The organism is Gordonia sp. SMJS1 (assembly GCF_029866425.1).
In the GTDB taxonomy this organism is placed as follows: domain Bacteria; phylum Actinomycetota; class Actinomycetes; order Mycobacteriales; family Mycobacteriaceae; genus Gordonia; species Gordonia hongkongensis.
Genome location: NZ_CP123382.1, coordinates 113,973 through 168,182, shown reverse-complemented (window position 1 = coordinate 168,182; position 54,210 = coordinate 113,973). Strand labels below are relative to the sequence as shown.

Genomic DNA, 54,210 nt, shown 5'->3' with positions numbered 1-54,210 from the left:
TGGGTGCTGTAGAGGGTGTCGGCGTCGTGTTCGAGGTCGCGCAGCGCCTTGGCGCCGAGGGTGTGTTCGGCGGCCGAACCGAGGGCGTGGTCGTAGGCGGCCGCGGCCCGGGACAGACGCAGGAACGGGTCGACGGCATCGCGTTGAGCGGTGGTCGCCGACTGTTGGGCGCCGTCACGGCCGAGGATCGCCGCCAGGGTTTCCAGCCCGGTCTGGGGGTGGCGGGCCTTGGGGGTGGTGGCGTTGTGCGGGTCGGTTTCGGTGGTGGGCAGGTAGATGTGGTTGCCGTGGCGGCCGCGGGTCATCGCGACGTAGAGCAGCTGGCGGTCCAGGGCGTCGGAGCCGATGACGTGGCAGGTGTCGGCGGTCATGCCCTGGGCGGCGTGGATGGTGGAGGCGTAGCCGAGGGTGGTGTGGTCGGCGACGTAGTCCGCCGGTAGCTGCACGTGCCGGTTGAGGTCGAGGTGCTTGGCGGTCAGGGTGCAGTCGGCGCCGATGTGGGTGACCCGCCATCGGTCGCCGTTGCGGACCCAGTCGGTGGCCGACAGGCGTAGATCGCGGCGGTTGCTGCGAGTGCTGATGATGTCGCCGACGCTGGCGGCCAGGCCATCGGACAACGCGACCTCGGGGCCGCGGAGGCGGGGGTCGATACCGGCGAGACGGTCGGCGCGGGCGCGTTCGTTGAGGGCGTTGACGGTATCGCGGGTCGCGGCGAGCATGACGGTGTCACGTCCGGCGGCGCGGTCGCCCAACCAGGCCAGGTAGGCGTCATCGGTGGCCACGGCGTCGGACTCGACGTGGATGCGTGCGTGGTCGGCGTAGAAACCGAGCGCAGCGGGGTCACCGTCGCGCAGCGCCAGCGACGCCGCACCCTCGGCGGCGTCGAAGAAGCGGACCACCTGGCTCAGGGTCAGCGCACCGGTTTCGTGCGCGACGTCGCGCAGCACACCGCCGGCCGAGATCGAGGCGAGCTGCTGGTCGTCGCCGACCAGCCGCACACTGCCACCGCGGGCGGCCACGCACCGGATCACCTCATCGAGGTCGGCGGTCGAGGCCATCCCGGCCTCGTCGACGACGACGAGGGTGTCGGGTCCGATGCTGGTGAACCAGTCCGGTTCCTTGGGTGCGTGATAGGCGGGATCGGCCAGTTTCGCCTGGGCCGCGGCCACCTTCGCCGCGAGTTCGGGGTTGCCCTCTGTGCGCGAGGGCGGCGTTGCCGCCAGGGCGCGGTCGCGGCTGGCTTGGGCGAGTTGGACGAGCTTGGCCGCGGTGTCGGTGGTGGTGTCGAGTTCTTCACGCAACACAGCGGCTGCGGCGGCGGTGGGGGCCAGTCCGATGAGGGTTCCGCCGCTGTCGGTCCACGCCGGCGAGGGTGCGCATGGCGGTGGTCTTACCGGTACCGGCGGGCGCCAGCACCAGTTGCACGCGACGCCCGGAGGTGGCCAGTTCGCGCACCATGGCGGCCTGTCCAGCGTTGAGTTCGCGGCCGTTGGCGGCTTGCTCGAGCAACGCGATATCGACGGTGGCCTCATCGAGGCGGCGGCCGTCGGCCCGTTTGGCGGCGGCCACGATGCGGTGTTCGGCGGCCAGGATCTCGGTGCTGGTGTGCAGGGCGACATCGTGGCGCACGAACACTGATTCGCCGTTCGCGCGACGCAACACCTCCGGCTCGCCCAGGTCGCCGTCGAGGGCGTCAGACGACACCGCGACGCTGGTGTCAGCAGCGAGTGCGGTGTCGACGATGCGCTCGATGGCGGCGGCGAGTTCGTCGGTGTCGGTGATGCCGGCGAAGTCGCGGGCACGCAGTTGGCGTTCGGCTTCGGCGCGCAGATGCGGACGCTGCCAGCGGGCGCGGGTGGCCGAGATGTTCTCAATGCACGCACCGGCAAGGTCGGTGCACAACTCGTCGGTGAACTCCGGATGCTCACGCGTGCGGGGGCGCGGGTGGGTGGCCTCGTGCACGAGGTCACTGATCGCGCGATCGCCGCCCAGGACGCGGCGTGCTTGGCTGCGCCACGCCTGGCGTTGCTCGGCATAGGAGCGGGGTTCGTGTTTGGCTTCGCGGGTGTCCAGGGTGGCCCGCTGGGCCAAATCGAACGCCTCACCGGTCGTGGGTTCGCGGCCGTGGTCGGCGTGAAACTGCTTCGACAACTCACCGAGACGGTGCTCGATCGCCGCGCGCCGCGACGACCACTGCGCCATCAGTTCGGTGGATACACCGTCGATTTCGCGGACCGGTCGTTTCCGTGCATCGGTCTGCTGACGTTCGCTGAACGAGACCCCGAGATCGCGCTGAAGGTAGAGCTCGATGCGCGAGTTGTACACCTCCGACGCGGACACGGTGGCCTTGAACAACGGAGTGCCGTCCAGGGCCATCCACCGGGTGATCCCGGCCGCATCACGCACCCGCACCTTGTTGGAGATGGCGACGTGAGTGTGTAGGTCAGGGTCCCCGGCGCGGGAGTCGCGGTGGGTGAACGCCGCCGCGATCAGACCGTCGGTGTCGACCTGGGCGATGCCGTCGGTTCCCAACCGCGACAGGCACGCTTCGCGCTCGATGAACGCCAGTGCATCGGCGACCGCCTGACGGTGGGCGGCCTCGATCTTCTCGGCCATCGGCAGCGGCGCGACAGCCCACAACGCCGACACCGATTTCACCGGACTGAACGTCATGTCGTAGCCGGCCACCGCCGACTGACGCTGACGGCTTTGCTGGGCGATGAACCCTGAGAGCTCGCGCGAATCACGCGGCGGGCGACGATAGGTTTTCGTGAATCGCTCGCGGCCCAACTCGGTGCGCAACGCCGCCCGGGTGTCGTCGTCAATGACCGCATCCCACCGTTCGCCGCGGGCGAGGTTGTGGTCGCGGAACACCACTGCGAGTTCCTGTAGGAACTCCGGGAATTCGCTGTAAACGGCGTAGGCGTTGCCCAGTTTCGTCGCCGCCAACGCCTCGGCCGTTCGGCAGTCCGAAGAGGCCACCGCGTGCTGTTCGATCGCGGTGGCGTTGGGGTGGCGACCCTCGCCGAACAAGGCCTTCATCTGCGCCGCCGACACCATCGACCCGGCCTCGACGGTGCGCTGCTCGATCAGCTGCTCCGACACCTCCAACCCTGCCCCGACATCGCTCAATCCGGCCAACCCGGACCCGATCCACTGGCCCGGGGAATCGCCTTTGGCGCTGTAGTAGTCGGCCAGCGACACCCGCCCCTTGTCGGTGGCATCCATCGCCGCAACGGATTTGGTCAGGTACTCATAGCCGTCGCCGGCGGTGAGCTTGTGGATGGTGGCGGTCACGGCCGAATCACCGCCGGAACGGGCGCAACTCGTTGGTCCGGATCACCGCATGGACGCTCGCGCGGTGCGCCCGGACCAGCTCGGCAATGACTCCGCTGGCGACCTCGTCGCCGCTCTCGATCTGCTCGGCCAGCGTCCCGAGAAGTTCCGCGGTGGCGGTGGGGGAGGCCAGCACCTGGGCCACCGCATCCTGAGCGGTGACCCCGGCGGTGTTGGGCCGGTCATGGCGGCGGACCCACGCGGCGCGGCGGCACTCATCCGAGCACCACCGCCGTGGCCGACCGCGGCGCCGCGCGCCGTCTCCGGGCAGCACACCACCGCAGTGATCGCACGCCCCGGCACCGGCCATGGCTGCATTCTGGCACATTAATTTCGTCGGACGAATCCAGAATGCAAGAGGTGTGTGGGAGTTATAGAGGTTGTGGGTACATGGGGTGAGGTGTGGCGCGGGGGCGGTTCGGGGGTGTTGGTGCAGGTGAGGAGGGTGAGGGGCAGGAGTGGGAAGGCGGAAACGGTGGCGAGGGCTGGGGAAGTGAGGGTGAAAAGTGCACCGAGAGCGGGCGTGTGGCGGTGGCGAGGGGGCGTTGGCCGGCGTTATCGTGTCGGGTATGCCGTCGAACAATTCAAAACTCACTGCCAGTCAGGCGCGCGCTGCTGCGCGCAAACGAACGCTCGGGGCGTTGGAGACGCGTCGAGCCGAGGAACGCGCGAAACTCGAACGCAGACTCCAAGCCGAGTTGCGGGTGATGGAAGCCAACGAGGCCAACATCGCCGAGTTCCTACAAGCCGACTCCGAACTCGCCGCTGCCGAAGCAGAACTGCGAGTGATCACCGAGCGGTCAGCGAAGGCGAAAGCCGCCGCGCTCGCCGCGATCGCCGAGCGAGTAGGAAGTGTTAGTGGCGCGGCCGATCTCGTGGAGATCAGTGCCGCGAAAGCCAAGACGCTGCTACGCGAGGCGGGCCTGTCCGTCGGGACCAAGAAGGCCACCCCCAGCTCGGAGCCAGCACCGACCCCCGGCGGTCCGGATGCGGCCCCCGATGAGACCCGCGCCGAGCCCTCTGATCCCGCGGTGATGTCGGCCTAGGGTTCTACGGTTCGGCCATGAGTGTCGACCCCGACCACGATCAACTCGGCCTGTTCGCGGTGCCGGCCACCCACCTGGCGGTCGGCACCGCGACTCCGTCGCCGGGTGTGGTCACCGACCCGACGCTGATGCCCGATGCTCGCGCCGAAGAACACTTCTGGCAGCACGTCGTACTCACACCGCGTGGCTGCTGGTACTGGATCGGGGCGATCAGCTCGCCCGACGGGTACGGCCGATTCACCTTCCGCCGCAACAACCGTCAACGAGCGATCAGTGCGCACCGTTTCGCGCTGCTGCTGGTGCACCCCGACCTCGGGGCCGACGCCGCCGACATCGGCGAGCACTACTGCAACGAACCGCTATGCGTGCGCGTCGATTCCGCCCACGTGCGCATCGGCACCCAGACCAACAACCTCACCTACGCCGTCGGCCTCGGCCGCCACCGCGGATCACGACCAACCACCGCCATCGACCGCGCCGCGCGCTCGATCATGCTGCGCACCTACCTACGCGACGGCGGCGACCCCGACCACGCGCACCGGCTGTTCCAGCCCGTACCGTCCGCGGCCGCCGACCAGCTCGGCCTGTTCTAAGACAGACGCCCGCCTTGTGTTAGTGCCCGGGCGCTCACGCGAGGGCACTAACCGCATTGCGTCGTCATCCCGCCCCAAGGCCCGAAAGAGGACTTCGATGCTCGAACTCGAACCCACAGGCTCGCAGATCGTGAGCGGGCGTTGGCAGTTCAACGCTGCGCGCGTCGGCGTGGTCGTGATCGCGGCTGCGGCGTACGCGGCCGGGTTCGGCGAAGGTATCTCCACAGCGATCGACCGCTATGGGCAAGGCGCGTCCACGCAGCCGTTCTCGTGGTCTGGGGAGGTGCTGGTGTGGTTACGGCTTGTCGTCGCAAGTGGTGCGCTCGTCGGCCTCAGTTGGCTGATCCTTCGCGAACTCACCACGAGGCCGTGGTGGTGGTCGTGGCCGCAGTGGACTCGCCGCCCTCCGCTGTCGCGCTCGACCTACGTGGCGTGCGTGAGCGTGTACGTACTGAGCGTGTACGCCTCCTTGGGTCTGAGCTGGCTTGTCGAACTGGCTGTGCCTGGACCCGCCGTCGACGGCGCGACCACGGTCTCGCAGCGTCCGTTGGTGGCGGAAGTGATCGCGGGACTGAGGGCTGGGTTCGGTGAGGAAGTGTTTGTCGTCGCGGTACCGATCGCGGCGCTGGCGATGTGGCTGCCGTCGACTCGTGTGGGCTTGATCGCGGCGTTGTGCGTGCTCGTTCCGATGCGGCTGGCCTATCACGTGTACTACGGGGCCAGCCTCTGGGTGAGCATGGCCCTGTGGGCAGTGGTGTCGGCGTACATGGTCTGGCGATGGCGCGACTACCGGCTCGTGATCGGGTTCGCGTTGGCGCACGCCGCGTACAACATCTGCGAGGGCTACGCGTTGGCTTTCTGGGGGTTAGTCGGTGTTGCTGCGGCGAGTGTGATCGGGCTCGTGCTGGCGCATCGGGTCCGGACCGGACGGTGGATCACCATGGCACCGCCGCTGCGGGTGCCCGTCCCTGTGCGCGTCTGAGGTTCGGCTATCGCGGGCACTGGCCCCAGACGCCGGCTCGGGCTGCTTGCGCGTCGCGTTGGGCGTCGGCGAGGGCGTCGGCGTGGCGGCCGGGTTGGTGGTTGTAGACGTAGGTGCGTGCCCACCCTTCGGCGACGAGTGTGTGGTTGAGCATCGTGTCGCCGATCCAGACGTAGGCCAGGGCGCGGCCGTAGCGGTCGGTGTGGTCTTGGGTGGGGTCGTACTCGAGGTGCACGGTGGCGCCGGGGGAGGCGAGTGCGCGGGTGCGGTCGCTGGCTTGCGGGCCGCACGGCTGGACCGGGGTATTGGGTTTGCGGACCTCGGGGGTGTCGATGCCGAGGAGCCGCACGGTGAGCGCTGGGTCGGTGTCGGTGGAGACGGTGATCGTGTCGCCGTCGATGACGCGGGTGACCACTGCGGGCGTGGTGTCGCCGGATGGTCGCGACGGCGCCGCAACAGAGGTCGTCCGCGGCCACAGGTCGCCGGGTGCGGGCAGGGCGGCGACGACGCCGCTGAGGGCCACGAATGCTGCCACGACGAGCGCGGCGAGCAGCGCAAGGCGCAGCACGGTGCGGGAGGCGAGACGGGTGAGGGTGCGCATGGGCAAGGGCTCCGAACGAGGCGGGTGCGGGGAGGGGGTCAGTCGAACAGCGACATCTGCTGTTCGGCGGCGGCGGCGTCAGTGCGGTCGATGTAGGTCTGCGCCCAGTCCTTGACCACGGCGACGGGTTCATCGAGGGCGGTAGCGACTTGGTCCCAGGTGAGGTTGTCGACGTGGCGCAGGGTGTAGGCGTCGGCGTGGAGCTTGGCGAGGTCGGCGGCCGGGTATCGGGTGTCGGTGGGCATGGCGGTGTTCCTTTCGATGTCTCAGTTCGGGCGCAGGTTGGACAGGCGGGTGCGGTGTTCGCGCAGGGCGATGCCGTGGGCGCACATGTAGTCCCACAGTTCGGCTTCGGGGAGGTGGTCGGCGGCGTGGGTGATGCCTTCGCCGGCGGCGCGGTAGCGGCGGCGGTAAGCATCGGCGACGACCATCGCCGCGTAGTGGCGTGCCTGGATGCCGTCGGCGCCGGCGGACGTCGCCGCGACGAGCGCACGGGTGAGGCGCTCGGCGCCGAGGGTGGCCGCGCGTCCTTGGCGGCGTAGTTCGTGGGCGACGGTGGTGGCGTCGTGTGCGCGGCGGGTCCCGTCAGCGATGAGTTCGGCGATGATCGTGAACAGTTCGCCGTGGGCGGGCACGTAGAAGTCCTCGGCGCGGACCAGGCCGACGATGTCAGCGAGGTCGTCGTGGTGGGCGGGTGTGGCCCACAGCAGCGCCGAGAGCAACAGGACCTCGGCGTGGCCGGTGTCGCTGGCCCACCCGTGGCCATCAGCGAGCGCCTCGTCGTCGTGGGCGGCGGCGTTCACCGATGGGTCGGGTGGGGTCGCGGCGGGCATGGTTCAGATCACCTGGTGGCGTCGTGTGGTGTCGCCGCGGCCGTCGTAGTCATAGCCGAGGAAGTGGCCGCACTCCCGGCGGGCGCGGTCGGCCAGTTCGAGGGCCTGATCGAGCAGGTGGGGAAGCAGCACAGCAATGTCGGCGCGGCGGGTGGACACCTCCGTGAGCGGGAGGCAGGCGAAGTCACCGTCTTCGTAGACGGCGATGACGATCGGGTGGACGGGCGTCCATCGCGGGTTGCTCGGCGCGAAGACACCGGCGCCGCTGTCGGTGAGTGCCTGCCAGTCGTTGTCGATCATCACCACGACGTCGCGCGTTCGGGTGTAGGCGAGGTGCCCGCTGCGCTGCGCGCCGAAGGTGGTGCGGGTGAACACCAACCCGGTGGTGGCCGTGATGTCGGCGAGAGCGGCGTCGAGGGTGTCGCTCATCGCAGTCGCCGTTCGGCGCGGGCTTCGAGGGCGGCGAGCATGGCGGTGTCGTCCTGGGCGGCAAACGCGGCCTCCTCGGCGGCGCCGATCTCGCATTCCGGTGCGTGCGGATCGCTGAAGTGTTCCCCGCACCTCTGGCAGCAGTCGGAATGGATGTTGGCCATGGTGATCTGGATGACGCCCTCGTCGAAGTTGGCCACGAAGGTGAGGCCGGCGGGAACGGCAATCCTGACGACAAGGTCGCCCTCGACGTCGGCGAGCGTGGCCTGCACCTGGGGCACGGAGGTGTCGGTGGGATCCGCTGCGGCGGGGCTGGCCCACAGTGCAGCATTGTCGGCGGCGATCGCGAGGCCACCGAAGGTCCACGGGCCGGTGTGGTTGATGGCACGGTAGGCGGATGGACGGCTCATCCTGGGTCTCCTTGGTCGGCGTTGCGGGGTTGGGTGTCGTCGACGGCAAGTGCGACACCCGGCGGGGGGCTTGCGGGTCAGGCGGCGGCGGCGAGCGCCTTCACTCGGTCGGGGCGGAATCCGCTCCATGACTGCTGGCCGTCGTCGATCACCACGACCGGGGCCTGCTGGTAACCCAGGCTCATCACGTAGTCGCGGGCGTCGTCGTCGGCGCTGATGTCGACCACCTGATAGGTCAAACCCTGCTTGTCCAACGCTTTGTAAGTGGCATGGCACTGGACGCAAGCGGGCTTTGTGTACACAGTGATGGTCATTTCTGAAACCTTTCTGCCGGCGGCTGTTTGCTTTCTTCTATTCTATACCTAAAAGGCATGTATACGCAAGGGCTGCAACGTATTTCACGATGCAAGTAAATGGGTCTCGACCTGCCGTTAGGGGTCATTCGAATGCCGCACACTCCTCTCTTCGAGGATTCTTTTATTTATTCGGAAAGCACCACAGAAAGCGCGACGAATACGCGAGGAAATGACGGGTGGTTGCGTGACTATGCCGGTAGGCAAGAGGGCTGCGGCCCGCGTGGGCGGGTATCAGCGCCGCCCCGTGTACGTGGAGCCGGCGTCAGCTGATGGTGGTGATGAGCGCGCTGGGGGTGGTGTGCAGGGCGCGGGCTATCCGGGTGAGTGTGACCACGGTCGGCGCGCGCTCGCCCGCCTCTATGCCGCGCAGGAAGGTCCGGCTGGTGCCGACGGTGCGCGCCAGGGCTTGCTGGCTGATCTTGAGTTCGGTGCGGCGGGCGACGATCGCCGCACCGACGGCGGCCATGACGGCGGTCTCGTCAACGCTGACGGCGGACGGGTCGCTCGACATGGATTCGGGCCTCTCGGGGGCGGTCGGTGATCGTGTGGTGTCGAGCTTGCCAGAGCCAGGGGAGGGCAAGTGCGTGCCGTGCCCGGCAGACAGGCCGGGCACGGCACCATCGCAGGCGTCGGTCATCGGCCAAGGGTTTCAGCGGCGACGTCGTAGCCTCCCCACAGTGACCGGCCCGGCACTGCTCGCCACCCGTGCGGTCCGCGGCGAGTGATCATCGGATAGCCCTGGGGACGGTCGGTGCCGTGCAGCTCGGTGACCTTGGTTTCCCAGGTAAGGCGGGTGCGGCGCTTGGGGCCGTCGTCATAGGGCGCCGAGGGCACGATCGGGTCGTCGCGCCACCCGGGGAAGCAGTGATCCAGGCCCAACAGCGCCGCGTCGGTGTCGTCGTCGACGACCTCGGAGTGCCAACCGCATCCTCGGCAGAAGCTGCGCGAGACCAGATCACCCACGCACAGGCAGCCGCGGTGCGAGGCCTGGTTGCACCGGAGGTCGGTTTGCAGGGTGATCGGGATGCACGCGCTGGTCGGCTCCCGGCTGCTCGCATATTCACCGATCGCGACGTGCCAGCCGTGCGAGTCGCGCAAGCAGGCAAGGTCAGGCCACGCCTGGCTCCACTGCGTCATCGCGTGTTGGTAGTCGGCAATCGTGGTGCAGCGCAACGCATACAGCCTGGGCACGCCGGTCGTGCGTTCGGCGGTCTCACGTTCATCGCGGGCCGCTTCGGCGAACATGTCGAGCTGCTGGCCGGGCGAGGGCACCGCGATCACTGTCGTCGGGAGGGTGGTTGTGGTCATAACTTGACTGTACCCCATAGGGTGCATATTGTGAACCCTATGGGGTACACGCTTTCGGTAGTCGTAGCGCCGGAAGACGCACGGTCGCAGCCGCATTCAGCAGAGGGGCATCGCATGTCGTGGAGCTACAGCAACATCGTCGCCAGTCCGGGCGCGCGTGAGATCATCCGCGCCACCAGCGTGCTCCAGACCGGCCACGCCGAGCTGGTGCCCATCGAGCACGTGCACGCCATGGTCGATCTGACCTGGTCGAGGTGGGCACTCGGTCTCGCCGAAATCCTCACCACCGGGATCGGGGTCGTCCTGGCCGATGAGGAGAACCGGGAATGCCTGTTCCTGACCTGCACGCCGATCTACGCCGCCGACTAACCACCTGAGACCTCGACGAGGGGAGCTGTGCAATGGCACGCCGCCACACACCATCCGATCACGGCGACATCGACCTGCTCGATCTGCTCGACGGCACCGCTGAGCGCATCGAAGAGCAGCGCCGCCTCGAGGCCGAGGTCGCGACCCTGCGCCAGTTGTGGGAGCAGCGTCACGCCGGGCGACCCGACGGCCAACCCGTCCCGCAAGGCGAGGACTGGTGTGGCCGCTGCGGGGAGAACACCTTCGACTACGGGTTGGTCATCAACCACGACCTGGGCTACCTCGGCTGTCCGGTCGAGGTCGACCCCACCTGGTCGAAGTACCAGTGTGTCGGCTTCCGTGGCGCGGTGGGCTACCCGTCAGCAACGCTGACCGTCGAGGACCTCTGCGATCGCTGGGACCGGCAGTTCTTCCCCGACTGCGTCTGCGGACATCCCTGGGGAGTGCACACTCAGGCCGCCCACCCCACCTGGAGCTTCTCCTGCAACACCTCGTGCGGCTGCCCGATCTACCGGGAGCATTGACCGAAAGTGCGAGGTCGGCCCCGAGAGGCCCTTGGGCCGGGCACTGAGTAGGCACGAAGTCGACGACTTTCTACCGGGCGTGCATGAACATCGCTCCGTCGAGCCGATCATCTCCGCTGGAGGATCATCTGGCGTCGTGGTGATCAGATGGTTCTACGAGTGGAGCTTCGAGGGGTTGCTATAGCACCCGCTCGCGAGGAAACGGTTGAGTCGGCGGGCAGTTGCCAGTTGAGTGCTGCCGGTGCCATCGTTTCTCGTATGAACGGCAAGGCTGACAGCGAGCAGCAGGTAACCATCGAGGGAATGCTGGATGCCTGTAAGCGCGACACACGCAGGGTGCCTGTTCGGCATACCTTCGTGCAGCAGGGAACACAGTCCGACCCAGAACCCGGGCCGCTGCACGAGATGGTGCGCCGTCACGACGAACGGTGTTTGGACCTGTTCCTCCTGCATCGGATGATGGCCAGCGCGGACCCGTGGGATGTCCGACCGATGCCGGCCAAGGCGTGGGCGCGAGCGTTAGGTGTGCACCTTGACCGTGACGGAGGTAAAGCCGCGGTCTCCAAGGCGTGGCGGCGACTGGACCAGACCTACCACCTAATCGAGGTCGGCCGTTCGGGGCGGCGAGGCAAGTACACCTCGCTGGCCGAAGACGGTTCAGGAGACCCGTACACCTCACCCGACGGCCGCGCTCGCGCCAACAGGTACCTGACCCTGCCGTTCGAATACTGGACCGGCCCAGACTTCTGGTTCCGGCGACTGTCACTACGGGCCAAGGCCGTGCTGCTTATCGGTTCGTCGCTGGCCCCTGGATTTGTGCTGCCGACTGAGAAGGCAGAGCGTTGGTACGGGATCAGCGGCGACACCGTCGGCCGGGGACTGGACGAGCTGCGCAAGCTGCACCTGCTCGAACGCCACAGCGTTCTCAAAGACACCCCACTTGAGGACTCGGTGCAGACCCGCGAGTACCGCTACACCCTGGCCGCACCGTTCGGCCGCGTACCCTCCCGGGCCACGAAATCCGGATTGAGCCTCATCGTCACCGAGGGCGCCTGAAGGCCAGGCAGAACAAAGCCCCGGCGACATGACTCACGTCAGCGGTCCACCGGGGCATTCCGCCACCAAGAGTACAGCTTCTTCCGCTAGAAAGGCAACGATCGTGGGCTCGGCCACCGTCACACTCCGCAACCAGGACGGCCCCTGGATTGCCCAGTGGTTGAGCCAGGAGCGCCTGAACGTCTACCTCGCCGCCACCGCCACCCGCTCCGACGCACTTGCGCTCTACGAGTGGAACTGTGAGGCGTCGACCGCTGTCTTCCGCGACCTGGGCCACATCGAGATCGCACTACGCAACGCCTACAACCACGCGATCGAGGCCGCCTGGAGCGGGCCTGGGCACTGGACCGATCACCCGAACATCTTCTTCGCACCAGTAGTGCCCCATAGAGTGGTGTAACTCGGTGGCCGAGATCGTCTGCGATTCCGTGTTGTGTACGGATGTAGAGCGGCCACCGTGTGATCCTTCGAGTCAACCTTCTACCGAATCCTCGAACGGAGTCATCACGATGACCGCACCCCATATTGTCGACCCTGCAGGCCTGCTTAGCCAAGCCCTGACCGACGCGTCACCGGATCTGATGCGCGAGCTGCTGCAGACCATGATCAACGCCCTGCTGTCCGCGGACGCCGACGCCGTGTGCGGCGCCGAGTGGAACGCCCGCTCGTCAGAGCGCACCAACTACCGCAACGGTTATCGCCACCGGCCCCTGGATACCCGGGTCGGCACCGTCGACGTCGCCATCCCCAAGCTCCGCTCGGGCTCCTACTTTCCCGAGTGGCTGCTCGAGCGTCGCAAGCGGGCCGAATCCGCGCTGATCACCGTCGTGGCGGACTGCTACCTGGCCGGGGTCTCCACCCGCCGGATGGACAAGCTGGTCAAAACTCTCGGCATCGACTCGCTGTCCAAGTCCCAGGTCTCCCGCATGGCCGAAGACCTCGATGAGCAGGTCGCGGCGTTCCGGCACCGGCGCCTGGACGAGGCCGGACCGTTCACGTTCGTCACCGCCGATGCGCTGACGATCAAGGTCCGGGAGAACAAGCAGGTCGTCAAAGCCTCGGTGCTGCTGGCCACCGGGGTCAACGGTGACGGCCACCGCGAGGTCCTGGGCATGCAAGTCGCCACCAGCGAGACGAAGGCCTCGTGGAACACCTTCTTCGCCGACCTGGTGGCCCGTGGCCTGGGCGGAGTCCGGCTGGTGACCTCCGATGCCCACGCCGGGCTGATCGAGGCGATCGCGGCGAACCTGCCCGGGGCCGCCTGGCAGCGCTGTCGCACCCACTACGCCGCAAACCTCATGGCCGCGTGCCCCAAGTCGATGTGGCCGGCCGTGAAGGCGATGCTGCATAGCGTCTACGACCAGCCCACCGCCGAGGCTGTCAATGCCCAGTTCGACCGGCTCTTGGACTACACCGAAGGCAGACTGCCCGAGGTTGCTGACCACCTCGGCGATGCCCGCGAGGACCTGCTGGCGTTTATCGCGTTCCCCGACGATGTGTGGCGGCAGATCTGGTCCAACAACCCCACCGAGCGGCTCAACCGGGAGATCCGACGCCGCACCGACGTGGTCGGGATCTTCCCGAACCGGGATGCCATCGTTCGCCTCATCGGCGCCGTCCTGGCCGAGCAGACCGACGAATGGGCCGAAGGCCGCCGCTACCTCGGTCTCGAAGTCCTCAGCCGCTGCCGACTCACCCTGACCACCGACCCCGCCACCAGCTCGCCGACGGAGGTGAGCACCGATGACCTGATGCAACTACCCGCCTGACCACCCACGAAGGATCACCATTCAGTTACACCACTTCCAGGGGCTTGACCCTTCGCACCCGAGTACCGCACACGACGTAACCGCAACGGAACTCGCAACCGTGTCGACATCAACAAAGAGAACCGCAAGATCCTCACCGCTGCACGAGCTAAAGCCATCGAAGATGCTGCGCCGTCAGCCCATAGCCCGGGGAAGGTGGTCGCCGAGCTGTCTTTCGGGTTCTGGCGCTTCCTCACCGACCGGCCACACGAGACCAGCGTATGGACCCCTTACCTGCATCACGCCTTCCCCGCGGGAACCAACCGCCGCGATGTGGACAAAATGGTTGTGGGTCTGCATCGCCTCCGCAACCGAGTCGCACATCACGAGCCCTTGTTCACCGCCAATCTCGCTGCACAGCACGCCAGTATCCTGGCCCTGGCCACACTGTTCGATCCCTCGATGGCGGCCTACATAGCCGGCCGCAGCGCGGTACCCCAGCTGGTGCAGACTCGACCACCGTTGTCGACGCCTTAGGGCGCTGCCTATAGCTCCGGCCCATGATCACGGGCGCGTTCCGTGCTCGGCGGCGGCGGGCTGGGGGACTGTCGTGAGAACGGTGTAAGTGGCCTTACCGCCCTCGGTGTGTCGGGGGCAGGAAGGTCGCATCATGACCGACACTCTGGTGGCTGTGGAGCCATCTGATGAACACGATGACGGGATCGTCGAGGTGCCTGCGGACCGCAGCGTCGATGAACTCGAGGTAGCCCGCGAGCTGGTCCGCCAGGCCCGGGAGGCCGGGGTCCGCCTGACCGGTCCGGATGGGTTGCTCAAAGCGATGACCAAAACGGTGCTCGAGACGGCGCTCGATGAAGAGATGTCTGAGCATCTCGGTTACGACAAGCACGACCAGCGTGGTCGCGGGAGTGGCAACTCGCGCAACGGGTCTCGGTCGAAGACCGTGCTGACTGATGCGTGTGGGCAGGTCGAGATCGGTGTCCCGCGGGATCGGGCGGGCACCTTCGAGCCGCAGATCGTGAAGAAGCGCCAACGCCGCTTGACTGATGTGGATGAGGTGGTGTTGTCGCTGTATGCCCGTGGGCTCACCACCGGTGAAATCAGCGCCCATTTCGCCGACATCTACGGTGCTGCGGTCTCCAAAGACACGATCAGCCGGATCACCGACCGGGTGCTCGAAGAGATGGCCACCTGGCATGCCCGTCCGCTCGAACGCGTCTACGCCGCGGTGTTCATCGACGCCATCCATGTCAAAATCCGCGATGGGCAGGTAGGGCCCCGGCCGATCTACGCCGCGATCGGGGTGGATCTGGCCGGGCATCGTGACGTGCTCGGGATGTGGGCAGGTGAAGGCGATGGTGAGTCGGCAAAGTACTGGCTGGCGGTGCTTACCGAGCTGAAGAACCGGGGTGTAGCCGACATCTTCTTCCTCGTCTGCGACGGGCTAAAAGGCCTGCCGCAATCGGTCGGGGCGGTCTTTCCCGACACGGTGGTGCAGACGTGTGTCATCCATCTGATCCGGGGCACATTCCGCTATGCCGGCCGCCAGCACCGCGATGCTATCGCCAAGGCGATCAAACCGATCTACACCGCCCCCACCGCTGCAGCCGCGGCCGAGGCGTTGGATGCGTTCGACGCCGAGTGGGGGCACCGGTACCCGGCAGCTATCCGGTTGTGGCGCAACGCATGGCAAGAATTCATACCGTTCCTCGACTACGACATCGAGGTCCGTAAGGTGATCTGCTCGACGAATGCGATCGAGTCACTCAACGCCCGCTACCGGCGCGCAGTGCGGGCTCGTGGGCATTTCCCGAACGAGCAGTCGGCGCTAAAGTGCCTGTACCTGGTGACCCGGTCGCTCGATCCGACCGGCACCGGACAGAAACGATGGACAATGCGGTGGAAACCAGCACTCAACGCATTCGCCATCACCTTCGCCGACCGCATGCCGGCCAGCGAAGACAACTAACCGAAAACGCCACTTACACCGTTAATCTGATACTCCCCGGGCTGGCCGAAGCCTGTGGTGGGGGTGTGCGTGTCGCCGCGTGTGGTGCGCGGGTGTCGCCGAGCAGTCCGCCGATTGAGCGTGAGCGTGTTCTCTGCGGGGTCCAGACTCCGTCGTCGGGGTTCCACCGGCCGTGGCCGGCCGTGCCTGCCAGGACGGGTTCGATGAGGCTGTTGGCGGCCTCGAGGGCGGCGTCGGGCTGGTGCAGGTGCGTCGGGAGTCCACTGTGGGCGGCGCGCTCGGGGTAGTCGCGTTCCCAGGCTGGGTTCGGCAGGACCAGCGGGACCGGGATGGTCAGGTCGCGGCGGTGTTCTTGGTGGCGGAGCGCGGTGTGGAGCTGCTCGGCGTCGATCGACTGGGTGCGGGCGAGGATGACGAGGTCGACCAGATCGTGGGCGCGCGTGGAGGGGGTGTCGCCGTGGGTGCCGTGCAGCTCGTAGAGGGCGGCGACCTTGTCGGCGACCGCTTCGGCGGCGGCTTGCATACGGATCACGGGCATGGGGTCGAGTTCGTCGAGCGCGAGCACGGGGTGCGGGCTCACGGTCTCGGGTGGTAGCAGCATCTCGCGGTGGGTGGCGATGTCGAGTGTGGCGTCGGAGAACCGTTGTCCGGCAATGTTGTAGCGGATACGTCCGGCGAACAAGCCGGGGCTACGGGTGGTGGTGATCGTGACGTCGAACTCGCCGAAGTCGCCGGGTCCGGGGTGGACGGCCTGGCGCAGCGAGCGTTGCATGTGTTCAGCGTCGAGGCGGGTGGCCAGGTCGGCGTCGGCGGTCGGGCGGGCCTGGGTCGGTGCCCGGAATTGCAGGGCGGTGCCGCCGGTGAGGATCCACTGGTCGGCATCGGGGGAGCGGAACAAGCGGGCCAGGAACAACTGGAGGGTGACGGTGCGGGCGAGCTCGTCGCGACTGAACCTGCTCGTGCGAGCTTCGGCGGACAGGCGGGCTTTCAGTCCGGCACGGAATGCCTCTTCGGACGCATAGGGCATCAGCCGACCAGCATCGGTTCGGCGGGCATCTGGGCCTGATCGAGCAGCGAGGAGAACAGTTCGGCGCCCGAGGCGTAGTTCCAGCGCGGCGCGGCCCGGTCGCACGCTGCGATCAGCTCGTCGGCCTCGACCAGCGACTCGTGCAGGCAGGTGTGCAGGGCGGTCCCGATGTGCCCGCCGTCGCCGTGGGTGAGTAGCAGGTCGGCCACGGTGCGGGCGGGTGTGGTCACCGGCAGTCCGTCGACGAGGTCCCAGTCGCGGCCGCGGTCGCCGATCGGCCGGCGCCAGGTGCGCACCGAGGGGTCGCGGACGTTGATCCGGTGCGGGCTGCTCAGTTCGAGCCCGGATGCGGTGATCGTGCCCAGCCGAAGCACTTGGGCGGCGGCGGTGTGGCTCACGACGCTGTCGGGGTGGGCGCGGCGGTCCTCGATGTCGGCGGCGGGGTGTAGCGCCAACCACTGTGCCGCCCAGTCGCCGACCGTGGTCCAGGCCGAGGATTCGGGGAGTTCGTAGACGCCGTGGTGCACCCGGACGATGGACTCGCGCTCGGCGAGCCGGGCCAACACGTAGGGCGCGACGCTGAGATGGCGGGCTTGGGCGGTGGTGAACAGGCCGAACTGGCGATCCGCCAGGTCGCGGATCGCACCCCACCGGCCAGCGTCGATCATGCAGCAATAATAGCAATCGGTGTGATGGGTGACCGGCACGAGAACACTTCCTCTCCTGCTGGGGCGATGGGCGTCCGGCCCCGGCGTGGCTGGTCTCGCCGGGGCCGGTGGTCGTTACGCGCCGCGGGGGTGCAGGACCTCGCGGAGTCGGGTGCCGATCCACAGGGGGACCGGTGGGGTGACGGCGTTGCCGTAGCCGTCGATCTGGTCGCGGCCCTTTCCCCAGACGGTGAAGGTGCCTTTGTGGCCGCCGAAGTCGGGGTCGAATCCGCATCCGCGGCCGACCTCGTGGGGGGTCATCATGCGGAAGAAGCACTCTTCGAGGGAGATCTCGGCGAGGGCGTCGCGCCAGTGCGCGGCCAGCAGGGCGGTGGTGTCGCGGCTGGTCATGGTGCCGAGGGGGTCGGTGAGCGGGTGCGCGGCGGTCTCGGTTCCGGTGCTGCCGTTCTGTTTGAACCAGCCTGCGAGTAGGGCGGGGTCACCGGTCGCGGTGAGCAGGCCGGGGGTCTGCTCGGCGGTGACGGTCGGCATGGCCTGGGCGTGGCTGGCCGGGGTGGTGTGTTTGCGGAAGGGCACCACACCCGAGGACACGATGCTCAGGGTCTCCGAGCCGCCCTGGGTGGGCAGGGCCTCGTCGAGGCCGCGTGGTGCGCCCTGGAAGTTGTTGATGGCCATGGCGACCGGGGGAGTGAGCAGGCCGGTGGTGTTGGTGGCGGGCTGGGTCCACAGCGGCTGCCCCAGGGTCCGGGTCCGGCACTGCGATCCGGGGCGCTCGAAGGTATTTCCGGCGGCGACCATGATGGCGCCAGTACTGAGCAGCGCGGCCTCTTGCTGCGAGGTCTGGGTGGCCATCGGTTGCAGCGGATGGCGCTCGACGCCGCGTTGGGCCTTGGCCGGCATCAGCACAGCGGGGAACTCGGCGAACTTCTGACGGCACCGCTCCGCGCGGGCCATGGTCGCCGGGGCCAGCGGTTTGGTCCGCTCGCCGATCCGGGTGCCCAGGTGGGTCAGGTCAAGGGCCGTCAACGACGGTGTGGTGGTGGGGGAGACCTCGCCGAAGCAGCGCGGGCAGCGGTAGTTGTACTGCTTGCCGTAGCGCACCGATCCGCTGGCGGGCACGCCGGTCTTCCACGCCCACATCGCCTCGACGGCCTCATCGCAGGGTCCGCACCACGCCTGGGGGCGGTGATCGAGGTCGGGGGCGGGCAGTGCGCGGTCCCAGAACACGATGTAGAGCCGGTCCCGGCTCTGGGGGACGCCGAAGAACATCGAGTTGAGGTAGAGCACCTTGTGCTCGTAGCCGAGTTTGGTGATCTCGCGCAGCCACCACCGATACGTCGAGCCGTCGCCGACCTTGCGTCGGCCGGGGACCGCTGGACCCCAGGACTGCAACTCGGTGGTGCATTCGACCAGGATCAGCAGGGGATGGTGCTGGTCGGCGTAGTGCAGCACGCAGTTGGCCGTTGCGCGGTCCCGCTCGGACCGGGTGGCGCGTTCCTCGAACTCGGGGTCGTCGAGGTCGAACAACGTCAGTCCCTGCGCGTAGGCGCGCTGGGTGTTGGCCTGGGAGTGGTTGGTGCAGGTCACCCCGGCGACCAGTAGGTCGGCTGCCGGGAGTTCGCGCACCGAGTGGTAGGTGTCGGAGTCGGTGTTGATCAGATCAGCGATCCAGTGCTCGACGTGCGGATGGTTGGCCTCGTGCACCTCGACCTTGTAGCGGTTGTGGTTGGCCCCGACGATCGTGTCGAAGCCTGCGGCCTCGATGCCCTGGGTGAATCCGCCGAATCCCGAGAACAAGTCCAGCGCGGTCGGGTTGTCGTGGCGAAACCGTCTGCGACGCAGCGCTGGTCGATGTTCGGCTGTATTCGAGATGATGTGACCCATGGTCCTGGCCCTTTCCTCAACACTCCCTAAGTGGTTGCCTATAGACTACCACTAGCGGTAGCCTATAGGCAACCACTAGTCAGGGTCCTTAGAAGGAGAGAGTCATGGTCGTCACTACCGGAAACGCCTCTGCCGCAACGGCGATGAGTGCGCACTCACGCGCTATCGCGGCCTGCATCGAGCGGTGGCATCGAGCCGCCGACAGCGCATCGGGCGGCGATGCTGAACACGAGGCGGCTGCTGCGCTGGTCGCGCTCGTGGAGCAGGCCATGCCCGAGCTGGCGCGCACCGAGGTTGTCGAGCGGTCGTATCTGGTGCGCAGGGTGCAGCGCTACGTCGGCCCACTCCCGCAGGACTGGGACACGATGGACGATGCCGAGCGCGACCAGTTCGTCTGTGATCACTGGCTTGCAGTTGAGGAGTTCGACGAGCACATCGACGACGACCAGCTGACTCTGACGATCGTGAAACCCGCGCAGTGAGCAGCTGTCCCGCGCCGACCGGGCGCACCGCCGTCATGCTGCCGCCCGTGGCGACCTCGCCGGTAGGCTCAGCCACGCCGAGTGCGCCCGCCGACCTGGCGGGCGACAGGGGAGGAGGAGCCGTCATGGCCGTCGACATCGACGAACCTGCATTGCTACGCGCTCTCGGAGAAGCGATCACGACTCGCCGCGAGGAACTGGGCCTCAGTCAGCGGGCCCTGGGTCTCGAGGCCGGCGTCGAGCGCAACATGCTGCGCGGCGTGGAAGACGGATCGCGGCGAGCAACCATCATCACCCTGGCGCGCATCGCCGAAGCGCTGAAAGTGCCGATCTCGCAACTACTTCACCAGATCGGGCACTAACCCTCCACGACCCTCAGTGAAGACCCACACCGGCTGGTCGCCGTCGCGCGTAACCAGGACGGAGGGGAGGGGGCTGCACATTCGGGGGAGCTCGCCGCCCTCCCCTCCTATCCTGTGAGGAACGATCTTCGGTTTGGGTGTGGCAACTCAGAAGAACGTCCTTCGTGATCGGTGGTGGTGATCGGTGGTCAGATGTCGCCGGTCGAGGCGATCGCGAAGGTTCGTGTGCGACGTGCTCGCAACCAGTTCTGGTCCTTGTTCCAGAGCGTGAGCACTTTACGGGCCAACTCGACGTTGTCGGGCTGGTCGTCGATCGAGCTGGCGAGCCCGGCGTAGAACGTCTCGTAGTCGAGGTTATGAGTGAGACGGACTCGTCGTCGACGGGCTCGGGCGTCAACGCGCAGGAGAGCCGCGAACTCACGGGGTGTCAGGACGCTGTGGGCCGAAGGCAAGTTCATGAGGGGATCTCTCCTCGCGGGGTGGGTGACAGTTCGCGTGGCCTTTGAGAGCAAACCTGTTGCTGGTCACTGATAAGTCCACATGGTGGTCTCCTGATGGTCTAGTTGAGCGCCAGCGTGCTGACCGTGGCCACGATGGCTACAGCGATGAGCGCGAGGATGGGGTTGACCATGCTTGCGGGCTGCCGCGGCGGCGGTGTCGGCCCAGGGTGGCGCCTGGTGAACTCTGCCTCGTGGCCGGCGGGTGCGAGCGGGGCGTCTGGATCGTTGATGCGCATACCGTGTGCGGCGAGTGCGTCGTACCAGGCGTCGTCATGCCAGTCTTCTGTGTGGCCTTCGGCGAGGGCTCGCTTCCGGGCGCGGAGTAGGCGTTGGAACCAACCGAAGTTGCCGATGGGGAATCTCCATAAGGCGATGACGGCGATCGCGAGGACTATGACGGCCACGTTGAGGGACCAGATCACCCAGTTCATGTTTCTCCTTGTAGGTCGAAGGGCCCTTCTTCGAGAGCGATTCGGGTGTTGTCTTTGTGTGTGCATAACATGCCGCACCGACGCCGTGGCGTGCATCGCGCGCCCGAATCGCCCGTCAGCTGGGTCATCGTTGCAGTTGCGGGCGCTTGGCCTGGGTGTCGAGTTGGCGTTGCACGGACTCGGCGACGAGCGCCCGGACCGGTGGGATGCGGCGTGCGCCGGCCTCGGCGATGAGTGTGGTGATGCGGTCGAGCAGGTTGTCGCGGTAGGCGTCGGTGATGGTCGGGTCCAGTGCCTGGTCGAGCATTTTGCGTGCTCGGGTGAGCTTTCCACGCTTGGCGGGCTGGATGTTCAGGCCGGTGTCGCGGGCGTGGCGTGAGGCGGTGTTCCATGCGTCGCGGGCTGCCAGGGCGTTGGTGACGGCTCGCTCGGCGAGGTCTCTGTCCAGGGGCCGGGAGTCGTAGGCGGCGGCGCGGGCGGCGGTGTAGGCGTCGAGGAACGCCGCGGTGTGGGGGTCGTTGGTGTCGTCGAGGAGTGGGCGGGTGAAGAGCCGGTCTGCGAGGTCGGCGTGATAGGCGGCGTAGTCGGCGTCGATGGTGCCGAGGACGTCGGCCGCCTTGACCCACTGAGCGCGTGTGCTCTTCACCAGAACGGCTCGGTGGGAACGTGCTTGGCTCACTTTGTGGTAGGCGAGAACCGCGACAGCGATGACGATGAGGCTGGCCGCGACGGCTCCGCAGATGATCCACAGCGTCGTGTAGTCGGTGGGCGCCTCGGGTGCCGACGGTGTCGGCTCGGCCGGGGCCGGCGGCGTCGGCACGGGGGACGCGTCGGGGGAGGTTGGCTGCCTGTCCTGATCCGAATCGGGGCCGACCAGAGTCAGAACCAGGCCGACGGAGGATAGGATGACACCGCCGATCGCAAGTGGAGCGACGGTGTCGGTGACTTCGCCTGAGTTCTTCGCAATGGCGGCTCGCAGGCCCGCCCCCAACAGGATGACCACCCCGAGGATCGAGGCCCCCCATCCGAGATTGGACGCCACCTGCATGAAGGCCTCAGGGGCTTCCGGCTTGAGGGGTGCCACGTCGGCCAGGGTTCCGAGAGCAGTGAACTCCATTGGCCTACTGCCCCTTTCGATGATCGGCAGATGCCATGGGGGGAGCGAACTCGAAGAGTCGCTGCCGGAATCCGTCATCGAACGCCGAGGTCGGCGGGTAGTGCGCAAGGATCGCCGCTGCGGCGTTCGCCCGGGCGGTCGGGGTGATGCGGCGGATGGTGTGGTCGGCGGCGAGATAGCCGGAGGCTTGTTCGATTAGAGTGGAGCATTGGTGCATGTCACGGCCCTTTCCGTGGTGTGCGTCGGGTCCGTGGGTGTTCCAGCACCCGCGGACCACTCTTGTTTCTGCCCGAGTCGGCAGCGAAGGTTCACCACCAAACATCAGCGGTGATGGTTTTAGTCTACATGCGTGTGGGATATAGTCAACACGGTGGAGAGACTTCAGGAGCTGGGCCAGCGTGTGCGCGACGCGCGAACCAGCCGCGGTCAGACGCAGGCCGAAGTAGCCAAAGCTGTTGGCGTGCACCGAACCCACCTGTCGGCGATCGAAGCCGGGCGCGAGAACATCACCATCGGAACGCTCTACCGGATAGCCGACCACTTCGGCATTGCCGCCTCGCGCCTACTGCCCGACTGATTCAGCGAGACTGTCGGACCTTCATGAAAAGGTAACTGCGAGTCGACGACCTGGGACAACGCCGCACAGCAGGCAACAAGCGACGCAGGAGGAACCTGATGTTCACCGGATTGACCAACACCATCATCAACCTCTTCACCCCTGGCGGCGAGTCGGGCGCCAATGCCATGGAGGCTGGCTATCCGATGGCAATGTTCCATGTAGCCGGCGGGCCCGTCATCACCGTCACAGCGAACGGACGCAACGACCAGGACAGGCGCGTGCTCGATCAGTTTGATGTTCCGACGGAGGGACGCGGACGGAAAAAGGCCGCACTCGCCGCGATCAATGCCCACGGCTACGAGCTCGCCGGCCCGCCGTTGCGGGTCGGGAACCCGGCGATGTACGTCGCACCCGTCTTGCGTGTCAGGCGGCCGCGTTGAATCAAGCGGTAACGGCCGGATTCGTCTGGCAGATCCTGCTCCTGGGCGGTCTCGTCTACTGGTCGAGATTCGGCGCGGCAGCGGTCATCGACGCAGCGACACAGCCCGTTCGGGCGGTGCGCTGGCAGCCGCACCCTGAACTCGGACCTACTCCGTCGCCCGCCCGGTTCAAGTGGGTCATCGGATTCGTCGGCGTGGCCTTTCTGCCTGTCGGCGTGCTCGTCGCCGCCTTCTGCGCGGTCTGCCGGATTATCGCCAGTTCGTGGCCGCCAGGTGTCTTCGTGGGTGCAGGTTGGACAGTAGCCGTTCTCGGTTGGCTGACACTGCTGATGGTCGGCGAAATGTCGATCGCCAAAGAGCTCGGACCAGGCCGCACAATTCGTGCAGCTCTGCACCGTCAGCACCACCGCGACCTCCTCGGTTCGTGACCATGAGCGGTGCGCAGTGAGCGTCAGGCTTGCCCAGCAACCACTCTCAGCGCGCCAGCCCGCATCTAGAATGTCGTCACGTTGCGTAGCATTTCGTCACTGGTGACGAATCATAGAGCGCAGCAACACCTTTCGCCGATAATGTACGTTATGACATCACGACAGTCCCGCATCGGCTGCCAGCACATGGTGACGGTGGTGCCGTCGGGTCCGGTGGTGAGTGCGTTGGTGTCGCTGAGCGCGGTGATGAGTGCTAGTCCGCGGCCGCGGAAGCGCTCTGAGGGGCTGGGGTCCCAGGTTCCGGTGTCGGTGACGGTGATTTCGAGGACGCCGTTGGGTCGGTGTCGGCTGCGCACGGTGACCGTTCCGGGTGCGGCGGTGTCTTTATAGGCGTGTTCGGTGGCGTTGGCGACTGCTTCGTAGACGGCCAGGACGATGTCGCCGCGGCGTTCGGTGTCGGCGTCGACGGTGGCCGTGACCCAGAGGGTGAACAGTTCGCGCAGTGTGTAGGCGGCTTCGGCGGTGGCCTCGACCGAGCGTTGGAAGTCACCGGTGGAGTCGCCATCGAGGTGCAGTGATGAGTCCACGCCGCGGTGTTTACTCAGTCGGGGTGCCGCTCATTCCGGTGGGGTCGGTCATGGAGGTGACGGCGTGGGCGAGGGAGGGGTAGAGGACGATCGTCTGGTCCAGGCCCATAAGTGTCAGCGGCCTCGACGTCGCGGGTTCGGCGGCGACGACTCCGAACAGTCCGGTCGGTGCGATGGCCTCGTGTGCGGCGACGAGCGCGGCCATGCCGGCTGAGGCCAGGAAGTCGGTGGTGGTCAGATCGATGATCAGGCCGCGCGGTTGGCCGGTCAACGCGTTCGTTACTGCCTCGGACAGTTGTGGTGCGGTGAGCACGTCGATGCTGCCCTGCACGGTCAGGATCACCAGTTCTTCGTGCTGGGCGGAGACGATGGTCAGCAACGCACGGCCGGCGTTGTCTCCGCTGTCGTCGACGACCACAGCGTCAGGGTTGACCACGGCGTCAGGGTTGTTTGGCTGCACTGGTGACTCTCGCTTCCATCGAAGGGGGGCCACACAGCTGTTGTGTGGCCACGGCCCCGACCGACGACATGACGACGGCTACCTGCTGCACCGGCCTACCCATTTTGTCATGGTCGCCCGCCCGACAGCGATGCGGTCGGGCGAGGACGTCAGGCGCGGCAGCCCTTCGTCGGGTCTCGCCTGGGGACCTCGCCCGACGGTCACACGACACCACGTTCGAGATTGCACATCCGATTGCGCGATACGCATTCGAGCTGGCGGATCGTCGGTTCGTCGAATCAGATGTGGATGCGGATGTCGGAAACTCGTGCACTGTGCTGTCCGAGGCTCGGCTGTCCGGAGCACGCTCGGCTACTCGGTGGACGAGGTCGGTTCGTTGTGATGGCGGTGCGCTGTCGTGGTGTCCTCGGGGGTGGCCGGTGGGCCGGCTGCGGTGAGGATGAGGTGGTCGAAGTCTCGGCGCATGTCGTCGCTGGCGCGTAGCTGTGTGCTGGCGGCGACGATGGCTTCGCACACAACCCGCAGTTTGGTGTTGGACGTTTGGGACCGCCAGGTGAGTACGTCGAAGGCTCGGTCGGCGGGCACGCCGTAGACGAGCATGATCATGCCTTTGGCCTGTTCGATGACGGCACTGTGTTCGCGGAAGGCGCGGATGTGGCCGTCAACTTCGGCCTGGACGGAGTCGTTGGTGTAATCGGCCAGGTCGAGGTAGAACCCTTCGGTGCCGACCGCCCGGCCGGTGTCGTCGCGGATGGCGTGGGCGATGACCGCGACGGGGCGCACCTGGCCGTGGGTGTCGATGATGCGATGTCTGCTGGAGAAGGGGATATGGCGAACGCGCATCTGCTCGACCATCGCGAGGAAGGACGCGCGGTCCTCAGGATGCTTGTGAGAGGCGAGGAGGTCGGTGGTGGGCGTCATCTGCTCGGCCGGGTAGCCGTGCAGGACCGCTGTTTCGGGGCTCCACTCCCACTGTTCGGTGTCGTACCAGAACCGGAAGGTCGCCACTCGCTGGTAGTCGGTGCTGTCGGAGGGACGCTCGGCCCCCTCGGACCCGTCGGACACTCGTGCATACTCCTGATCACTGTGTGGAGACCTACCGGCAGCAGGGTCATCGTTCCGTCAGAAAAATATGTATCCCCCTCGGTGGGCGTTACAAGGGCCGTCAGGCCCTATCACCGCAGAGTGTGGCCGGTACCTCTCCGGTGTCGGGGTGATGACGCAAGCCACCTGATGCCGAAGTGGGGAGCGGCGGTTTCGGCTCCCCGGGTGGTGGGGTAGGAGGACAGTAGCCGTTGCCGGCCTGGCCGGGCAGTGGTGAGACCTCGGGCAGTTGAGCAAACGCTGCCCGAGGTCGTTTCCAATGGCTACTGGCCCCGACAGCGAGGGTTCGGAGCCGCGGCCCGGTTCGGATGGCCCGCCCGTTCCGCACTGTGTCGAGGGGGCCCGGCGGTGCGGGTCGCGTGCCGACGGTCGGGCCTGTCGTTACACAGTCGACCCGCAGTGGTGGCCGCGCCAGGCCTCACCATGTGGGTGTGTGTCGATCACCGGCAGCGGGCGACGGCAGGGATGGCTGGTGTCACGTGTCGTCGGGGGCGAGCATGACTGTTCGTAACCGTCGCAGTCCGTCGCGGATACGGGATTTGGTGGTGGGCAGCGGTGTTCGGAGTCGCTGCGCGACTTCGGGATAGGACAGGCCACCGAAGTAGGACATCTCGATGCATTCACGCTGCAGGTCGGTGAGCTGGCCCAAGCCGGCATGCAGGGTGCGCACCTCCTCGGCCACGACGGCCACTTCCAACGGAATGTTGCGCGGGGTGTCGGGTTCAGCGGTGGTGGCGCCGTAGTCGGAGATCCGCTCGGCCTGCATGTCTTCGGTGCGAACCCGGTCGACAGCGCGGCGGTGGGCGATGGTCATCATCCAGGTGATGGCCGCGCCGCGGGCAGGGTCGAAGTCTCCGGCGTTCTGCCAGTACTGCAGATAGGCTTCCTGGACGACTTCCTCGGCGTAATGGCGGTCCCGCACGATCCGCACCGCGAGACCGTAGATGCGTGAACTCGTCAGATCGTAGAGGCGGGTGAACGCCTCCCGGTCCCCGTCGGCCACCGACACCAGCAGCTGACTCAGCAGAGTCCCGTCACCGCGACACGCCGGCGCGGGGGAGCTGTCTTGGGTGGCCACGGTTTACTACACGGCCGACAACCGGGGCAGGGGTGCGTGCTCACGCACCGATCTCGTGACGATCTGGGCGGCGAGCGGGACCGTGTGGTGAGCGCAGACCATGCACGTGTCCTTTCCTGCGGGGTCGCTGCGTACACCGGGCGTATCGAACGACCTGGTGGATGCGTTACTTCCCTCAGGTGTCGCGCCCGCACCCGCGGAGGGGTTCCGGATGGTTAGGCGTGTGTGTCGTCGAATGCTGAGACCACGTGCAGGGGGATACGGCCACGCGCCGAGACGTGGTAGCCGTTGTCGCGGGCCCACTGGCGGATGGCTTGCGACCGGGTCGGCGACGGCCGCGCACGTCCACCAGTCGTTGCGTGGTCGGCTGCGACTTTCGTTGCGCGCGAGGTGTATTTCGAGATGTCGCGCTCGAATTTGGCGAGGTTCGCCGGCCGAACATCAAGCACGTAGCGGGCGATCCGCTGCCCCGGCAAGGTCACCGAGAATTCGACCGTGTGCACATCCTCGGAATCGATCGGCCGCCCGTCGACATCGTCGACCACCTCGACACGCGCAATCTTCGCCATCCGGCAACAGCCTCCCGATCATCGACCCCAACCCCTCGTGGGGACTCTATCCGCAGCTGAGGCCACCCACCGGTCCAGCGACAGCCTCCACTACTTCTGTGAGCGGGGCGGCGCTTCCGCGCCGCCTGGTGTTCGGTGACAGGCGCAACCCGGATGGCCCGCCTCGCATAACGGCCGCCGGCGCCGACGGACCCGCCGCGAGCGGGCGGGTCGTCCCGTCCAAGTCGCCGGATGGCGGGTGAGCGGGGTGGTTACTGCACGTAGGACATCAGGCCGCGCACGGACGCGTCGATGATCTGGTCGATCGCGGCATCATCGGCGAGGCTGAGGTAGGTCAGGGTGATGGCGTTGGTTGCGGCGATGACCACCGGCCCCAACTCGGCGACCGGCACCGTCCACTGGACACCGGCATGGCGGGCGCCGCGTTCGAGTCCGGCGGCGGCGATTGTGAACAGCCGTGCATACATGTGTGCGCCGGCGGTGTGCAGTTCGGGATGGTTGCGCGCATAGATTCCCAGCGCGATGACGGCCTGCATACGACCAGGCTCGGCCTGCAGGAGCCCGTAGAACCCGCGGAAATGCCGCCGCAACTGCGACTCCATGTCGAGCGCATCACCGGATGCCGGATCGACGTCGTCGGGCACGATCGAATCCAGAACAGCAGTGATGTCAGCGGGAACCGCAGTCTCTATTACTGCACTCAGCAGTGCGATGCGGCTTTCGAAGGCGTAATGAAAGCTTCCCAATTTCATCCCGGCATAGGCACAGATCCGCCGGGTGGTGGCACCTTCCACTCCGAAGTCGGCGACCACACGGTAGGCCGCATCGATGAGCGCGGCACGGCGCTGATCGGCTGACATCCGAGGCACTGACGCCTGCCTTCCTCATCATCGACCCGCGCCGGCGGCCGGCATTGTCACCGACCGGACTTGGGGCCCAAGGTTGCGTCCGACCCTAGCGTCCGCACACCGCTCAGCACTGCGCGTTGACCAAGCGGCCCAACGTCGCCGTGGGCGTTCCGCCGACGGGGCACCGGCGGCGGGACCGGACTGCCTCACCTCACTGTCGGGCGCCGGGGCCGATGCGTCGCCAGTACAGCGCGATGGTGGTGCCGTTGGGGTTGGTCGTGATGTTCGACGAGTCGCTGAGGTCTCCGATCAGCGACAGGCCGCAGCCCCGGTACAGCGCGGTGCTGGGGTCTCGTCTCCACACGCCGCGGTCGGAGATGGTGACGGTGAGTTCACCGGTCGGCCTCATCGCGGCGTTCACCTCGACCTGCCCGGTGCGGGTGCAGGCGTAGGCGTGCTCGACGGCGTTGTTGGTCGCTTCGCCGACGGCCAGGACGACATCGTCGCGGCGCTGCGCGGAAGGTCGGCAGGCGGTATCGAGCCAGGCCGTGAATTGCTGCTGAAGCTGGGTCGCGGCGTCGGCGGTAGCAGCGATGGTGCAGCGGAAAGCGCTGCCCTGCGCCGAAGGTGTGGCGTCCACGGGTGGTTGCCTACCGCAGTCGGGCGGTCACGACGCACCTCTGGTCGTCGCGGCGATGGCGTCGGCGAGTGTGGGGTATAGCGGCAGTGTGTGGTCGACACCCATCATCTGCAGGGGCCGGGTGGTGACGGGGTGGGCGGCGACGACACCGAGGTGGCTGGTCGGGGAGATGGCCTCGTGCGCGGCCAGTAGCATGGCCATCCCGGCGGAGGAGAGAAAGTCGACCGCGGCCAGGTCGATGATCAGCCCGCGGGGTTGGCCGCTCAACGCTTCGAGGATCGCTGCAGCCAGCTGCGGGACGGTGAACAAATCGATGCTGCCGTCAACGGCCAGGAGGGTCAAGCCCTCCCGGAAATGCGTCGAGGTCACTCTCAGCAACCCGCGAGCGGTCGCCGGGTCGGTGGGTGTGCCGGTCACCGGATGGGAGTTGTGGGATGGCATGTCGGTGCTACTCCTGGCGTTCGTGGCCACCGGGCGGTGCGACAGCGACTTCCTAGAGACGTGTCCTCCGTGCAGGTGCGGCAGGTGCTCTACCGGTGCCTACGCGTCCGTCGCGGACAGTGACCTTGTTCCTACACGACTGTCGTCGCCGATGACGAGCACACCGACCGCACGAACAGTGTGGCATTGCGTGTCTGCGGCACGGCGTACCGTCATCGCCTCATTCTTCGGCGTCGCCACCGACACGGATGGCTGAGCATCCGGGCGCCCGCACAGCGCCTTGTCGGCCCGCGAGGTCCACCGCAACCGCCTCGGACGGCCTCGACCCCGATTGTGGCACTCGACCCGAACGCCACGGTTCGACGCGGCGGGCGTGTTCGCACGCGGTGTAACACCTGGATCCGTCCCAAAGATGACCTCATGTGGTGACGCTGGTGCGAGTGACCACCGCGGCGCCATCGGTGCCGTCGCCGGGGGCGGGGTGAGGAGGAGGCCCGGGCTGTGCGGGATGTACGAGGCGATGGCTTCGAGCCCTCGTTCGCTGTCATGCTCGAGGTGCTGTTCGATCACGTCCCAGGATCAGGCCCTACCGGGCGTATTACCGCCGACGAGGTTTGCCAGCGCAGTGTCGGCGCCCCACGGCCGCTGAGCCCGCCGGTGTTGAGTTCCCTGCGCCGGGGGCGGACCCGTGACCCCAAACTGACGACCGTGCAGGCAACTGCTGTCGGTTTCGGCGTCGACATCGCCTTCTTCACCACCAGTTTCCACCACCGCCATCGCTGCCACCCCATGCCGGTGCGGGTCGTGCTGGCCAGCAACGGATGGCAGGACTTATACAGCATGGCAGCAGCGCTCTACGATCTCCCACCACCGCAACGCGCGATCGTGCTCGCCGTCATCGACGTCCTCCTCGACCACCCACGCCGATAACCCACCGCCGCGCTGGCGGCGTCGCACCGTTCGGCGCTCACCGAGCCGACGACCGGACCGGCCAGGGTGGCTGTGCAACAGCGGAATTGTTGGCCCACATCTGTACCTGCAACCCCCGCTCACACGCGCTTGCCGGCGTTACCGTTGAACAGGGTCGCGCGTCGCTGCAGCGTCGCGACCCTGCAGGCGGGGCGCCGCTGGTTCCATCGCAGGGAGCCCACCCAGAAGCGGCACCCCGTCTGCCCGCTCCGCGGTGTGGCAGGGCTGCCAGGTGCCAGCGGCCGGGAGACCGGCGTGGAGATGGACGTCACCGATGGTCATCACGCCGGTCGCCGTTCGCTGTTCGGCCCCCCGGATGCGACAGCCGCACGGGGACCGCGGCGGCGTAATGCATGTGGGTGCGGTTCACGCACATCATGGCTCGGTGACGAGCTGTCCTGGATTTCGTCAGCGTGCGCGCCCGACTGGTCCGGCCGGTGTGGCGGACGTCGAGAGACCTGGGGGACCGGCGGGGGTGGGCTGTCAACCCCGAAGAGGCAGGCGCGCCGGAAGCCACTTTCGTCTTAGGAGCGTAGCGAGTGAAAGTGGTTGGAGCGCACGGGCGTAGCGCAGCGGAGAACGGGCGGTAGCCACCTGGTGTGGGTTGACAGCTCGGGGGTCCCCGTCGGTCACACTTGGTCGACGTGCGCGCGCAATAAGGTGACCACCCACCTAACTGGGATCTTCCCGGGTCGGCGGCGGAGCGCAGCGGAGTCGGCGGGCCGGGACAATGCTGTGCGGCCCGTGGGCCGCTCCGCCGCGCCCCGGTGCCCGGCGCGCGGCTCAGCCGGTGATCTGTCGGCAGTCGCCGCATTCCCACTGACCGTCGACGAGGACACACAGGCGGCGTTGTTCGCACAGCCAGCAGGTTTGCCCAGGTTTGGGCTGTTCGCCGGCCTCGACGGCACGCAGCCGATCGGCAGCCTCGAGGCGGGTGTGGGCCTGGGTGCGGTAAGCGGCGCGGATCGCCTGGTCGCGGGTGGTTTGGGCGTCGGCGGTCATCGGTTGCCCGTCGGGGTTGTGGCGCAGCATGGGACAGAAGTCTCGACGGCATTGGCCGCAGGGGTGGCCTTGGGTGTCGGTGGGGTTCGCGCAGCCCGGTAGGGCGCAGCGCGGGAACAGTTCGCCGGTGATAGTCACGGTGTGTCGTCGAGGTGGCGGGTGGATCGGGTGCCGGGGCGGTGGGCCGCGACCGTGTGGTCGCGGCCCACCGCTGGACGAGGTCTAGTCGAGTGGCACGTCGGCGGCGTCGGTGTCATCGGCGATGACCTGCTCCACGTCGGAGAGGGTGTAGCCGGTCACCTCGACGAGGAAGTGCAGGTATCCAGCGCGGGCCTTGACCTGGCTGCCGCCGAGGTAGGCGCGGTCACCGGCCACAGAGTTCGACCGGGCTCAGGATGGCGGATGCCAGCGCGCGGAACTCGCCGTCGATGCCCGGCCGCGAGCGGAGCTCCGGCGACGAGATGACCTGGTAGACGAATCCGGTAAGTGCCTGCGTGAGCGCGTTGGCATCGGCGTGCGTCAGGGTCGGTGAACGGGCCAGGATCGCAGCAGTCCACTCGGCGGTGTAGTCCGACGCGGTCCGGCGAAGTGAGACCTGGTCTGCTTCCGGCAGATACACGATGTCCTGGTGGGCGATGGCCAACACTCGACCGTTCGGGCCGAGCGAGTAGTCGAGGAACACACCCACGAGGACGTCCAGCGCTTCGACCGCCGAGGACTCTGCCAGTGCGTCGACGGATATCCAGTGCAGATTCTCGAGGCCTCGACGCATGATGGTCATCAAGATGTCGGTCTTTCCCGCGTACTCCTGGTAGACCGTCGCCGGCGACACATCCGCTTCGGCGGCGATCTCGTGGATTCGGACGTTGGGAAATCCGCGCGCGAAGAACATCCGGGTCGCGGCGGCGAGTATCCGATCACGCCGCGCAGCGGGCCGTCGGCTGGATCCATCGGCGAACCGCGCGCGGGACTGTGCCCCGCGGGGAAGCGGACAGCTCAGGATCGAGTCCACGACCGCCCGCTGGATCTGCGTGAGCCGCCGTGGGGTGAGCGAACCCCGCATCGCGGCGGTGCTCGAGAACACGCTGACCGCCGCGGTCGCGAGGAGTTTCGCGGTCTGGGCGTCGATGCCGGCCTCGGTGGTGTCGAACTTCGACGCCAATGCGTCGATCAGCGTGCGGTGGTGCGCGTCCATGTCGTCGAGATCGGATCGGTCGAGATGGCGTCGCTCGCGGGTCCACAGTGTCGAGACGTCGCCGTGCACCGCCCTGGTCGCAAGCAGGTCGAAGAACACGCCGAGCTGTTCGGCCGGCGATTCGCTGCGCTCTTCGGCTTGGGTCAGGAGTGCGCGTACCCCCTCCACCTGCGTCGCCAGCGCTTTCGCGAGAATGTCCTGCTTGGACGGAAAATACCGGTACACCGCCGGCCCGGTCAGTCCGACGGCGGCGCCGATCTCCTCGACGCTCACATTCCGGTAGCCGGCGTCCTGAAAGAGCGAGGTCGCTTCCGCGATGAGCTGCTCGACCCGCGGTTCCGGGGGTCGCCCCGGCCTCTCGTCTCGAGGCGCGGGAGCCGGCGCCGACCGTGACGGGGACCGAGGTGTGGGTGAGTTCATCGCGCGCCGGCAGCCTTTCCTGCTCGAGGTCTGACGACCTCGGGGGTCACTGTCCATTCGTTGGAGCCCGCCGGGTGGATCCCAACAGTGCCGCGAATCACACTCGCGATTCTGAGATCGAAACCGAACGACTCTTGACCACGCGGCGTAGGCGTGTGTCCCGGGCTCGGGGCCGCAGACCGCGGTCGTCGGACGACGCTTCGAACCCAGCTGTGGGTCGCGGGTCGACGACGCAGCGTGTGTAACGGCGACTCACTGAATCCGCCGACGGGTGGTGCGCTCGATTGGTGATCGACGCCCCCGTGACGTGCTCACCGGGGACCTGGCGCAGATGGCAACACTGCCGCCGAGTGCACCACAAGTCGGGTTGAACACTCGGGTGCGGCTGGGTCGCGACTACTACGTGCGCGTGGCCGGCAACGACTACTCGGTGCACCCATCAGTGATCGGCCGGTTTGTCGACATCACCGCCGATCTACATCGGGTGCGGATCGCATGCGGCGAAGTCACCGTCGCCGACCATGACCGCAGCTGGGCCAACCACGTCACCATCGCCGACGCCCAGCACGTGCGGGCGGCTAAAGATCTGCGCCGCGACTACCGCAACCAACAGCCGCACAACCGGGCCCGCAACGCCGCGCGCGTACGCACCCACCCCGACGGCCACGAGGTGCCCATTAGAGCGCTACCCGACTACGACGACCTGTTCGGGGTGCACTTCGCCACCCCACCCCCAGGCGGACTCACACCCACCGCATCCACTATCCCTGAAGGATGAAACACCATGTCTGACAATTCGATCGGCAAACATATCGAGTTCGCAGCACGGGCGTTGAAGATGCCCACCATCCGCCGCTGCTGGGCCGAGCTGGCTGAGCGGGCACGCACCGAGGACTGGACCCACGAGCAATACCTTTCCGCGATCCTCGACCGTCAAGTCAGCGAGCGCGAAGCCAACGGCACCGCTCTACGGATCAGTGGCGCCCGGTTCCCGGCGATCAAAACCCTTGAGGACTTCACCTTCGACCACGTCCCCGGCCTGCGTCGTGACGTGATCGCCCACCTGGCCACCAGTACCTGGATCGCCAAGAGCGACAACGTGATCCTGCTCGGACCACCAGGAGTAGGCAAAACCCATCTCGCCATCGCGCTCGGCATCAAAGCTGCCCACAACGCTTACCCGGTAGTCTTTGACACCGCCACCGGATGGGCTACCCGCCTCACCGAAGCACACGCCACCGGCCGCCTGGCCCATGAGCTCAAACGGCTCCGCCGCTACCGACTGCTCATCATCGACGAGATCTACCGTTCGACTCAGACACCGCCAACCTGTTCTTCCAACTCATCGCCAGCCGCTACGAACAAGGCTCGGTGCTAATCACCTCGAACATGCCCTTCGGCCGCTGGGGCGAAGTCTTCGCCGACGACGTCGTGGCCGCCGCCCTCATCGACCGACTCGTCCACCACGCCGAGGTGAATCACCCTAGGTTCTGTGCCGCCTCCAATGTGGGCTGGTCCTCGGGGCCGAGGCCAGCGTAGTGAAGCGTTTCGAGCTCGGTCGGGGGGGATCTGGCCGATACTCGGGACTGTCGTGAGAACGGTGTAAGTGGCCTTACCGCCCTCGGTGTGTCGGGGGCAGGAAGGTCGCATCATGACCGACACTCTGGTGGCTGTGGAGCCATCTGATGAACACGATGACGGGATCGTCGAGGTGCCTGCGGACCGCAGCGTCGATGAACTCGAGGTAGCCCGCGAGCTGGTCCGCCAGGCCCGGGAGGCCGGGGTCCGCCTGACCGGTCCGGATGGGTTGCTCAAAGCGATGACCAAAACGGTGCTCGAGACGGCGCTCGATGAAGAGATGTCTGAGCATCTCGGTTACGACAAGCACGACCAGCGTGGTCGCGGGAGTGGCAACTCGCGCAACGGGTCTCGGTCGAAGACCGTGCTGACTGATGCGTGTGGGCAGGTCGAGATCGATGTCCCGCGGGATCGGGCGGGCACCTTCGAGCCGCAGATCGTGAAGAAGCGCCAACGCCGCTTGACTGATGTGGATGAGGTGGTGTTGTCGCTGTATGCCCGTGGGCTCACCACCGGTGAAATCAGCGCCCATTTCGCCGACATCTACGGTGCTGCGGTCTCCAAAGACACGATCAGCCGGATCACCGACCGGGTGCTCGAAGAGATGGCCACCTGGCATGCCCGTCCGCTCGAACGCGTCTACGCCGCGGTGTTCATCGACGCCATCCATGTCAAAATCCGCGATGGGCAGGTAGGGCCCCGGCCGATCTACGCCGCGATCGGGGTGGATCTGGCCGGGCATCGTGACGTGCTCGGGATGTGGGCAGGTGAAGGCGATGGTGAGTCGGCAAAGTACTGGCTGGCGGTGCTTACCGAGCTGAAGAACCGGGGTGTAGCCGACATCTTCTTCCTCGTCTGCGACGGGCTAAAAGGCCTGCCGCAATCGGTCGGGGCGGTCTTTCCCGACACGGTGGTGCAGACGTGTGTCATCCATCTGATCCGGGGCACATTCCGCTATGCCGGCCGCCAGCACCGCGATGCTATCGCCAAGGCGATCAAACCGATCTACACCGCCCCCACCGCTGCAGCCGCGGCCGAGGCGTTGGATGCGTTCGACGCCGAGTGGGGGCACCGGTACCCGGCAGCTATCCGGTTGTGGCGCAACGCATGGCAAGAATTCATACCGTTCCTCGACTACGACATCGAGGTCCGTAAGGTGATCTGCTCGACGAATGCGATCGAGTCACTCAACGCCCGCTACCGGCGCGCAGTGCGGGCTCGTGGGCATTTCCCGAACGAGCAGTCGGCGCTAAAGTGCCTGTACCTGGTGACCCGGTCGCTCGATCCGACCGGCACCGGACAGAAACGATGGACAATGCGGTGGAAACCAGCACTCAACGCATTCGCCATCACCTTCGCCGACCGCATGCCGGCCAGCGAAGACAACTAACCGAAAACGCCACTTACACCGTTAATCTGATACTCCCCCTGAGAGTGCTCGACAACTTATGTCGGCTAAGCACTGAAAGTGTGTGTCCCCGGGCGGTTTTGAGTGCCGATAACGCTGCGCTATGAAGTTCTGGCAGGTGAGCCTTCGTGCTGCTGCTCCACCATTAGAGGTAACGCGGTGGATTGACCGTGGGGTCGTCATGAGAAGGGGGGTGATTGTTCGCCTCATCTGCGTCGATTGCGAGCTGAGGGTACTTGTGTAGCGCCGCGGCGAGGTCGGCGCCTTGCCGCAGCCCCTCTGTCATCTGTTCCCAGTTGAGGCGTGCTGCATGGACGGCGTGAAAGATCGAGTGGCTGAGCCAGTTGCTGTCACCGCTGCCGCGGACAGCGAACTCGACGTCGTACAGACTCTGTCCAGGTTTTCGTCGTCGACGTGAGGCCGAGTGTCGTTCGTCGTGCTGCCCGTTAGCTGTCGACGTGAGTTCGATCCGGCCCGTCTGGCAGCGGCCGACGGAACCGACGATGGGAGCGATCACGTCGTGCAGTGCGGCAGCGAAGCGTTCGGCTTCATCGCGGGTGGCAAAGATCTGGTACTGGAACTCGATCACCATCGACTCGTCGAACGGCTCGTAGCCATCTTCTGGGACCACCCCGTCGTCATCCGTCATCTTTCGAGAATCGCACTCTGTTTCAACGCCCGCCATGCCCGTAGCCCGGGTTCTTTATCTCGGGGGCTGCATGCGCTGGAGCCGCGGAGTTGTCGGGGAGTAAACGTCGTCGATTAATGCGTAGCTTGGCCTGTCGAATGGTCGTACCGTGGGGTCGGTGAACTCGGCAACTGGTACGTCGCCGCGTCACAGCGCCGTCCCTGCTTACCTTGCGTCGCGCAGTGTTGCGCATCTCGGCGGGGCGATCTCTGGGACCATTCTGCCGCTGATTGTGGTGGTGACACTCGAGGGGACCCCGGGCGAGGTCGGCGGAATCCTCGTGCTGACGCTCGTTGTCAGCCTTGCCGCCCGCATAGTGATGGCACCACGAGTGGACCGTCACCGTCGGCAAGTAACCCTACAGGTGCGCGCCCAGATCCTGGCGGCCGCAGCTGCGTGTGGTGTGCCCGTGCTCTGGGCGTGTGGGTGGTTGTCGTACACAACGTTGATCGGTGCAGTGATACTGATGGATCTCACGCAGAGTCTGGTTCAGACGTGTGGACACGCAACAGTGAACAGACTGGTGCGCCCGGAGGAACGCGTCTCTGTGATCGGGTGGCTGAACAGTCTATCGAGCGCTGCCGGCATCGTCGGCCAATCTGGTGCCCCGGCCCTCATCAAGTTCGTGCCGGCCCCCATGATCATGTTGTTCGACGCCGCGGCGAATGTTGTTTCAGCAGTCCTACTTTGGCCGCTCCGCCGGTGGGATACGACGACTGAATCATCGCACGCTCACCACGGCGACGCCGTTGCCGTGGCCGACACGGTCGATGCTCCCGCATCCTTTCTCACTCTCACCAGGACCGCGCTACGGTTCCAACCCCTGTGGGTCCTGTGGGGATTCGCGATCGCCAATAGCGTTGTCGCTCCGGCAGTCCTCATCTACATCACCCGAGTCCTCGGCGTACCGGTCGAGGTCGTCGGCATCATCTTCGCGATCGGTGCGATCGGCGGGATCATCGGTGGCCTGGCAGTCGGCAAGGCGTTAACTGTTTTGTCTGCCCGCGCCGTTGTCCTCGGCTCGGCTGGTGTCGGCTTCATAAGTGCCGTATCGCTGTTTGCGGCGTCGCAGTGGACGTCGGTCATGTATCCGCTGCTCGTCCTTTACGAGTTTGGGTCGGCGTTCTCCGGGACTTTGGTTTTGGCCACAGTCACCGGCTGGCTGCAGGCGAGTAGCACGTCGACCACGGTCGCACGGACCCTCACAGTCGCGTCGACTGGCCTCGAACTCTCCGGTCTTCTAGGGGTCGCTATCGGCTCCCTCATCGCTGGTGCCACCACAACCCGGACCGCCGTAGGTGTCTCATGTGGAATGTATGCAGCCCTGTTCATATTCACCGCCATAGTGATGGCGACACGCTGCCGGCCTGATCAACGCAGCAGCAATCCGGACTAGCTGACCACCGCCCCCACCAGTGCCACCCGGATGAAATCTCACCGTCGCACGGTGCGGTCGGTCCGTCGGGCGGGGCGTGGGAGCCGTCAGCCCGACTCGGCCTAGGCTGCACGTATGAAGACGCCGTCGTGGGTGGAGCTCGCTGGTCGCAACGCTGCCGCCGAATCGGTTCATGTGACCGGGACATTGACCGTCCGCGAGTCGCCGGACGAAGAGATCGTCTTCGACTTTCAGCATGGACCGGGCGGACGATGGCGCGTCGAAAGAGCCGGCCGTCCTATATACCTCGCGAATGGCCAGACCACCGTCGTGCGCGTCGACGATCACATGCAGCAGCTCGACGGCGACATCCGGATGGCACTCCTGGACGCCCGGTTCAGCCCGCTCGAGCTATTGGGCCCGGACTCGCTGTTACACAAGATGAGTGCCGGGCTGGCCGCCGATACGCCGAGCCTCGCGGAGTTCGGCGGTCGCCCCGCCTGGTCGGTCAGACTCACCGGATCCAGCGGGGGAGCGGTTGTCCTAGCCTTCGACGACTCCACCGGCGTTCTGGTGCGAGTGGCGAACGACCGCGGCGAGGTCCTGCTGGTGGTCGACAACCTCGCCGAACCGGAGGTCCTGCCCACCACACTGTTCGTATGGGACGGACCGATTCGCCCGGCCCCGTCGCCTCACGATCGGCGTCGGCACACAGCAGACGACGACACCGAGCGCCTCGAGTACATACGGGCCGTCGTCGCCGCGCAGACCAGACCTCACGAGGTTCTGACAGCTGTCGCCGCTGCCGACGGCGAAGCTGCTGCCCGGGCGGCCCTGATCCGGCTTCTCGGCGTCACCGAGCTCGGCGCCGACGCGATCATGACTACGCCCATCGGACTGTTCCGAAGCGACCACACCATCGCCAACCGGCGCACCCTCAGGACGCTGGAAGAGCAGGACCGCGTTTAACTTCGCAGCGGCGGTCGCGGCTCTACGCAGCGGCCGGGATCGGTCCCACACTCGTAGGGCGCGAGCACATCACCATCGGAACGCTCTACCGGGTAGCCGCTTCACCGACACTGCCATCGGAACACTCTCAGTTCGTGACTGACAGCCCTCTTGCCATCACCGGCTGCACCACGTCGCCGGATGTACTGCGCCGGGCGATACGCGTCTGGACTGCTCACGCCAGTGTCTCGATCTCAGTAGTACTTGAAACGCCCCGGGTTTGTCGGAGGCTCTCGAATCTGTGAAGGATGGAGAGCATGGCAGCACCACGGAAGTACAGCGTTGAGCTGAAGGAGCGGGCGACGCGGATGGCGGTGGAGGCCCGCAAGGACCCAGCCACGCGACCAGGGGCGCTCAAACGGATCGCCGATCAACTCGGTGTGCACCCGGAGGCGCTTCGCACCTGGGTCAAGCAGGCCGAGATCGATGGCGGGGACCGCCCGGGGACCACGACCAGCGAGGCTGAGCGGATCGCGCAGCTGGAACGGGAGAACCGGGAGTTGCGGCGGGCGAACACCATCTTGAAGCAGGCATCAGCTTTCTTTGCGGCGGAGATCGACCGCCCACAGCGTTGATCGTGGAGTTCGTCGCCGCTTTCCGCGACGAACACGGAGTCGATCCGATCTGCGCGGCCCTGCGCGACACGGCCGCCCAGATCGCTCCGTCCACAGTCCGAGCCCATCTGAGCTCTCGACGAGTCGAGGCGCCACGGGTGGTCCGTGACCGCGAGATCCTCGGTGAGATCCGCACCGTGCATGCCGACAATCTCGGCGTCTACGGTGCCCGCAAAGTCCACGCCGAACTACGCAGAAAGGGTATCGGCGTGGCCCGGTGCACCGTCGAGCGGTTGATGAAAGCTGATGGGCTGCAGGGGATAACGAGATCCAAGACGCGGAAGACCACGCACAGCGAGGGGGCCGAAACTCCGCAGCCGGCCGATCGTGTCGAACGGCAGTTCACCGCGGCGGCGCCCAACGCGCTGTGGGTGGCGGACCTGACCTACATCCGCACACACTCGGGGTGGGTGTATGCCGCGTTCATCCTCGACGTCTTCTCAAGGATGGTCGTGGGCTGGCAGGTCTCGACCACCATGCACACCGACCTCGCGCTCGACGCCTTGGATATGGGGTTGTGGGCGCGGTCGCGTGCCGGCCAGGGCGTGGCCGGGCTGATTCACCACTCCGACCGCGGAGTGCAGGGTGAATTCAACTGGTCGTCGCAACACCTTGATCGTGGAGGTGTTGGCTTTGGCTACAGCAGACTGGAGCAAGAAGACCAGCGATGCGCCCACGGGGGTTCGTCGGCAGGGGCGAGCTGATCGTGCGTTGCGGCCGGCGATGCGTTCGCCGGGCCGGCCCGAGCCGTCGCGGGCGGTGCAACGTCAGTTTTGGGGGTTGATCGCGACGGGGATGAGCACGGCGGAGGCGTCGGTGGCGGTCGGCGTGTCGGTGCCGGTGGGGTCGCGGTGGTTCCGCCACGCTGGCGGAATGACGCCACTGAGTCTGGACGAGCCGGCGGGTCGTTACCTGTCGTTCGCTGAACGGGAAGAGATCGCGCTGCTCCGCGCCCAACAGTGTGGTGTGAGAGAGATTGCTCGGCAGATCGGACGCAGTCCGGCAACGATTTCGCGTGAGTTGCGCCGCAACTCCGCGACCAGGAGTGGGAAACGTGAGTATCGAGCCTCGGTGGCGCAGTGGAAAGCCCAGCAGGCCGCCAAGCGCCCGAAAACAGCGAAACTCGTGGCCAACGTCGAGTTGCGGGAGTACGTGCAGGAGCGGTTGGCGGGCACTGTCCGTAGCCCCGACGGCACGATCGTCGCCGGCCCCACGCCGCCGCCGTGGAAGGGGCTCAACAAGCCGCACCGGGCCGACCGGCGGTGGTCTCTGGCATGGAGTCCGGAGCAGATCTCCCAGCGCCTGCGGGTCGATTTCCCCGATGATGAATCCATGCGCATCAGTCATGAGGCAATCTATCAATCCCTGTTCATCGAGGGCCGTGGCGCGCTCAAACGCGAGTTGGTGGCGTGCCTGCGGACCGGGCGGGCATTGCGGGAGCCCCGTGCTCGCTCACGCAACAAGCCGCAGGGTCACGTCACCTCCGATGTCGTCCTCAGCCAGCGTCCGCCTGAGGCTCACGACCGTGCTGTCCCCGGCCACTGGGAGGGTGATCTCATCATCGGTGTGGGTCGGTCGGCGATCGGTACTGTTGTCGAACGGCGCAGTCGCGCAACGATTCTAGTCCATCTCCCACGCTTGCAAGGGTGGGGTGAGCAACCGCGGGTGAAGAACGGGCCGGCACTCGGTGGCTACGGCGCCATCGCGATGAACGCGGCACTGACGGCGTCGATAGCGGCGCTGCCGCAGCAGTTGCGCAAGACGTTAACGTGGGATCGCGGTAAGGAACTGTCCGCTCATGCCCAGTTCGCGATGGATACCGGAACGCAGGTGTTCTTCGCCGATCCGCATTCACCGTGGCAGCGACCGTCCAACGAGAACACTAATGGGCTGCTGCGCCAATATTTTCCGAAGGGAACTGACCTGTCACGGTGGTCTGCAAACGACCTCGAGGCCATCGCATACACCCTCAACAACCGTCCCCGAAAGGCCCTCGGCTGGAAGACCCCCGCCGAAGTCTTTGAAGGACAGTTACACTCACTACAACAACCCGGTGTTGCATGGACCGATTGAACCCGCCCAGTATCGAGCCATCCGCTACACCGAACGTCTCGCCGAAGCAGACGCAGTGACTTCTGTTGGCTCCAAGGGTGATTCGTACGACAATGCGATGGCCGAGGCGTTCAACTCGTTGTTCAAGGCCGAGTGTATCCGTAACCCAGTCATGCGCCCTCGCGGTGGCTGGGGCGGTGTCGGCGAGGTCGAGATCGCCGTCGCCGAGTACATCGACTGGTTCAACCACCGCCGCCTGCACGGCGAGATCGGGCACGTCCCACCCGTCGAGTACGAGACCACCTACTGGTCGACCCACACAGTCACCAGCTACCGTGAGAACCCGGTCCCGGCAGTCGCTGGAACCAAGTAAACGAGCCCCCAGCAAACCCGGGGCGATTCAAAGTGTCCGGACCAGCGGCTTTGGTCATCTCGATCGCGGTGACCAACCCGGTCTCCGGTTCATTGACGATGTGGCCCTTGAACCCGTCCTGCTGGCGTGCCCGGGTTTTGTGGGCGTGCCGGGTGTCGGTATCGACGGTGGAGATCACCCGGTCCGGGGCGGTCCGGGGCGCGATGCGCCAGCGTCCGTCGGTGCCATCAGAACCTGGTGCCGGTTCCACATCCTGGCCGGTCACCAATGCCAGCAATGCCACCGCCTGCGCCTGGGCCTGGTTACTCGGTTCCTTGTCGATGGCCTCGAGGTCCAGACCGTCGAGCACGGCCAACCCATCTTCGACAAGGGCGCTGATCAGGTCCTGTTGAGCACACTCATCATCCCAGGCGATCCGCGGCTTGCCGGGCCGGTCATAGCCGCCGCCGGTCAACGCGGCCAGACGAGTCGCGTGCTGCTCGACCACCACCGCACCACCGTCGACCTCTCGGGCGACCCGCCGGATCGCCGCGATCACCTGGGTGATGGCGTCCTGGCGGGCCACCGCGTCATCGAAGATCGTCGAATCCAGCGCTCGACGACTCTTACCCGCGAGCACCCCGGTGGTGGTGATGACCTCGCGTACCACCTCGAAAATGCGGTGCGGCCGATCGCTGGCTGCCAGTCGCCGACGCCAGTACGTCAGAGTCGACGGATGAAAACCTTTGTTACCCAACACGAATCCACACGCCGCTTTCCACCGCAGATCGAAAGTGACCGCATCAGCGGCTTCGCGATCGGACAAACCCTGCAGCGTTTGCAGCACGATCACCGACGCCATCGTGGCCGGCGGGATCGACGGACGGCCCCGGCCGCTGGGAAACAGGTCCGCGAACATCTCCGCAGGAAACAACTGCTCGCGATGAGCAGCCAAAAACGCGAACACACTGCCCTCGGCCAGCAAATGCCCGACGACCGAGTTCACATCCAGAAACTCACCCTGACGATCCGGCTCACCCTGCATACCCACCAGGATCCCAGCCCACCAGGCAAACCCGCTCACCCCACACCGAAACGACACCGACTATTTCAGCAGTCTCCTAGGTCGGCGGAGGTGGCCAACAACCCGGGGATGCCGTCGGGTTCGGGTCGCCACCTTGCTCGCGGCGATACGACCGGTAGCGGGCCACCACCTTCTCGACGCTGGAGTAGCTGACGCCGGTCGATTGCACCGAGTCAATCACGCAGAGCGCCAGACCGTCGCTGTAACCCGGCAGCGCTAGAGAGCCACGAAACTGCTCGCACGCGGCGAGCAGTGCAAGCAACTGTTCGGCGGTGTAGGCCATGCACCGACGGTACTGGCTGCACGCCGCAGCGGCCGAGCATGGGCGCACACCTGGTCATCGATGGTCGGGACGGACGCGACCGAGTGACGTCGCGAGCACGTCGGCGATCTCGACGCGCGACGCGGGTGACGTTTAGAAGCCGGCGGTGGGGTCAGGCCACCGGATGGTGGCGGGATCGACGAGGTAGTGCTTGCGGTCCTCGCCGATGATGAGGTGGCGGGTGCCTGATTCCCAGGCCCCGTCGACATGGTGGGGGTGATAACGCCCGACCACGAGGCGCTCAGGTTGTTGGCGGGGCGACGGCGGAAAGTCGTGCGGGGGATAGTCGCAGAGCCGAGCTCGGACTCGGTCTCCACCCCCGGCGTCAGTGGCGCGGAGGTAGTGGTCGTCGTCGTCTGACCATTCATATCCACATGCAGCGCAGCGCAGTTCGAGGATAGTTCCAGTGATATCGCAACCGGCGAGGACGACACACGGTCCGGGCGGGCCGGGGGGCATTCCCCACATCACTTCCAGGGTGCGCATGGCTGAACACGCGGGGCACGGTGGTCGTTGTTCGAAAACGAGGGCGGCGAGGGTGTCGGGGAGTGGTTGGTGGAGACGGTCGTGGCAGTCGGGGCAGACGGCAAAGGCCGAGCTGTCGGTGAACGCGGGATCGTCGCCGCTGCCGTAGTGGGTCTCGGCCACCCGCTCAGGAGTGAATTCGCTGCCGCACCCTACACATTCGTGCGGTCCGAACGGGGGAGCGGGCGGCGGATCGTCGCTATGTCCCAATCGGCACCACGAGTCATCGACGTCGCGCCACGGCGTGGGGTCAGACGCCTCGGCCTCGAGCGCGACCAGGAAACGTTGGGCAAGCGGCTCGGTGAGCGTCGCCGGCGCCGCCGGCAGGAGGTCGTGTAGCCGCCGTTCGATCGCTCGCAAGGACAGTCCACCGACGTAGGGTCCCCATTCTGATTCGGGGCTAGCGCTGATACCTTCGCCCTCCGAGCCGCTGGACAGCGTCTCCACCTGGATGATCGCAGGGCTGGGCGCATCGGCTACGTAGACCATGATGTCGCCGGCGGCAAACGCCGGGGGAGTCTGCCACGTCAAATCGTCGATTTCGGGGTCATCGTCATCGCCGGGGAAAAAGCAGTCGACGGCCTGCTGCCACGGACGCACCAGACACAAGTGAACGGCAGGCGTTGTGGAGATCATCGCACCGATTCCGCCGCTAACTTTCGGCCCACTCGGCGAATTCCTTCCACGCAATCGGGATGGACCCGAACTTGCGAGCGTTCTTCGGCCGCCACTGCAGGTTGCCTTCGGAGACGTACAACGTGCCGCGGGTCTTTCCATCGATCTTGACATCGAACTCGAAGTCGATCCCCGCGACGCGCACATTACTGGCGCTAAACCTCACCTCATGATCAGCCATCGTGGCCCCTTCCCTAAGCATCGGCACGATCCGGCGACTGTCCCGCGAACGTAGCGAACGTCCCCGTCTCAAGCAACGAACTCCCCACCGATCCTCCCCGACAGCGCGCGTAGGGATCGGGTGCGATGCACGCCTACAGTGATCTGTCATTCACGGCGTGGTGACTTGCCACAGCTCACCATCGACCACCAGATCGAGAGGACCGTCCGCGGCTGTTGGTGTCCAGTCGTCTGCGTAGTTGTCGGGTTCCATCCGCGCATTGTCGGCGCCCGCGCAGCTTTCAGCCATCGAATTCTGGGCGGAAGCTACCGAACCCGAGACACGAATGCTCTATGCGATCCTTCACGTGACGAATGACTATGTCAGAAGCCGACGAATCCGTCTCTCCTGCAGCCGATTTCAAATGCCGAATCTACCTTATGTCAGGTAGATAGAACCCTGAAGCTCAGACCAGGTTCGGAGCCTTTCGAGCCCGTGCTGGCGGTCTCTATGACTGAGCGGTCGGGGCATCTACGTGATCTCTTCTGGAGGTGCCGCTCGTTCAAGGGCGGCGTCGGCGCTCAGTTCGTTGATGAAGATGACCACGTTTGTGCCGTCAGATCGCGCACTCGGAACGATCAGGGCATCGAATCCCAGGAAAGCTGCGTGCTCGCCAATCCTTTGACATCCGCTGAAGTCGGCGCCGTCTAGGTCTTGTTGCGTCAGGCCTAGCGCATCGAAGTCGGCGGGTGTTATCCGCAGCGCCTTGGATGCGCTCGCGCGAAGTTCGTACACAAATCTCCGGGCCCGCGGGCGCAGGGGCTGTGAGTCGATGGCGTGCTGGCCCTCTGCGACGGCGGTATCCCTCTCGCTTGAGGTATAAATCGCGGCCAGGCCTGGCGGGTTCCAACGTGCTCCTCGTGTATTCGACAACTCGGGAGGATTGTCGTTGAACATGTGACGCCATAACGTCACATTGGTCAAGGATTCAGAGCCGAGTTGTTCGATTGCATCGAGAAGGCTGGGATCGTGGATCGTCATCGGTCAGACGTACGCACCATCACGAAGCTGGTCAATAAGAGCCAAAACGGCATCGATGTCACCCTCAGCAATCTTTTCGGCAGGGCGCACCCCGGACAACAGCTTGTGGGGGCTGTACAGCCACAACCTGGCGTCCTCCGGCTCGTAGAACTCGGCGAGTTGATTGATGAGCCATTCCAGCGCAAGCAACTGGTGGAGTTTGGCGGGTTGCGGGTCGACCCGCCCCTGCTGCCATCTCGATACCGTCTGGGGCGTCGTGGCAAGCAGCTCCGCAATCTCTCGAGACCGGACTCCGCCATGGCTTTTGATTGAGTCCAACCGCTGGGCGATGGCGCCCGTCATTGCTCCTCCTGTGTACTGATTGTTCCTGTAGTCATGCGGATCTCCGCACCCGTTTGCCGGCCGCGGGGGGGCTGAAACTGTGAGCCGGGTTGTCGGTCAGATCGGCCCCGAAGGTCCCACGCCAACTGTCCAGACGTCGGCGGGTCGTAGCGAGCGCAGGCTCCACTTCAGCAGCACGAACCGCCTTGTCGGATGCCGGTCTGAGAAATCCCTCGAGGTACGAGCCTGCGCGGAGTGTGTCCGGGGTGTTCGACAAAGACGCGACCTCTTGCGCACGCTGTGTAACAAAGTGCTCCCGATACCTGCCTGGGGTGTCCTTCCAGCCGCGTCGACAGCAGGAGGTGTCAAGACATGAGTGGGCCGCTTTCATGCCTGGCCGATTGAGCAGCGTTTGGGCTTTGCTTAGCTCGAGGAACGCGCCAATCTGGTGCAAGTAGATGCGCGACTCACCGCCACCGCCACCGGATTTTTTTGGCAGCCGCAGCCATCTGGACAAATCTGTGCCCTCGTTGACCGTCACGCCGGATTCGATGCCCCCGAGGGCGCCAAACGCCATCAGGCCTACGCCGATAGCGCCCGTGTGCTCACCCACCAGAGGGCGACCAAGCTCGTGCATGTGGCGGCATGCGGCAAGATAGCGCTTCAAGGCAACTGGCCCTGATGTCGATGTGCCGAAAGGATGAATTCGGAGCCACACCGCATCAATGGGTAAGCGGCGAAGATGCTCCATGATCTTTTCCCGCCAGTCAGTGTCATAGAAGTCGTTACTTTTTGCGATGAGCGGATAGTAAATCGGGACGCTCGCGAGACCGTTGGCATCCAATGCGACCCGTAACTCGGCAGTGAGATCTGCGTCGATATCGAGCCATGGATCGTCTGCGGATACAAGGAAATGAGTCGGAGCTAGTACCGCCGAATGGTCCGCGACCCCGACCATGTCGACCAGTTGCGCACATAGATCAGCGCCAGCCTGACCGTAGAGCGTCTCGGGCAGGTGCGGCGCATTAAAAGCCCAGGGCAGCTCGTGAACACCGCCCCTAAGCATCCCTCCTGGCGTCGAAAGGTCGAGCGAACGAGGATCCAGCACGGTCTCTACACCGCGTTGCCTCGCCTCAACCCACAGTTCTTTATGCCGCTCGTAATACGCAGGATCGGCGATCAAACCGCTCCCCGTGTGTTGTCCTTCGACCAGCATTTGAGCTAGGAAAGTGTGGTCGTTTCGGCCGACTCGCAGGTACGACCCCAGCGGGTCGCTTACCGGTCTAAGCGTTCGAATCATCGCACCCTCCTCGTAGGGATGAACACATGGTAGCACAAAGTGATGAACACACACCTGAACACATAGCCTGGTCGGCCGTTAGCTCAGGCCGGTTGTGGCGAGATGCCGCAGGTCTTCTAGCTTCGACGTTGAACTCCTGCGCTGGGGCGGGCGACGCCGCTGAGTGCACTGTTGCCCTCCCAAATCCGAGGAGGCACGCCCATGGCGTGCGCGTCTCAGTGGAGCTGTGCCGCCTGCGGTGCGGGCGTCGAGCAGTGCCCCGTCGACATCGAGCACGTCGACCACTTCCTCAACATGCGTCGCTACCAGGCCCCGAAAGCTGTCGTCGGATCGAAGGGCGATCTCGGCGGCGGTCAGGTCGTCGAAGCTCAGCAGGATCGACGCCGCGTAGGTTGTCCGGACTGGTCAGCTGCGAGAACACTCACGGTGTACCCTCCCAAAATGTCCATCAAGCTGCTGTCTGATGCCGCGGCCAGGGCCTACGCGTCCGGCGCCACCATCTTCACGCCGCTGATACTTGACAATCGACCTTCGCGGCTAGCATCGCCGAGATCGAGACTCAGGGATGGCGTCTTGAGCACTGGGCAGTCGTAGACACGTCAAACATGGTCACTCCATCCGCACACGCCTACCCGGTATTTCGTCGGGCGTACCGGCGAGCTCGAGTTGTGGCTGAAGCAATCGATCGCGGCGATGATCTGAAGACACCGGCGTAAAGCAACCGTTCGAACTATCACACAAGATAGTGAGACTATCCTCACCTTCAGCTCCGTCGGAAAGCGCACAGCAGCCCGGCTCGCCGTCGGCCGCCCTGGCGAATGCTCTAGCATCTTCCGCGTGTTAAAGCAGGAGATAGCTTCCCCTATATAGGCCGACGGGGTGCCCGTTCCCTCGGTGTCGTCGCCGAGCAAGAAGTACACGCCCGTGCGTTGGGTCTCGTCTCGTCGGAGAAGTTCCGGGAGATCGGTACGAGCAGCAACGATCACGTGGCCAGTCCAGTTCATGATCTCAGCGGTCGTAAGGCCTCCGGCTGTTCCATCGACCAGAAATAGACGAACGGACTTCCCAATGGCGTTGAAGACGGGTCACGACACGATCGTATGCCCCGCCGACGTCCACTTGACCAGAGAAGACGCGTCTGCCGACCAGCCGTCGGCAGCGACACCGATATAGCTGAACTGTCGCGCTTATGTCGGTGAACATCTCGACCCGATCGACGTCGACGACGAGCTCCGGGCCGCAGTCACCGCCCGCAAAGACGCCGACCCTCAGCTCGACGCCGCGGTGGCCAAGGCCCGCCGACTGGGCCGGTCCTGGGCCAACATCGACGCGGCCACCGGCATGACCCGGCGATCGGCAAACGAACGCTGGAAGGACCGTGCGTGACCGCGATCATGGAAAAAGCTAGGTATGGATGAGTCCGAGCGAACCGCTGAGTTGTTGAAGCTCTCCGAAGTGTCTGCACAGTCCGGCATCGCGCTCGACGTGCTGCGACGAATGGTCGGCGACGACCTTTCGCCGCACGCACAGCGAATTCGCGCGGGGCACATCTACTTCCCCGTCGCCGCCGTAGCCACTTGGGCGCAGTGCGTGACGCTTCTCGAAGAGCAACGCGATCACCACCTGCGGCGCGCCCTCCGTCTGGTGGATCGCCTCGGCCGCGAGCTGGAGGCTGTGCGCAACGACATCAACGAAGCGCGCGAACATCCTCGGCAAGCCCTCGGTGTCGACCTACTCGCGCTCGGCGACTGGCGGCAGAGTCATCCCCTCTCGAGGGAGAAACCACCAGCGCCGCAATTCTTCAGCAGTTCGTCTTCGAGCGGGTCACCATCCAGAACTACACGACCGCGCACTTCGCGAGGCACGGAACGCAGCGTTCGCCCTGATCAACTAGCCGGCACACGATCCAAATGCAGGGTTACCAGTCGCCTACTGCGGGCGCCTCACCCTGCGAATATGAACTAATACCACGAAACTGATCATCTAGCGACTCGAACTGAGCGAAACTTGTCTGATCCGATCGCGAAGAAGAGGCACCGTATGAGTGCAACGCCCATTGAAGAGATAGACGCGGCCAGGCGGCGAGGGGAACTGAGCTGGGACGACTACGCCCGGCTGCTGAAAAACCATCCTGACGGAATCACGCTGGCTCGCCAGTACGGGCTAGTCGGAGGCCGTGATCGTGCAGGTCGACTTCGTGAGCTCGAAGACCTCGGCCGCCTCGGCGGCCGAACGTGACAGGCGTCTACTCAGTCCGATCGAGGAACCGATGAAGAGTCCTAGCATCGGCGGAGTAGATCTGAGTCACGCGGGGCTAAAGACTGCCTCACCGACAGCCCTGTGGCTCCTTCTCGTTTGGCTATGTCCGTCCGTTCGAACGATCTGCTGTGGTGCCGCCTGATCACTAAACACTTCTGCCAAATTCGACCACAGATTCGAACGTTAGGAGGCGTGGGTGGCTCAGTCAGGTCCTCGTGATTACATCTACGTGTCGCGTCAGAAAGTCGATCGCCTTGCACCCCAACTGTCTCAGAGTATTCTCAAGCAGATCAAATCGATCGATGTGAAGGTTATGAATGTCGGCGCAGGTGTGGGTTTGGCCGACGCACCAGGCCCGCACATCGTCGAACTCGCGGGTGCGCTCGATCAGGCAATTCGAGAGTCGTACAATGTGCGTAATGCCGCAGACGACGATCTCAAGCCAGGTCATTACATCGCCGGCACAGCTTCGCTGGGATACGGAGTTCAAGTAGCGCAGGGCAACATGGCAGCGGACGCGGCGGTATTTATTGGTCGGACGTTGTACCACGGACTGTGCCTGGTGGGCTCTGCATCTCACATGTTGGACCGCTCTGTGCCCACGACAGACGTAACTGCTTGCATGTCTGAACCCTCGGCTGCAGTCGCATTACTCAGTGCAGCAGGCGATTTTATCGATCGTGAGCGGATTGACTCATGGTTACACTTCCGCTACGGATTTCACTGCTTGCACAACGAATTCGCGATACACGAATTCCAACTCAGTTACTTGGCCAGGGTCCACCGTGTTGTCGATGTGTCGGATGGCCCAGGCAGCGATGAGTTGTCGACTTATGTAATCGGAACGCCGCTATGGGTATCGCTCGACGTACCCGACTAACGCCGAGCAGCCTACTGCGGCAGGAAGGACTAGCGGCATACGCCACTCACCGATGAACCTGCTCTCACGACGTATGTCACGCGTGCTTCAAAGTCAGTCTCCCCCAGACACTTTCAAGTGCCGATAATGTACCTTATGACGTTTCGGCAGCTCACGGCCCACGGTCCGTAAATGCCTCTCTTCTGACGGCCGGTGGGACCTCGAGCAGGAGTCGGTCACGCCCTGTTGTCCGAGTTCGAGGCTTCACCGTGCGCGTATATCCGCTCACCGTGGCCAGGCGACCCTAGAGCATCGCGCTGCCACAGAACGCCGACGACGACACCGATGGCGGTCGTCAACCACCACAACCAGGTGTAGACAGTATGCGTGGCGACCTACCGTGACTATGCGTGGATCAGAGAAGAAGCTTGGATTCAGAACGCATACTGCATCACTCTGATCAGCGCGATCGAACCCGATCAGGTTTTGACGAGCCTGCACGCTCGCCAGGACCGGCCTGTAGCAGTCGGTGCAGACGACGCCTTCTACGAAGGCGGGGACCTCGCGAAGGATCAGCAACTTTCCGTGACCGAGCACCAAGTCGTTGCTGTCGCAAACGCGGGGAACGGTTGGAGCCTCATGATCCAAGACAATGGTTATATCGGAACCACAGATTCGGCTATGGCGTCATTGACGGCTAACCACGAGGTCGTCTCACAGTCTCAGAATATCAACGGTGACAACTACTTTGTGTGGTGGCGTGACGGTGTGAGGCAGGTTCTCTTCAGCCCATCCAATCCGGTGTGGGAGTTAGTAGGAGAAGGGGCGGCATATCAAGGGTCTGCGGCCGGGGTGGCTCGTATCGAGTAGTGCCCCATAGAGTGGTGTAACTCGGTGGCCGAGATCGTCTGCGATTCCGTGTTGTGTACGGATGTAGAGCGGCCACCGTGTGATCCTTCGAGTCAACCTTCTACCGAATCCTCGAACGGAGTCATCACGATGACCGCACCCCATATTGTCGACCCTGCAGGCCTGCTTAGCCAAGCCCTGACCGACGCGTCACCGGATCTGATGCGCGAGCTGCTGCAGACCATGATCAACGCCCTGCTGTCCGCGGACGCCGACGCCGTGTGCGGCGCCGAGTGGAACGCCCGCTCGTCAGAGCGCACCAACTACCGCAACGGTTATCGCCACCGGCCCCTGGATACCCGGGTCGGCACCGTCGACGTCGCCATCCCCAAGCTCCGCTCGGGCTCCTACTTTCCCGAGTGGCTGCTCGAGCGTCGCAAGCGGGCCGAATCCGCGCTGATCACCGTCGTGGCGGACTGCTACCTGGCCGGGGTCTCCACCCGCCGGATGGACAAGCTGGTCAAAACTCTCGGCATCGACTCGCTGTCCAAGTCCCAGGTCTCCCGCATGGCCGAAGACCTCGATGAGCAGGTCGCGGCGTTCCGGCACCGGCGCCTGGACGAGGCCGGACCGTTCACGTTCGTCACCGCCGATGCGCTGACGATCAAGGTCCGGGAGAACAAGCAGGTCGTCAAAGCCTCGGTGCTGCTGGCCACCGGGGTCAACGGTGACGGCCACCGCGAGGTCCTGGGCATGCAAGTCGCCACCAGCGAGACGAAGGCCTCGTGGAACACCTTCTTCGCCGACCTGGTGGCCCGTGGCCTGGGCGGAGTCCGGCTGGTGACCTCCGATGCCCACGCCGGGCTGATCGAGGCGATCGCGGCGAACCTGCCCGGGGCCGCCTGGCAGCGCTGTCGCACCCACTACGCCGCAAACCTCATGGCCGCGTGCCCCAAGTCGATGTGGCCGGCCGTGAAGGCGATGCTGCATAGCGTCTACGACCAGCCCACCGCCGAGGCTGTCAATGCCCAGTTCGACCGGCTCTTGGACTACACCGAAGGCAGACTGCCCGAGGTTGCTGACCACCTCGGCGATGCCCGCGAGGACCTGCTGGCGTTTATCGCGTTCCCCGACGATGTGTGGCGGCAGATCTGGTCCAACAACCCCACCGAGCGGCTCAACCGGGAGATCCGACGCCGCACCGACGTGGTCGGGATCTTCCCGAACCGGGATGCCATCGTTCGCCTCATCGGCGCCGTCCTGGCCGAGCAGACCGACGAATGGGCCGAAGGCCGCCGCTACCTCGGTCTCGAAGTCCTCAGCCGCTGCCGACTCACCCTGACCACCGACCCCGCCACCAGCTCGCCGACGGAGGTGAGCACCGATGACCTGATGCAACTACCCGCCTGACCACCCACGAAGGATCACCATTCAGTTACACCACTTCCAGGGGCTTGACCCTCGTATCGTCGAGCTGATCAACGAAGTTGGTGGTATCGAGTTAAACGGTCCACCACCCGAAGGCCGCACGAACTCTCATCATGTGGAGGGCGCCTTCGCTCTGGCTGAACAGCTCACCGGTGTCGCAGTTACCCCTCGGCTACTCGTCAAGGCGAGCTTCACCGTTGCCGTCGTGCCGGTCAACGCAGCTACGGCGGGACACGGCCCCGCAACTGACGAGCCTTCCCGCGCCCAAGTTGACGAGGTACCCACCTGGGAGCAGGTCATGAAGTTGCACACCTCTTCGCATAAACTGCCGATTCACGGGACCTTGATCGAGTCTGACCACGATATTGACGCGACGAGGACCGTTGAATTCTGGCGTAAGCACAAGCGAGCCTGGCGGATAGCTGATGAGGCGGGTGTATGCCGCATCGTGGGACGACGCGGCGAGAACTGGTTCCGGGTTGATGGGGAGCTGACCGACGAGCCTGGCAGTAGGCACACAGAAGGCCTGCACCCTATGCTGCTGCTACAGATTCTCGATAATTGGACATTCGGTCGCCACACCGCCCCAACAGTGCCGTGGGAGAAAGGGACCCCGGTGACCGTCGCGAGCCGGCCAGCCTGGGAGTTTGCCGTCAAGGACGAGCATCGCAACCCCAGTAGGATCGCATTCGATGCCGCAACGGGCATAGCTGTCCGGTGGCAGCGAGACAGCACAACCTACGAATTGACCACCTTAGACGCCGACATTAAGTTACCCGACGACCTCTTTGAAGGGCCGTAGTCCTGAGTGGGTGAGCGCCCCGCTTGCGGGCCGTCAAACATGACTCGGCTCGAACGTCCGTCGCCTGATCTTCGGACACGGCAGCCAGATCGCGTGGGAAGGCCCGCGCTAGCAAGTCAGCAGCCGAGTCGCCGGACTGCGCACTGGCGGCTCGGCTACGTCCCGCTGTAGACCACGAACAGCTGTGTGTGCGACGGGGTGAAGTTCAGAACGACTGCCCGTTCAGCCTGGTTCAGAGATTGGTCGGGACTGCGGGCACCCTCGGAGCGGCTAATCCGCGCGCCACCACCGGCGGGGCAGGTCAAACCAACCTCGGTGAGATTTTGACCGGCCCACGGTGAGGGGATAGACGCGCACGGCAGATCCTCGAACTCGGACAACACGCCACTGACGTCGGCCGCCCGCAACGTCCGGAACTGATCGGCAGGCCCGTCGTACCGGATGGCGAACGCTGAGGAGCCGACTGAATCCACTGGCCACACCAAGCCCTGAGCGAACTCGAAACCGTCGGGGGCGTGCATACCCCGTCGTTCGATGCGCTCAGTAGCATCGTTTGCGTCGATGGTCTTGCGGTACGGCGGTTCCTGAAACCCGCATGCCGGGGCCAGCATCCCGGCACACAACGCCACCGCCAGGGCCACCACACCCGAACGAACTCGACCGAAGCGTGCCATCTCTCTCCCCTGATAGAAGTCGCGCGACGAGCACCCGAAGCCGCGGC

At 65.5% G+C, this 54,210-nt stretch carries 64 protein-coding genes, 5 pseudogenes and 1 other annotated feature (1 of these 70 cut by a window edge); of the genes and pseudogenes, 29 read left to right on the top strand and 40 right to left on the bottom strand.

Going from position 1 to position 54,210, the window contains the following annotated elements:
• The 3 genes and pseudogenes from QAD21_RS24665 to QAD21_RS24655 form a co-directional block, all read right to left on the bottom strand.
• Positions 1-371 carry the beginning of a hypothetical protein gene (locus QAD21_RS24665; RefSeq protein ID WP_280362143.1) on the bottom strand. 2,923 nt of this gene lie to the left of the window's left edge, so 371 of the gene's 3,294 nt are visible here — the first part of the coding sequence; its start codon is at positions 369-371; its stop codon lies beyond the left edge, outside the window.
• Positions 372-851: 480 nt separating this feature from the next.
• Positions 852-3,297 (bottom strand): annotated as a pseudogene (gene mobF, locus QAD21_RS24660) (MobF family relaxase); the annotation flags it as partial.
• Between the two features lie 7 nt (positions 3,298-3,304).
• Positions 3,305-3,646 (bottom strand): hypothetical protein, encoded by a 342-nt coding sequence (locus tag QAD21_RS24655; RefSeq protein WP_058253439.1) that lies wholly within the window; start codon positions 3,644-3,646, stop codon positions 3,305-3,307.
• 259 nt (positions 3,647-3,905) lie between these two features.
• Between QAD21_RS24655 and QAD21_RS24650 the strand changes: the two genes are divergently transcribed.
• From QAD21_RS24650 to QAD21_RS24640, 3 genes are all read left to right on the top strand, one after another.
• Positions 3,906-4,382, top strand: coding sequence for a hypothetical protein (locus QAD21_RS24650; protein ID WP_139114245.1), 477 nt, complete (start codon positions 3,906-3,908; stop codon positions 4,380-4,382).
• A 17-nt stretch (positions 4,383-4,399) separates the two neighbouring features.
• Positions 4,400-4,975 carry a hypothetical protein gene (locus QAD21_RS24645; protein ID WP_014928894.1) on the top strand — a complete coding sequence of 192 codons (576 nt, stop codon included), beginning with the start codon at positions 4,400-4,402 and terminating at the stop codon, positions 4,973-4,975.
• 97 nt (positions 4,976-5,072) lie between these two features.
• On the top strand, positions 5,073-5,957 hold the full coding sequence (locus QAD21_RS24640; RefSeq protein WP_058253442.1) for a hypothetical protein: 885 nt from the start codon (positions 5,073-5,075) through the stop codon (positions 5,955-5,957).
• Positions 5,958-5,964: 7 nt separating this feature from the next.
• On the opposite strand, the gene QAD21_RS24635 is transcribed toward QAD21_RS24640, so the two are convergent.
• The 8 genes from QAD21_RS24635 to QAD21_RS24600 form a co-directional block, all read right to left on the bottom strand.
• Entirely contained in the window at positions 5,965-6,558 is a 594-nt protein-coding gene (locus tag QAD21_RS24635) for a thermonuclease family protein (protein WP_231742604.1), read from the bottom strand.
• A gap of 38 nt (positions 6,559-6,596) precedes the next feature.
• Complete coding sequence (locus QAD21_RS24630; RefSeq protein ID WP_058253444.1) at positions 6,597-6,803, bottom strand: hypothetical protein; 207 nt, start codon at positions 6,801-6,803, stop codon at positions 6,597-6,599.
• Between the two features lie 21 nt (positions 6,804-6,824).
• Positions 6,825-7,391: a DnaB-like helicase N-terminal domain-containing protein gene (locus tag QAD21_RS24625; RefSeq protein ID WP_058253445.1), complete on the bottom strand. Its 567-nt coding sequence runs from the start codon at positions 7,389-7,391 to the stop codon at positions 6,825-6,827.
• A gap of 3 nt (positions 7,392-7,394) precedes the next feature.
• Positions 7,395-7,820 carry a hypothetical protein gene (locus tag QAD21_RS24620; protein ID WP_280361998.1) on the bottom strand — a complete coding sequence of 142 codons (426 nt, stop codon included), beginning with the start codon at positions 7,818-7,820 and terminating at the stop codon, positions 7,395-7,397.
• On the bottom strand, positions 7,817-8,230 hold the full coding sequence (locus QAD21_RS24615; RefSeq protein ID WP_058253447.1) for a hypothetical protein: 414 nt from the start codon (positions 8,228-8,230) through the stop codon (positions 7,817-7,819). The genes QAD21_RS24620 and QAD21_RS24615 overlap by 4 nt, the downstream gene beginning before the upstream one ends.
• Positions 8,231-8,307: 77 nt before the next feature.
• Complete coding sequence (nrdH, locus tag QAD21_RS24610; RefSeq protein ID WP_280361996.1) at positions 8,308-8,544, bottom strand: glutaredoxin-like protein NrdH; 237 nt, start codon at positions 8,542-8,544, stop codon at positions 8,308-8,310.
• 304 nt (positions 8,545-8,848) lie between these two features.
• Positions 8,849-9,223, bottom strand: a complete 375-nt coding sequence (locus tag QAD21_RS24605; RefSeq protein ID WP_231742606.1) for a helix-turn-helix transcriptional regulator — start codon at positions 9,221-9,223, stop codon at positions 8,849-8,851.
• The gene (locus QAD21_RS24600) at positions 9,220-9,894 is read right to left on the bottom strand and encodes a DUF6349 family protein (protein ID WP_139114246.1); all 675 of its coding nucleotides are present in this window, start codon (positions 9,892-9,894) and stop codon (positions 9,220-9,222) included. Before QAD21_RS24600 ends, QAD21_RS24605 begins: the two co-directional genes overlap by 4 nt.
• A 114-nt stretch (positions 9,895-10,008) precedes the next feature.
• Here QAD21_RS24600 and QAD21_RS24595 point away from each other — a divergent pair, with 114 nt between their 5' ends.
• From QAD21_RS24595 to QAD21_RS24565, 7 genes are all read left to right on the top strand, one after another.
• Entirely contained in the window at positions 10,009-10,263 is a 255-nt protein-coding gene (locus QAD21_RS24595) for a hypothetical protein (protein ID WP_058253451.1), read from the top strand.
• Between the two features lie 32 nt (positions 10,264-10,295).
• Positions 10,296-10,787: a hypothetical protein gene (locus tag QAD21_RS24590; RefSeq protein WP_058253452.1), complete on the top strand. Its 492-nt coding sequence runs from the start codon at positions 10,296-10,298 to the stop codon at positions 10,785-10,787.
• A 258-nt stretch (positions 10,788-11,045) separates the two neighbouring features.
• On the top strand, positions 11,046-11,843 hold the full coding sequence (locus QAD21_RS24585; protein ID WP_280361992.1) for a hypothetical protein: 798 nt from the start codon (positions 11,046-11,048) through the stop codon (positions 11,841-11,843).
• 103 nt (positions 11,844-11,946) lie between these two features.
• Complete coding sequence (locus QAD21_RS24580) at positions 11,947-12,243, top strand: hypothetical protein (protein ID WP_280361990.1); 297 nt, start codon at positions 11,947-11,949, stop codon at positions 12,241-12,243.
• Positions 12,244-12,352: 109 nt separating this feature from the next.
• Positions 12,353-13,612 (top strand): IS256 family transposase, encoded by a 1,260-nt coding sequence (locus tag QAD21_RS24575; RefSeq protein ID WP_096905832.1) that lies wholly within the window; start codon positions 12,353-12,355, stop codon positions 13,610-13,612.
• Positions 13,613-13,807: 195 nt separating this feature from the next.
• Positions 13,808-14,128, top strand: a complete 321-nt coding sequence (locus QAD21_RS24570) for a hypothetical protein (protein ID WP_280361988.1) — start codon at positions 13,808-13,810, stop codon at positions 14,126-14,128.
• 133 nt (positions 14,129-14,261) lie between these two features.
• On the top strand, positions 14,262-15,578 hold the full coding sequence (locus tag QAD21_RS24565) for an IS256 family transposase (RefSeq protein WP_280361987.1): 1,317 nt from the start codon (positions 14,262-14,264) through the stop codon (positions 15,576-15,578).
• Between the two features lie 13 nt (positions 15,579-15,591).
• Here the strand turns inward: QAD21_RS24565 and QAD21_RS24560 are convergent, their stop codons facing one another.
• From QAD21_RS24560 to QAD21_RS24550, 3 genes are all read right to left on the bottom strand, one after another.
• Positions 15,592-16,605, bottom strand: coding sequence for a nucleotidyl transferase AbiEii/AbiGii toxin family protein (locus QAD21_RS24560; RefSeq protein WP_058253455.1), 1,014 nt, complete (start codon positions 16,603-16,605; stop codon positions 15,592-15,594).
• On the bottom strand, positions 16,605-17,273 hold the full coding sequence (locus QAD21_RS24555; RefSeq protein WP_058253456.1) for a type IV toxin-antitoxin system AbiEi family antitoxin domain-containing protein: 669 nt from the start codon (positions 17,271-17,273) through the stop codon (positions 16,605-16,607). The genes QAD21_RS24560 and QAD21_RS24555 overlap by 1 nt, the downstream gene beginning before the upstream one ends.
• 114 nt (positions 17,274-17,387) lie before the next feature.
• Positions 17,388-19,157, bottom strand: coding sequence for a DNA cytosine methyltransferase (locus tag QAD21_RS24550; RefSeq protein ID WP_280361984.1), 1,770 nt, complete (start codon positions 19,155-19,157; stop codon positions 17,388-17,390).
• Positions 19,158-19,261: 104 nt separating this feature from the next.
• On the opposite strand from QAD21_RS24550, the gene QAD21_RS24545 reads away from it, so the two are divergent.
• Together QAD21_RS24545 and QAD21_RS24540 are read left to right on the top strand one after the other, a co-directional pair.
• Entirely contained in the window at positions 19,262-19,639 is a 378-nt protein-coding gene (locus tag QAD21_RS24545; RefSeq protein ID WP_139114247.1) for a hypothetical protein, read from the top strand.
• Between the two features lie 125 nt (positions 19,640-19,764).
• On the top strand, positions 19,765-20,001 hold the full coding sequence (locus tag QAD21_RS24540) for a helix-turn-helix transcriptional regulator (protein ID WP_058253458.1): 237 nt from the start codon (positions 19,765-19,767) through the stop codon (positions 19,999-20,001).
• 188 nt (positions 20,002-20,189) lie between these two features.
• On the opposite strand, the gene QAD21_RS24535 is transcribed toward QAD21_RS24540, so the two are convergent.
• The 4 genes from QAD21_RS24535 to QAD21_RS24520 all read right to left on the bottom strand — a co-directional run bounded on the left by QAD21_RS24535 (position 20,190) and on the right by QAD21_RS24520 (position 22,515).
• On the bottom strand, positions 20,190-20,459 hold the full coding sequence (locus QAD21_RS24535; protein WP_058253459.1) for a hypothetical protein: 270 nt from the start codon (positions 20,457-20,459) through the stop codon (positions 20,190-20,192).
• A 101-nt stretch (positions 20,460-20,560) separates the two neighbouring features.
• Positions 20,561-20,932, bottom strand: coding sequence for a hypothetical protein (locus QAD21_RS24530; protein ID WP_058253460.1), 372 nt, complete (start codon positions 20,930-20,932; stop codon positions 20,561-20,563).
• A gap of 124 nt (positions 20,933-21,056) precedes the next feature.
• The gene (locus QAD21_RS24525; protein ID WP_058253461.1) at positions 21,057-22,049 is read right to left on the bottom strand and encodes a hypothetical protein; all 993 of its coding nucleotides are present in this window, start codon (positions 22,047-22,049) and stop codon (positions 21,057-21,059) included.
• A gap of 4 nt (positions 22,050-22,053) precedes the next feature.
• Positions 22,054-22,515 (bottom strand): hypothetical protein, encoded by a 462-nt coding sequence (locus QAD21_RS24520; protein ID WP_231742637.1) that lies wholly within the window; start codon positions 22,513-22,515, stop codon positions 22,054-22,056.
• Between QAD21_RS24520 and QAD21_RS24515 the strand changes: the two genes are divergently transcribed.
• The 3 genes from QAD21_RS24515 (at position 22,420) to QAD21_RS24505 (ending at position 23,476) form a co-directional block, all read left to right on the top strand.
• Positions 22,420-22,626 (top strand): helix-turn-helix transcriptional regulator, encoded by a 207-nt coding sequence (locus QAD21_RS24515; RefSeq protein ID WP_307814827.1) that lies wholly within the window; start codon positions 22,420-22,422, stop codon positions 22,624-22,626. The two genes, QAD21_RS24520 and QAD21_RS24515, sit on opposite strands and share 96 nt — an antisense overlap.
• Positions 22,627-22,724: 98 nt before the next feature.
• Positions 22,725-23,048, top strand: a complete 324-nt coding sequence (locus QAD21_RS24510) for a hypothetical protein (protein ID WP_058253463.1) — start codon at positions 22,725-22,727, stop codon at positions 23,046-23,048.
• Positions 23,045-23,476: a hypothetical protein gene (locus tag QAD21_RS24505; RefSeq protein ID WP_280361979.1), complete on the top strand. Its 432-nt coding sequence runs from the start codon at positions 23,045-23,047 to the stop codon at positions 23,474-23,476. The genes QAD21_RS24510 and QAD21_RS24505 overlap by 4 nt, the downstream gene beginning before the upstream one ends.
• Before the next feature lie 110 nt (positions 23,477-23,586).
• Here QAD21_RS24505 and QAD21_RS24500 read toward each other — a convergent pair whose 3' ends face one another.
• The 8 genes from QAD21_RS24500 to QAD21_RS24465 form a co-directional block, all read right to left on the bottom strand.
• Entirely contained in the window at positions 23,587-24,063 is a 477-nt protein-coding gene (locus tag QAD21_RS24500) for an ATP-binding protein (protein ID WP_280361977.1), read from the bottom strand.
• A 10-nt stretch (positions 24,064-24,073) separates the two neighbouring features.
• Positions 24,074-24,499 carry an STAS domain-containing protein gene (locus tag QAD21_RS24495; RefSeq protein ID WP_159372055.1) on the bottom strand — a complete coding sequence of 142 codons (426 nt, stop codon included), beginning with the start codon at positions 24,497-24,499 and terminating at the stop codon, positions 24,074-24,076.
• Between the two features lie 375 nt (positions 24,500-24,874).
• Positions 24,875-25,588 carry a PAS and ANTAR domain-containing protein gene (locus QAD21_RS24490; protein ID WP_280361975.1) on the bottom strand — a complete coding sequence of 238 codons (714 nt, stop codon included), beginning with the start codon at positions 25,586-25,588 and terminating at the stop codon, positions 24,875-24,877.
• A 514-nt stretch (positions 25,589-26,102) separates the two neighbouring features.
• Positions 26,103-26,651 carry a sigma-70 family RNA polymerase sigma factor gene (locus tag QAD21_RS24485; protein ID WP_280362141.1) on the bottom strand — a complete coding sequence of 183 codons (549 nt, stop codon included), beginning with the start codon at positions 26,649-26,651 and terminating at the stop codon, positions 26,103-26,105.
• A gap of 269 nt (positions 26,652-26,920) precedes the next feature.
• A complete protein-coding gene (locus tag QAD21_RS24480) occupies positions 26,921-27,274 on the bottom strand; it encodes an Lsr2 family protein (protein ID WP_240199544.1) in 354 nt (117 codons plus the stop codon).
• A gap of 251 nt (positions 27,275-27,525) precedes the next feature.
• Positions 27,526-28,134, bottom strand: coding sequence for a TetR family transcriptional regulator (locus tag QAD21_RS24475; protein ID WP_280361972.1), 609 nt, complete (start codon positions 28,132-28,134; stop codon positions 27,526-27,528).
• A 199-nt stretch (positions 28,135-28,333) separates the two neighbouring features.
• Entirely contained in the window at positions 28,334-28,762 is a 429-nt protein-coding gene (locus QAD21_RS24470; RefSeq protein WP_280361970.1) for an ATP-binding protein, read from the bottom strand.
• A 27-nt stretch (positions 28,763-28,789) separates the two neighbouring features.
• The gene (locus QAD21_RS24465; protein ID WP_280361968.1) at positions 28,790-29,203 is read right to left on the bottom strand and encodes an STAS domain-containing protein; all 414 of its coding nucleotides are present in this window, start codon (positions 29,201-29,203) and stop codon (positions 28,790-28,792) included.
• Between the two features lie 708 nt (positions 29,204-29,911).
• On the opposite strand from QAD21_RS24465, the gene QAD21_RS24460 reads away from it, so the two are divergent.
• Entirely contained in the window at positions 29,912-30,133 is a 222-nt protein-coding gene (locus QAD21_RS24460; RefSeq protein ID WP_277244886.1) for a hypothetical protein, read from the top strand.
• An 822-nt stretch (positions 30,134-30,955) separates the two neighbouring features.
• Here QAD21_RS24460 and QAD21_RS24455 read toward each other — a convergent pair.
• The 3 genes from QAD21_RS24455 to QAD21_RS24445 form a co-directional block, all read right to left on the bottom strand.
• Positions 30,956-31,204: a hypothetical protein gene (locus QAD21_RS24455; RefSeq protein WP_280361965.1), complete on the bottom strand. Its 249-nt coding sequence runs from the start codon at positions 31,202-31,204 to the stop codon at positions 30,956-30,958.
• A gap of 192 nt (positions 31,205-31,396) precedes the next feature.
• Complete coding sequence (locus QAD21_RS24450) at positions 31,397-31,549, bottom strand: hypothetical protein (RefSeq protein ID WP_159372047.1); 153 nt, start codon at positions 31,547-31,549, stop codon at positions 31,397-31,399.
• The gene (locus QAD21_RS24445; RefSeq protein ID WP_280362139.1) at positions 31,539-32,687 is read right to left on the bottom strand and encodes a TetR/AcrR family transcriptional regulator; all 1,149 of its coding nucleotides are present in this window, start codon (positions 32,685-32,687) and stop codon (positions 31,539-31,541) included. The genes QAD21_RS24450 and QAD21_RS24445 overlap by 11 nt, the downstream gene beginning before the upstream one ends.
• A 433-nt stretch (positions 32,688-33,120) precedes the next feature.
• On the opposite strand from QAD21_RS24445, the gene QAD21_RS24440 reads away from it, so the two are divergent.
• From QAD21_RS24440 to QAD21_RS24430, 3 genes and pseudogenes are all read left to right on the top strand, one after another.
• Entirely contained in the window at positions 33,121-33,567 is a 447-nt protein-coding gene (locus tag QAD21_RS24440) for a hypothetical protein (RefSeq protein ID WP_280361963.1), read from the top strand.
• Positions 33,568-33,573: 6 nt separating this feature from the next.
• A pseudogene (locus QAD21_RS24435) lies at positions 33,574-34,266 on the top strand (ATP-binding protein).
• Positions 34,267-34,440: 174 nt separating this feature from the next.
• A complete protein-coding gene (locus QAD21_RS24430; protein ID WP_014928678.1) occupies positions 34,441-35,757 on the top strand; it encodes an IS256 family transposase in 1,317 nt (438 codons plus the stop codon).
• Between the two features lie 163 nt (positions 35,758-35,920).
• On the opposite strand, the gene QAD21_RS24425 is transcribed toward QAD21_RS24430, so the two are convergent.
• A complete protein-coding gene (locus QAD21_RS24425) occupies positions 35,921-36,424 on the bottom strand; it encodes a hypothetical protein (RefSeq protein ID WP_280361960.1) in 504 nt (167 codons plus the stop codon).
• 157 nt (positions 36,425-36,581) lie between these two features.
• Here QAD21_RS24425 and QAD21_RS24420 point away from each other — a divergent pair, with 157 nt between their 5' ends.
• The 6 genes and pseudogenes from QAD21_RS24420 to QAD21_RS24395 all read left to right on the top strand — a co-directional run.
• A complete protein-coding gene (locus QAD21_RS24420) occupies positions 36,582-37,859 on the top strand; it encodes an MFS transporter (RefSeq protein WP_280361958.1) in 1,278 nt (425 codons plus the stop codon).
• A gap of 114 nt (positions 37,860-37,973) precedes the next feature.
• Complete coding sequence (locus QAD21_RS24415; protein WP_280361956.1) at positions 37,974-38,807, top strand: hypothetical protein; 834 nt, start codon at positions 37,974-37,976, stop codon at positions 38,805-38,807.
• A gap of 296 nt (positions 38,808-39,103) precedes the next feature.
• Positions 39,104-39,421, top strand: a complete 318-nt coding sequence (locus tag QAD21_RS24410) for a transposase (protein ID WP_055477366.1) — start codon at positions 39,104-39,106, stop codon at positions 39,419-39,421.
• Positions 39,382-39,510, top strand: a sequence feature (AL1L pseudoknot). (Overlaps the previous gene by 40 nt.)
• The gene (locus tag QAD21_RS24405; protein WP_280361953.1) at positions 39,424-40,164 is read left to right on the top strand and encodes an IS3 family transposase; all 741 of its coding nucleotides are present in this window, start codon (positions 39,424-39,426) and stop codon (positions 40,162-40,164) included. Its footprint overlaps the feature before it by 87 nt.
• Positions 40,165-40,333: 169 nt before the next feature.
• A complete protein-coding gene (locus QAD21_RS24400; RefSeq protein ID WP_280361951.1) occupies positions 40,334-41,533 on the top strand; it encodes an IS30 family transposase in 1,200 nt (399 codons plus the stop codon).
• A gap of 4 nt (positions 41,534-41,537) precedes the next feature.
• Positions 41,538-41,885: pseudogene (locus tag QAD21_RS24395) on the top strand (integrase core domain-containing protein); the annotation flags it as partial.
• A 40-nt stretch (positions 41,886-41,925) separates the two neighbouring features.
• Here the strand turns inward: QAD21_RS24395 and QAD21_RS24390 are convergent.
• The 9 genes and pseudogenes from QAD21_RS24390 to QAD21_RS24350 form a co-directional block, all read right to left on the bottom strand.
• A pseudogene (locus QAD21_RS24390) lies at positions 41,926-42,909 on the bottom strand (transposase); the annotation flags it as partial.
• 76 nt (positions 42,910-42,985) lie between these two features.
• Positions 42,986-43,231 carry a hypothetical protein gene (locus QAD21_RS24385; protein WP_280361950.1) on the bottom strand — a complete coding sequence of 82 codons (246 nt, stop codon included), beginning with the start codon at positions 43,229-43,231 and terminating at the stop codon, positions 42,986-42,988.
• A gap of 132 nt (positions 43,232-43,363) precedes the next feature.
• Positions 43,364-44,431 carry a hypothetical protein gene (locus QAD21_RS24380; RefSeq protein WP_280361948.1) on the bottom strand — a complete coding sequence of 356 codons (1,068 nt, stop codon included), beginning with the start codon at positions 44,429-44,431 and terminating at the stop codon, positions 43,364-43,366.
• Positions 44,432-44,447: 16 nt separating this feature from the next.
• Positions 44,448-44,651: a hypothetical protein gene (locus tag QAD21_RS24375; protein WP_280361946.1), complete on the bottom strand. Its 204-nt coding sequence runs from the start codon at positions 44,649-44,651 to the stop codon at positions 44,448-44,450.
• A gap of 510 nt (positions 44,652-45,161) precedes the next feature.
• Entirely contained in the window at positions 45,162-45,671 is a 510-nt protein-coding gene (locus QAD21_RS24370; protein WP_280361944.1) for an RES family NAD+ phosphorylase, read from the bottom strand.
• Between the two features lie 3 nt (positions 45,672-45,674).
• Positions 45,675-46,013, bottom strand: a complete 339-nt coding sequence (locus QAD21_RS24365) for an antitoxin Xre/MbcA/ParS toxin-binding domain-containing protein (protein WP_280361942.1) — start codon at positions 46,011-46,013, stop codon at positions 45,675-45,677.
• A 31-nt stretch (positions 46,014-46,044) separates the two neighbouring features.
• Complete coding sequence (locus tag QAD21_RS24360; protein ID WP_280361940.1) at positions 46,045-47,208, bottom strand: hypothetical protein; 1,164 nt, start codon at positions 47,206-47,208, stop codon at positions 46,045-46,047.
• A 938-nt stretch (positions 47,209-48,146) separates the two neighbouring features.
• Positions 48,147-48,362, bottom strand: a pseudogene (locus QAD21_RS24355) (GIY-YIG nuclease family protein); the annotation flags it as partial.
• 334 nt (positions 48,363-48,696) lie between these two features.
• Entirely contained in the window at positions 48,697-48,999 is a 303-nt protein-coding gene (locus QAD21_RS24350; protein ID WP_280361938.1) for a hypothetical protein, read from the bottom strand.
• A 748-nt stretch (positions 49,000-49,747) separates the two neighbouring features.
• Here QAD21_RS24350 and QAD21_RS24345 point away from each other — a divergent pair.
• The 4 genes from QAD21_RS24345 to QAD21_RS24330 all read left to right on the top strand — a co-directional run bounded on the left by QAD21_RS24345 (position 49,748) and on the right by QAD21_RS24330 (position 53,489).
• Complete coding sequence (locus QAD21_RS24345; RefSeq protein ID WP_280361936.1) at positions 49,748-50,431, top strand: SAVMC3_10250 family protein; 684 nt, start codon at positions 49,748-49,750, stop codon at positions 50,429-50,431.
• A gap of 366 nt (positions 50,432-50,797) precedes the next feature.
• On the top strand, positions 50,798-51,280 hold the full coding sequence (locus QAD21_RS24340; protein WP_280361934.1) for a DUF6461 domain-containing protein: 483 nt from the start codon (positions 50,798-50,800) through the stop codon (positions 51,278-51,280).
• Between the two features lie 129 nt (positions 51,281-51,409).
• Complete coding sequence (locus QAD21_RS24335) at positions 51,410-52,669, top strand: IS256 family transposase (RefSeq protein WP_096905832.1); 1,260 nt, start codon at positions 51,410-51,412, stop codon at positions 52,667-52,669.
• A 13-nt stretch (positions 52,670-52,682) separates the two neighbouring features.
• Positions 52,683-53,489: a DUF6461 domain-containing protein gene (locus QAD21_RS24330; protein WP_348534526.1), complete on the top strand. Its 807-nt coding sequence runs from the start codon at positions 52,683-52,685 to the stop codon at positions 53,487-53,489.
• Between the two features lie 155 nt (positions 53,490-53,644).
• Here the strand turns inward: QAD21_RS24330 and QAD21_RS24325 are convergent, their stop codons facing one another.
• Positions 53,645-54,163: a hypothetical protein gene (locus tag QAD21_RS24325; protein ID WP_205334304.1), complete on the bottom strand. Its 519-nt coding sequence runs from the start codon at positions 54,161-54,163 to the stop codon at positions 53,645-53,647.
• Positions 54,164-54,210: the final 47 nt, after the last annotated feature.

Excerpts from the sequence above, each read along its gene's own strand:
- QAD21_RS24655 (WP_058253439.1), bottom strand. The coding sequence starts at position 3,646 with ATGGCCGGTGCCGGGGCGTGCGATCACTGCGGTGGTGTGCTGCCCGGA.
- QAD21_RS24650 (WP_139114245.1), top strand. The coding sequence starts at position 3,906 with ATGCCGTCGAACAATTCAAAACTCACTGCCAGTCAGGCGCGCGCTGCT.
- QAD21_RS24645 (WP_014928894.1), top strand. The coding sequence starts at position 4,400 with ATGAGTGTCGACCCCGACCACGATCAACTCGGCCTGTTCGCGGTGCCG.
- QAD21_RS24640 (WP_058253442.1), top strand. The coding sequence starts at position 5,073 with ATGCTCGAACTCGAACCCACAGGCTCGCAGATCGTGAGCGGGCGTTGG.
- QAD21_RS24635 (WP_231742604.1), bottom strand. The coding sequence starts at position 6,558 with ATGCGCACCCTCACCCGTCTCGCCTCCCGCACCGTGCTGCGCCTTGCG.
- QAD21_RS24630 (WP_058253444.1), bottom strand. The coding sequence starts at position 6,803 with ATGCCCACCGACACCCGATACCCGGCCGCCGACCTCGCCAAGCTCCAC.
- QAD21_RS24625 (WP_058253445.1), bottom strand. The coding sequence starts at position 7,391 with ATGCCCGCCGCGACCCCACCCGACCCATCGGTGAACGCCGCCGCCCAC.
- QAD21_RS24620 (WP_280361998.1), bottom strand. The coding sequence starts at position 7,820 with ATGAGCGACACCCTCGACGCCGCTCTCGCCGACATCACGGCCACCACC.
- QAD21_RS24615 (WP_058253447.1), bottom strand. The coding sequence starts at position 8,230 with ATGAGCCGTCCATCCGCCTACCGTGCCATCAACCACACCGGCCCGTGG.
- nrdH (WP_280361996.1), bottom strand. The coding sequence starts at position 8,544 with ATGACCATCACTGTGTACACAAAGCCCGCTTGCGTCCAGTGCCATGCC.
- QAD21_RS24605 (WP_231742606.1), bottom strand. The coding sequence starts at position 9,223 with ATGACCGACGCCTGCGATGGTGCCGTGCCCGGCCTGTCTGCCGGGCAC.
- QAD21_RS24600 (WP_139114246.1), bottom strand. The coding sequence starts at position 9,894 with ATGACCACAACCACCCTCCCGACGACAGTGATCGCGGTGCCCTCGCCC.
- QAD21_RS24595 (WP_058253451.1), top strand. The coding sequence starts at position 10,009 with ATGTCGTGGAGCTACAGCAACATCGTCGCCAGTCCGGGCGCGCGTGAG.
- QAD21_RS24590 (WP_058253452.1), top strand. The coding sequence starts at position 10,296 with ATGGCACGCCGCCACACACCATCCGATCACGGCGACATCGACCTGCTC.
- QAD21_RS24585 (WP_280361992.1), top strand. The coding sequence starts at position 11,046 with ATGAACGGCAAGGCTGACAGCGAGCAGCAGGTAACCATCGAGGGAATG.
- QAD21_RS24575 (WP_096905832.1), top strand. The coding sequence starts at position 12,353 with ATGACCGCACCCCATATTGTCGACCCTGCAGGCCTGCTTAGCCAAGCC.
- QAD21_RS24565 (WP_280361987.1), top strand. The coding sequence starts at position 14,262 with ATGACCGACACTCTGGTGGCTGTGGAGCCATCTGATGAACACGATGAC.
- QAD21_RS24560 (WP_058253455.1), bottom strand. The coding sequence starts at position 16,605 with ATGCCCTATGCGTCCGAAGAGGCATTCCGTGCCGGACTGAAAGCCCGC.
- QAD21_RS24555 (WP_058253456.1), bottom strand. The coding sequence starts at position 17,273 with ATGATCGACGCTGGCCGGTGGGGTGCGATCCGCGACCTGGCGGATCGC.
- QAD21_RS24550 (WP_280361984.1), bottom strand. The coding sequence starts at position 19,157 with ATGGGTCACATCATCTCGAATACAGCCGAACATCGACCAGCGCTGCGT.
- QAD21_RS24545 (WP_139114247.1), top strand. The coding sequence starts at position 19,262 with ATGGTCGTCACTACCGGAAACGCCTCTGCCGCAACGGCGATGAGTGCG.
- QAD21_RS24540 (WP_058253458.1), top strand. The coding sequence starts at position 19,765 with ATGGCCGTCGACATCGACGAACCTGCATTGCTACGCGCTCTCGGAGAA.
- QAD21_RS24535 (WP_058253459.1), bottom strand. The coding sequence starts at position 20,459 with ATGAACTTGCCTTCGGCCCACAGCGTCCTGACACCCCGTGAGTTCGCG.
- QAD21_RS24530 (WP_058253460.1), bottom strand. The coding sequence starts at position 20,932 with ATGAACTGGGTGATCTGGTCCCTCAACGTGGCCGTCATAGTCCTCGCG.
- QAD21_RS24525 (WP_058253461.1), bottom strand. The coding sequence starts at position 22,049 with ATGGAGTTCACTGCTCTCGGAACCCTGGCCGACGTGGCACCCCTCAAG.
- QAD21_RS24510 (WP_058253463.1), top strand. The coding sequence starts at position 22,725 with ATGTTCACCGGATTGACCAACACCATCATCAACCTCTTCACCCCTGGC.
- QAD21_RS24480 (WP_240199544.1), bottom strand. The coding sequence starts at position 27,274 with ATGGCGAAGATTGCGCGTGTCGAGGTGGTCGACGATGTCGACGGGCGG.
- QAD21_RS24475 (WP_280361972.1), bottom strand. The coding sequence starts at position 28,134 with ATGTCAGCCGATCAGCGCCGTGCCGCGCTCATCGATGCGGCCTACCGT.
- QAD21_RS24465 (WP_280361968.1), bottom strand. The coding sequence starts at position 29,203 with ATGCCATCCCACAACTCCCATCCGGTGACCGGCACACCCACCGACCCG.
- QAD21_RS24455 (WP_280361965.1), bottom strand. The coding sequence starts at position 31,204 with ATGCTGCGCCACAACCCCGACGGGCAACCGATGACCGCCGACGCCCAA.
- QAD21_RS24440 (WP_280361963.1), top strand. The coding sequence starts at position 33,121 with ATGGCAACACTGCCGCCGAGTGCACCACAAGTCGGGTTGAACACTCGG.
- QAD21_RS24430 (WP_014928678.1), top strand. The coding sequence starts at position 34,441 with ATGACCGACACTCTGGTGGCTGTGGAGCCATCTGATGAACACGATGAC.
- QAD21_RS24425 (WP_280361960.1), bottom strand. The coding sequence starts at position 36,424 with ATGACGGATGACGACGGGGTGGTCCCAGAAGATGGCTACGAGCCGTTC.
- QAD21_RS24415 (WP_280361956.1), top strand. The coding sequence starts at position 37,974 with ATGAAGACGCCGTCGTGGGTGGAGCTCGCTGGTCGCAACGCTGCCGCC.
- QAD21_RS24410 (WP_055477366.1), top strand. The coding sequence starts at position 39,104 with ATGGCAGCACCACGGAAGTACAGCGTTGAGCTGAAGGAGCGGGCGACG.
- QAD21_RS24400 (WP_280361951.1), top strand. The coding sequence starts at position 40,334 with ATGACGCCACTGAGTCTGGACGAGCCGGCGGGTCGTTACCTGTCGTTC.
- QAD21_RS24385 (WP_280361950.1), bottom strand. The coding sequence starts at position 43,231 with ATGGCCTACACCGCCGAACAGTTGCTTGCACTGCTCGCCGCGTGCGAG.
- QAD21_RS24380 (WP_280361948.1), bottom strand. The coding sequence starts at position 44,431 with ATGATCTCCACAACGCCTGCCGTTCACTTGTGTCTGGTGCGTCCGTGG.
- QAD21_RS24375 (WP_280361946.1), bottom strand. The coding sequence starts at position 44,651 with ATGGCTGATCATGAGGTGAGGTTTAGCGCCAGTAATGTGCGCGTCGCG.
- QAD21_RS24370 (WP_280361944.1), bottom strand. The coding sequence starts at position 45,671 with ATGACGATCCACGATCCCAGCCTTCTCGATGCAATCGAACAACTCGGC.
- QAD21_RS24365 (WP_280361942.1), bottom strand. The coding sequence starts at position 46,013 with ATGACGGGCGCCATCGCCCAGCGGTTGGACTCAATCAAAAGCCATGGC.
- QAD21_RS24360 (WP_280361940.1), bottom strand. The coding sequence starts at position 47,208 with ATGCTGGTCGAAGGACAACACACGGGGAGCGGTTTGATCGCCGATCCT.
- QAD21_RS24350 (WP_280361938.1), bottom strand. The coding sequence starts at position 48,999 with ATGTTCGCGCGCTTCGTTGATGTCGTTGCGCACAGCCTCCAGCTCGCG.
- QAD21_RS24335 (WP_096905832.1), top strand. The coding sequence starts at position 51,410 with ATGACCGCACCCCATATTGTCGACCCTGCAGGCCTGCTTAGCCAAGCC.
- QAD21_RS24325 (WP_205334304.1), bottom strand. The coding sequence starts at position 54,163 with ATGGCACGCTTCGGTCGAGTTCGTTCGGGTGTGGTGGCCCTGGCGGTG.